Origin of the sequence: Streptomyces sp. NPDC050546, assembly GCF_044457425.1 — a bacterium.
Taxonomy (GTDB): domain Bacteria; phylum Actinomycetota; class Actinomycetes; order Streptomycetales; family Streptomycetaceae; genus Streptomyces.
Genome location: NZ_JBITGX010000010.1, coordinates 1 through 56980 on the forward strand (window position 1 = coordinate 1; position 56980 = coordinate 56980).

Annotated in this window: 47 protein-coding genes and 2 pseudogenes (1 of these 49 cut by a window edge); 24 read left to right on the top strand and 25 right to left on the bottom strand. The window is 72.2% G+C overall.

What is annotated here, in order from left to right; all coding sequences use genetic code 11:
* Window positions 1-100 (top strand): annotated as a pseudogene (locus ACIBK5_RS24605) (IS481 family transposase); the annotation flags it as partial.
* Here ACIBK5_RS24605 and ACIBK5_RS24610 read toward each other — a convergent pair.
* The 7 genes from ACIBK5_RS24610 to ACIBK5_RS24640 form a co-directional block, all read right to left on the bottom strand.
* On the bottom strand, window positions 97-900 hold the full coding sequence (locus ACIBK5_RS24610; RefSeq protein ID WP_399022474.1) for a class I SAM-dependent methyltransferase: 804 nt from the start codon (window positions 898-900) through the stop codon (window positions 97-99). The pseudogene ACIBK5_RS24605 and the gene ACIBK5_RS24610 sit on opposite strands and share 4 nt — an antisense overlap.
* Window positions 897-1775 carry a dTDP-4-dehydrorhamnose reductase gene (gene rfbD / locus ACIBK5_RS24615; RefSeq protein WP_399022476.1) on the bottom strand — a complete coding sequence of 293 codons (879 nt, stop codon included), beginning with the start codon at window positions 1773-1775 and terminating at the stop codon, window positions 897-899. Before rfbD ends, ACIBK5_RS24610 begins: the two co-directional genes overlap by 4 nt.
* Entirely contained in the window at window positions 1772-2752 is a 981-nt protein-coding gene (rfbB, locus tag ACIBK5_RS24620) for a dTDP-glucose 4,6-dehydratase (RefSeq protein WP_399022477.1), read from the bottom strand. Before rfbB ends, rfbD begins: the two co-directional genes overlap by 4 nt.
* On the bottom strand, window positions 2749-3816 hold the full coding sequence (locus tag ACIBK5_RS24625) for a glucose-1-phosphate thymidylyltransferase (RefSeq protein ID WP_399022479.1): 1068 nt from the start codon (window positions 3814-3816) through the stop codon (window positions 2749-2751). The genes rfbB and ACIBK5_RS24625 overlap by 4 nt, the downstream gene beginning before the upstream one ends.
* A gap of 104 nt (window positions 3817-3920) precedes the next feature.
* Window positions 3921-4103, bottom strand: coding sequence for a hypothetical protein (locus tag ACIBK5_RS24630; protein WP_399023075.1), 183 nt, complete (start codon window positions 4101-4103; stop codon window positions 3921-3923).
* Between the two features lie 124 nt (window positions 4104-4227).
* Window positions 4228-4647, bottom strand: a complete 420-nt coding sequence (locus ACIBK5_RS24635; protein ID WP_399022482.1) for a CBS domain-containing protein — start codon at window positions 4645-4647, stop codon at window positions 4228-4230.
* Between the two features lie 107 nt (window positions 4648-4754).
* Window positions 4755-7214 carry a SpoIIE family protein phosphatase gene (locus tag ACIBK5_RS24640; protein WP_399022484.1) on the bottom strand — a complete coding sequence of 820 codons (2460 nt, stop codon included), beginning with the start codon at window positions 7212-7214 and terminating at the stop codon, window positions 4755-4757.
* Between the two features lie 186 nt (window positions 7215-7400).
* Between ACIBK5_RS24640 and lanKC the strand changes: the two genes are divergently transcribed.
* The 4 genes from lanKC (at window position 7401) to ACIBK5_RS24660 (ending at window position 13970) form a co-directional block, all read left to right on the top strand.
* Entirely contained in the window at window positions 7401-10007 is a 2607-nt protein-coding gene (gene lanKC / locus ACIBK5_RS24645) for a class III lanthionine synthetase LanKC (protein ID WP_399022486.1), read from the top strand.
* A gap of 84 nt (window positions 10008-10091) precedes the next feature.
* Window positions 10092-10208, top strand: a complete 117-nt coding sequence (locus tag ACIBK5_RS24650) for a SapB/AmfS family lanthipeptide (protein WP_184587041.1) — start codon at window positions 10092-10094, stop codon at window positions 10206-10208.
* A gap of 85 nt (window positions 10209-10293) precedes the next feature.
* A complete protein-coding gene (locus ACIBK5_RS24655) occupies window positions 10294-12051 on the top strand; it encodes an ABC transporter ATP-binding protein (protein ID WP_399022488.1) in 1758 nt (585 codons plus the stop codon).
* Window positions 12048-13970, top strand: coding sequence for an ATP-binding cassette domain-containing protein (locus ACIBK5_RS24660; RefSeq protein WP_399022490.1), 1923 nt, complete (start codon window positions 12048-12050; stop codon window positions 13968-13970). Before ACIBK5_RS24655 ends, ACIBK5_RS24660 begins: the two co-directional genes overlap by 4 nt.
* On the opposite strand, the pseudogene ACIBK5_RS24665 reads toward ACIBK5_RS24660, so the two are convergent.
* Window positions 13893-14579 (bottom strand): annotated as a pseudogene (locus tag ACIBK5_RS24665) (LuxR C-terminal-related transcriptional regulator); the annotation flags it as partial. The gene ACIBK5_RS24660 and the pseudogene ACIBK5_RS24665 sit on opposite strands and share 78 nt — an antisense overlap.
* A 155-nt stretch (window positions 14580-14734) precedes the next feature.
* Here ACIBK5_RS24665 and ACIBK5_RS24670 point away from each other — a divergent pair.
* The gene (locus tag ACIBK5_RS24670; protein WP_399023060.1) at window positions 14735-16891 is read left to right on the top strand and encodes a SpoIIE family protein phosphatase; all 2157 of its coding nucleotides are present in this window, start codon (window positions 14735-14737) and stop codon (window positions 16889-16891) included.
* Window positions 16892-17052: 161 nt separating this feature from the next.
* Here ACIBK5_RS24670 and ACIBK5_RS24675 read toward each other — a convergent pair whose 3' ends face one another.
* Window positions 17053-18486, bottom strand: a complete 1434-nt coding sequence (locus tag ACIBK5_RS24675; RefSeq protein ID WP_399022492.1) for a S1 family peptidase — start codon at window positions 18484-18486, stop codon at window positions 17053-17055.
* A 745-nt stretch (window positions 18487-19231) separates the two neighbouring features.
* On the opposite strand from ACIBK5_RS24675, the gene ACIBK5_RS24680 reads away from it, so the two are divergent.
* The 4 genes from ACIBK5_RS24680 to ACIBK5_RS24695 all read left to right on the top strand — a co-directional run bounded on the left by ACIBK5_RS24680 (window position 19232) and on the right by ACIBK5_RS24695 (window position 25419).
* A complete protein-coding gene (locus ACIBK5_RS24680; protein ID WP_189721965.1) occupies window positions 19232-19447 on the top strand; it encodes a type A2 lantipeptide in 216 nt (71 codons plus the stop codon).
* 116 nt (window positions 19448-19563) lie between these two features.
* Window positions 19564-20370 carry an HlyD family efflux transporter periplasmic adaptor subunit gene (locus ACIBK5_RS24685; RefSeq protein ID WP_399022495.1) on the top strand — a complete coding sequence of 269 codons (807 nt, stop codon included), beginning with the start codon at window positions 19564-19566 and terminating at the stop codon, window positions 20368-20370.
* On the top strand, window positions 20367-22595 hold the full coding sequence (locus ACIBK5_RS24690; RefSeq protein ID WP_399022497.1) for an NHLP family bacteriocin export ABC transporter peptidase/permease/ATPase subunit: 2229 nt from the start codon (window positions 20367-20369) through the stop codon (window positions 22593-22595). Before ACIBK5_RS24685 ends, ACIBK5_RS24690 begins: the two co-directional genes overlap by 4 nt.
* Window position 22596: 1 nt before the next feature.
* Window positions 22597-25419, top strand: coding sequence for an NHLP bacteriocin export ABC transporter permease/ATPase subunit (locus ACIBK5_RS24695; RefSeq protein ID WP_399022499.1), 2823 nt, complete (start codon window positions 22597-22599; stop codon window positions 25417-25419).
* A 4-nt stretch (window positions 25420-25423) separates the two neighbouring features.
* On the opposite strand, the gene ACIBK5_RS24700 is transcribed toward ACIBK5_RS24695, so the two are convergent.
* Both ACIBK5_RS24700 and ACIBK5_RS24705 read right to left on the bottom strand, forming a co-directional pair.
* Window positions 25424-25951 (bottom strand): SRPBCC family protein, encoded by a 528-nt coding sequence (locus ACIBK5_RS24700; RefSeq protein ID WP_399022501.1) that lies wholly within the window; start codon window positions 25949-25951, stop codon window positions 25424-25426.
* A 6-nt stretch (window positions 25952-25957) separates the two neighbouring features.
* Window positions 25958-26299 (bottom strand): ArsR/SmtB family transcription factor, encoded by a 342-nt coding sequence (locus ACIBK5_RS24705; RefSeq protein ID WP_399022503.1) that lies wholly within the window; start codon window positions 26297-26299, stop codon window positions 25958-25960.
* Window positions 26300-26431: 132 nt separating this feature from the next.
* On the opposite strand from ACIBK5_RS24705, the gene ACIBK5_RS24710 reads away from it, so the two are divergent.
* From ACIBK5_RS24710 to ACIBK5_RS24730, 5 genes are read left to right on the top strand one after another with little or no spacing between them, the layout of a single operon-like run.
* Entirely contained in the window at window positions 26432-27442 is a 1011-nt protein-coding gene (locus ACIBK5_RS24710) for a Ppx/GppA family phosphatase (RefSeq protein ID WP_399022505.1), read from the top strand.
* 46 nt (window positions 27443-27488) lie between these two features.
* Complete coding sequence (locus tag ACIBK5_RS24715; RefSeq protein WP_399022507.1) at window positions 27489-27677, top strand: hypothetical protein; 189 nt, start codon at window positions 27489-27491, stop codon at window positions 27675-27677.
* Between the two features lie 54 nt (window positions 27678-27731).
* Window positions 27732-28745, top strand: coding sequence for an iron-containing redox enzyme family protein (locus ACIBK5_RS24720; RefSeq protein ID WP_399022509.1), 1014 nt, complete (start codon window positions 27732-27734; stop codon window positions 28743-28745).
* A 22-nt stretch (window positions 28746-28767) separates the two neighbouring features.
* A complete protein-coding gene (locus tag ACIBK5_RS24725; protein ID WP_399022511.1) occupies window positions 28768-29421 on the top strand; it encodes a HemK2/MTQ2 family protein methyltransferase in 654 nt (217 codons plus the stop codon).
* The gene (locus ACIBK5_RS24730) at window positions 29402-29608 is read left to right on the top strand and encodes a CDGSH iron-sulfur domain-containing protein (RefSeq protein ID WP_184587059.1); all 207 of its coding nucleotides are present in this window, start codon (window positions 29402-29404) and stop codon (window positions 29606-29608) included. The genes ACIBK5_RS24725 and ACIBK5_RS24730 overlap by 20 nt, the downstream gene beginning before the upstream one ends.
* A gap of 171 nt (window positions 29609-29779) precedes the next feature.
* Here ACIBK5_RS24730 and ACIBK5_RS24735 read toward each other — a convergent pair whose 3' ends face one another.
* Window positions 29780-30214, bottom strand: coding sequence for a protease inhibitor (locus ACIBK5_RS24735; protein ID WP_399022514.1), 435 nt, complete (start codon window positions 30212-30214; stop codon window positions 29780-29782).
* A gap of 324 nt (window positions 30215-30538) precedes the next feature.
* Here ACIBK5_RS24735 and ACIBK5_RS24740 point away from each other — a divergent pair, with 324 nt between their 5' ends.
* The 3 genes from ACIBK5_RS24740 to ACIBK5_RS24750 all read left to right on the top strand — a co-directional run bounded on the left by ACIBK5_RS24740 (window position 30539) and on the right by ACIBK5_RS24750 (window position 34174).
* A complete protein-coding gene (locus ACIBK5_RS24740; protein WP_399022515.1) occupies window positions 30539-31096 on the top strand; it encodes a hypothetical protein in 558 nt (185 codons plus the stop codon).
* Between the two features lie 206 nt (window positions 31097-31302).
* Complete coding sequence (locus ACIBK5_RS24745; RefSeq protein WP_399022517.1) at window positions 31303-32928, top strand: purine-cytosine permease family protein; 1626 nt, start codon at window positions 31303-31305, stop codon at window positions 32926-32928.
* Window positions 32929-33004: 76 nt separating this feature from the next.
* A complete protein-coding gene (locus tag ACIBK5_RS24750) occupies window positions 33005-34174 on the top strand; it encodes a lactate 2-monooxygenase (protein ID WP_399022519.1) in 1170 nt (389 codons plus the stop codon).
* A gap of 40 nt (window positions 34175-34214) precedes the next feature.
* On the opposite strand, the gene ACIBK5_RS24755 is transcribed toward ACIBK5_RS24750, so the two are convergent.
* The 3 genes from ACIBK5_RS24755 to ACIBK5_RS24765 all read right to left on the bottom strand — a co-directional run bounded on the left by ACIBK5_RS24755 (window position 34215) and on the right by ACIBK5_RS24765 (window position 36785).
* The gene (locus tag ACIBK5_RS24755; RefSeq protein ID WP_399022521.1) at window positions 34215-35843 is read right to left on the bottom strand and encodes an RICIN domain-containing protein; all 1629 of its coding nucleotides are present in this window, start codon (window positions 35841-35843) and stop codon (window positions 34215-34217) included.
* Between the two features lie 315 nt (window positions 35844-36158).
* Window positions 36159-36536, bottom strand: a complete 378-nt coding sequence (locus ACIBK5_RS24760) for a toxin Doc (protein ID WP_193481257.1) — start codon at window positions 36534-36536, stop codon at window positions 36159-36161.
* Window positions 36537-36539: 3 nt separating this feature from the next.
* Window positions 36540-36785: a hypothetical protein gene (locus ACIBK5_RS24765; protein ID WP_234845748.1), complete on the bottom strand. Its 246-nt coding sequence runs from the start codon at window positions 36783-36785 to the stop codon at window positions 36540-36542.
* Between the two features lie 185 nt (window positions 36786-36970).
* Between ACIBK5_RS24765 and ACIBK5_RS24770 the strand changes: the two genes are divergently transcribed.
* Window positions 36971-37903 (top strand): sigma-70 family RNA polymerase sigma factor, encoded by a 933-nt coding sequence (locus ACIBK5_RS24770; RefSeq protein WP_399022524.1) that lies wholly within the window; start codon window positions 36971-36973, stop codon window positions 37901-37903.
* Between the two features lie 19 nt (window positions 37904-37922).
* Here the strand turns inward: ACIBK5_RS24770 and ACIBK5_RS24775 are convergent, their stop codons facing one another.
* The 3 genes from ACIBK5_RS24775 to ACIBK5_RS24785 all read right to left on the bottom strand — a co-directional run bounded on the left by ACIBK5_RS24775 (window position 37923) and on the right by ACIBK5_RS24785 (window position 44263).
* Entirely contained in the window at window positions 37923-38714 is a 792-nt protein-coding gene (locus tag ACIBK5_RS24775) for an alpha/beta fold hydrolase (RefSeq protein ID WP_399022526.1), read from the bottom strand.
* A 68-nt stretch (window positions 38715-38782) separates the two neighbouring features.
* Window positions 38783-41026, bottom strand: coding sequence for a glycoside hydrolase family 9 protein (locus ACIBK5_RS24780; RefSeq protein ID WP_399022527.1), 2244 nt, complete (start codon window positions 41024-41026; stop codon window positions 38783-38785).
* 147 nt (window positions 41027-41173) lie between these two features.
* Window positions 41174-44263, bottom strand: a complete 3090-nt coding sequence (locus tag ACIBK5_RS24785; protein ID WP_399022529.1) for a glycoside hydrolase family 2 TIM barrel-domain containing protein — start codon at window positions 44261-44263, stop codon at window positions 41174-41176.
* 257 nt (window positions 44264-44520) lie between these two features.
* Here ACIBK5_RS24785 and ACIBK5_RS24790 point away from each other — a divergent pair, with 257 nt between their 5' ends.
* Together ACIBK5_RS24790 and ACIBK5_RS24795 are read left to right on the top strand one after the other, a co-directional pair.
* Window positions 44521-46908 (top strand): SpoIIE family protein phosphatase, encoded by a 2388-nt coding sequence (locus ACIBK5_RS24790; RefSeq protein WP_399022531.1) that lies wholly within the window; start codon window positions 44521-44523, stop codon window positions 46906-46908.
* Window positions 46909-47004: 96 nt separating this feature from the next.
* Window positions 47005-48231, top strand: coding sequence for an arsenic transporter (locus ACIBK5_RS24795; RefSeq protein ID WP_399022533.1), 1227 nt, complete (start codon window positions 47005-47007; stop codon window positions 48229-48231).
* 14 nt (window positions 48232-48245) lie between these two features.
* Here ACIBK5_RS24795 and ACIBK5_RS24800 read toward each other — a convergent pair whose 3' ends face one another.
* Together ACIBK5_RS24800 and ACIBK5_RS24805 are read right to left on the bottom strand one after the other, a co-directional pair.
* Window positions 48246-50351: a ricin-type beta-trefoil lectin domain protein gene (locus tag ACIBK5_RS24800; protein WP_399022535.1), complete on the bottom strand. Its 2106-nt coding sequence runs from the start codon at window positions 50349-50351 to the stop codon at window positions 48246-48248.
* 242 nt (window positions 50352-50593) lie between these two features.
* Window positions 50594-51568 (bottom strand): helix-turn-helix domain-containing protein, encoded by a 975-nt coding sequence (locus ACIBK5_RS24805; RefSeq protein ID WP_399022537.1) that lies wholly within the window; start codon window positions 51566-51568, stop codon window positions 50594-50596.
* Between the two features lie 63 nt (window positions 51569-51631).
* Here ACIBK5_RS24805 and ACIBK5_RS24810 point away from each other — a divergent pair, with 63 nt between their 5' ends.
* Entirely contained in the window at window positions 51632-52477 is an 846-nt protein-coding gene (locus ACIBK5_RS24810; RefSeq protein WP_399022539.1) for a phytanoyl-CoA dioxygenase family protein, read from the top strand.
* Window positions 52478-52560: 83 nt separating this feature from the next.
* Here ACIBK5_RS24810 and ACIBK5_RS24815 read toward each other — a convergent pair whose 3' ends face one another.
* Window positions 52561-53529, bottom strand: a complete 969-nt coding sequence (locus ACIBK5_RS24815) for an aldo/keto reductase (RefSeq protein ID WP_399022541.1) — start codon at window positions 53527-53529, stop codon at window positions 52561-52563.
* 214 nt (window positions 53530-53743) lie between these two features.
* Here ACIBK5_RS24815 and ACIBK5_RS24820 point away from each other — a divergent pair, with 214 nt between their 5' ends.
* On the top strand, window positions 53744-54619 hold the full coding sequence (locus tag ACIBK5_RS24820; RefSeq protein ID WP_399022544.1) for a hypothetical protein: 876 nt from the start codon (window positions 53744-53746) through the stop codon (window positions 54617-54619).
* A gap of 3 nt (window positions 54620-54622) precedes the next feature.
* Here the strand turns inward: ACIBK5_RS24820 and ACIBK5_RS24825 are convergent, their stop codons facing one another.
* Window positions 54623-55159, bottom strand: coding sequence for a flavoprotein (locus ACIBK5_RS24825; protein ID WP_399022546.1), 537 nt, complete (start codon window positions 55157-55159; stop codon window positions 54623-54625).
* 28 nt (window positions 55160-55187) lie between these two features.
* Entirely contained in the window at window positions 55188-55646 is a 459-nt protein-coding gene (locus ACIBK5_RS24830) for a nuclear transport factor 2 family protein (protein ID WP_399022548.1), read from the bottom strand.
* A gap of 92 nt (window positions 55647-55738) precedes the next feature.
* Between ACIBK5_RS24830 and ACIBK5_RS24835 the strand changes: the two genes are divergently transcribed.
* The gene (locus tag ACIBK5_RS24835; RefSeq protein WP_399022551.1) at window positions 55739-56290 is read left to right on the top strand and encodes a TetR/AcrR family transcriptional regulator; all 552 of its coding nucleotides are present in this window, start codon (window positions 55739-55741) and stop codon (window positions 56288-56290) included.
* A gap of 9 nt (window positions 56291-56299) precedes the next feature.
* On the opposite strand, the gene ACIBK5_RS24840 is transcribed toward ACIBK5_RS24835, so the two are convergent.
* Complete coding sequence (locus tag ACIBK5_RS24840) at window positions 56300-56500, bottom strand: ferredoxin (protein WP_372498772.1); 201 nt, start codon at window positions 56498-56500, stop codon at window positions 56300-56302.
* A gap of 19 nt (window positions 56501-56519) precedes the next feature.
* Window positions 56520-56980, bottom strand: the 3' end of a protein-coding gene (locus tag ACIBK5_RS24845; RefSeq protein WP_399022553.1) for a cytochrome P450. The gene runs 736 nt beyond the window's last position; the window shows 461 of its 1197 coding nt (coding positions 737-1197); its start codon lies off the right edge, out of view; its stop codon occupies window positions 56520-56522.

A 56980-nucleotide genomic window follows, 5' to 3' on the forward strand; every position in this document is an offset into this window, starting at 1 on the left:
AGACTTCCTCCACGCCTACAACCACCACCGCTGCCACACCGCACTCGCAGGTCAGCCACCCATCAGCCGTGTGAACAACCCCGCGGGTCAATACAGCTAGCGGCTGACGCCCACCTGCTCCAGGGACTTGCGCAGGGGCTCCCAGCCGATGCGGCGGGGCAGGCCACGGTTGCGGGCCTGGGTGAGGGGCCCCCAGAAGCCCGCTTCCAGGAGGGTCTCGGGGCGTACCGCGCCGGCCCGTTCGAGGATCGCCTCGGGGACCTTCTGCGGGTCGGGCACCTTGTACTCGGCCATGATCTCGTCGTACTTGTCGTGCAGGACCCGGTTGTTCGGGTCGGCACCGAAGACGACGAGCTGGCCGGTGGGGGCGGTGTCCACCTGGACCGTGACCAGGTCGGGGCGGTAGCGCGCCAGCACCTCGGTGATCTTGTAAACGTCACCGGTCCAGGCATTGGTGTGCCGGTCCCGGGCCGCCTCGTCCACGCTGCGCGGCAGCATGTCGTCGAAGACGATCACGCTGGACCAGTCGGAGTGCTGCTCGACGTTCATGAAGTCGCGCAGGGCGTACTCGAAGATGTGCATGCCGTCGATGAACGACAGATCCAGCGTGGTGCGGCGCCAGTAGCCGAAGGGGCTGCGGCCGCGGCGCAGGTTGCGCAGCGGGTGACGGCCGCCCTTGAGGTGCTGGAGGGGGTTGTCACGGGCGAAGAAGTCGTCACTGGTGGCCTTCACCAGGTGGACGTCGCACTTCAGCTCCGAGACCACCTTGAAGGCGGGGTCGATCGCGATGCTGGGGACACGGGACAGGCGCAGGCTGCGGCCGTCGTTGACGCCGATCTCCAGGTAGTTGCGATTGGCGCTGACCTTGTGCAGTCCCCGGAGGAACTCATGGCGTTTCACGGAGTGGGACCTTCCTTGCGGATGCGGGGCAGTGCTTCGTGCAGGGCGGAGCGCCACTCGCGCGGCGGGGGCAGGCCGATCTCCTGCCACCGGCCGTGTGCGAGGGCGCTGTACGCCGGGCGGGGCGCGGGCCGGGGGAAGGCCGCGCTGCTGGTGGGGCGCACCCGGTCAGGGTCGGCGCCGAGAAGGGAGAAGACCTCGCGGGCCAACTCGTACCAGGTGGCCTCGCCGGCGTCGGTGGCGTGGAAGACGCCGTGCGCGTCGGGGCCGAGCCGGGGTCCGAGGTCGGCGATCCGCTCGGCGACGTCCGCGCTCCAGGTGGGCTGCCCGCGCTGGTCGTCGACGACGTCGAGGGTGTCGCGGCGGGCTTCGAGACCGATCATGGTCCGCACGAAGTTGGTGCCGTGGACCCCGTAGAGCCAAGCCGTGCGCACGACCGCGCTCGCCCCGGGAAGCTCCTCGAGCACGGCCCGCTCCCCGGCCAGCTTGGTGCGGCCGTAGGCGGTGCGGGGGCCCGTCGGATGGTCCTCCGGGTAGGGGGCTGTGCGGGCCTCGCCGGAGAAGACGTAGTCCGTGGAGACGTGGATCAGCCGGGCGTCGTGCGCCGCGCAGGCGCGGGCCAGCAGGCGCGGTCCGTCGCCGTTGATCTCCAGGGCGCGGGCCTCGTCGGTCTCGGCGTCGTCGACCGCCGTGTACGCGGCGCAGTTCACGACGAGGTCGGGGCGGTGCTCCCGTACGGCCGCGCCGACGGCCTCGGGGCTTGTGATGTCCAGGGCGGAGCGGTCCAGGCCCACCACGTCCTCGCCGCGCCGGGTGAGTTCGTCGACGACGTCGTGGCCGAGCATGCCGCCCGCTCCGGTGATCAGCCACCTCATGCGCGCTCCTGGGCGACGCGCCGCTTCAGGGGCTCCCACCAGGCACGGTTGTCGCGGTACCAGGCGACGGTCTCGGCGAGGCCGGTGGTGAAGTCGTGGGCGGGGCGGTAGCCGAGTTCGTCGCGGGCCTTGCTCCAGTCGACGGAGTAGCGCAGGTCGTGGCCCTTGCGGTCCTCGACGTACTCCACCCGGTCCCAGTCCGCGCCGCAGGACGTCAGGAGCAGGCCGGTGAGTTCCTTGTTGGTGAGTTCGGTGCCGCCGCCGATGTTGTAGACCTCGCCTGGCCGGCCCTTGGTGCGGACGAGGTCGACGCCCTGGCAGTGGTCGTCGACGTGCAGCCAGTCACGGACGTTGCGGCCCTCGCCGTACAGGGGCACCTTGTGCCCGTCGAGGAGGTTGGTGACGAAGAGCGGGATGACCTTCTCGGGGAACTGGTGCGGTCCGTAGTTGTTGGAGCAGCGGGTGACGCGCACGTCCAGGCCGTGGGTGCGCTGGTAGGCGAGGGCGAGCAGGTCGGAGGAGGCCTTGGAGGCCGAGTACGGCGAGTTCGGCTGGAGCGGGTGGTCCTCCGGCCAGGAGCCGGACTCGATGGAGCCGTAGACCTCGTCGGTGGAGACGTGCACGAACGGGCCCACGTCGTAGCGCAGGGCGGCGTCCAGCAGGGTCTGGGTGCCGAGCACGTTGGTGCGGACGAAGTCGGCGGCGCCGGTGATGGAGCGGTCCACATGCGACTCGGCTGCGAAGTGCACGACCTGGTCGGCGCCGGCCATCAGCTTGTCGACGAGTTCGGCGTCGCAGATGTCGCCCTGGACGAACTCCAGCCGGGGGTGGGTCAGTTCGAGGTTGTCGAGGGTGCCGGCGTAGGTGAGCTTGTCCAGCACGGTGATGCGCGGCGCGTCGGGCGCGTCCGAGGCGAGCAGCGCACGGACGTAGCGGGAGCCGATGAACCCGGCGGCACCGGTGACGAGGAGGTTCATGAAGTGATCTGCACCTTGCTGTGGTCTCCGAGGACGAGTCGGTGGGCGCTGGGGACGCTGGGGGCCGGGGTCACCTGGACATGCCGGCCGATCAGCGAGGACTCGATCCGGCCCACGCCCTGGATCGAGGAGTCCCGCAGCACGATCGAGAATTCGAGTTCGCTGTCGGTGATCCGGCAGTTCTCCGCGATCGAGGTGAAGGGGCCGACGTAGGAGTCGCTGACGAGGGTTCCCGCCCCGATGACGACGGGCCCGACGATGCGGGAGTTGACGATCCGGGCGCCCTCTTCCACGACCACCCGCCCGATGGTCTGCGAGGCGTCGTCCACCGTGCCGTCGATACGGCGCTCCATGGCTTCGAGGACCGTACGGTTCACCTCGAGCATGTCGCCGACGTTGCCGGTGTCCTTCCAGTAGCCCTTGATGACCGTGGAGCGCACGTCGGCACGGGAGTCGATCAGATGCTGGATGGCGTGGGTGATCTCCAGTTCGCCGCGCCACGAGGGTTCTATGGCGCGCACAGCCTCGTGGATCACGGGTGTGAACAGATAGACGCCGACCAGGGCGAGATCGCTCTTGGGCCGGTCGGGTTTCTCCTCCAGGCCGATCACCTGGCCGGACGGGTCGAGTTCGGCGACACCGAAAGCGCGTGGGTCGGCCACGCGGGTGAGCAGGATCTGGGCGTCGGGCCGGCTGTCGCGGAACTCGTCGACGAGGTCGGTGATGCCGCCGACGATGAAGTTGTCGCCGAGGTACATCACGAAGTCGTCGTCGCCGAGGTAGTCCTGGGCGATCAGTACCGCGTGGGCCAGCCCGAGGGGCCGCTCCTGGGGGATGTAGGTGACCTTCAGGCCGAACTTCGACCCGTCGCCCACCGCTTCCTCGATCTCGGCGGCCGTGTCCCCGACGATCATTCCCACGTCGGTGATGCCGGCCTCGGCGATCGACTCCAACCCGTAGAAGAGCACAGCCTTGTTGGCCACTGGCACCAGTTGTTTGGCCGACGTGTGTGTGATCGGCCTCAGTCTTGTTCCTGCGCCGCCGGACAGCACGAGAGCCTTCATTCGGTTCACCTTAGTCGTGATCCGGCGGATGTGAACATCACTTCTTTTGGTTGTCGATGCGCGGAGTTACTCGGATGGTCACCGCGCGGTCTCCCGCGGAGCGGTCAGTCCTCGCCCCTGACGATGTTCCACTCCGGCCCGGAGTGTGCGATTCCGGGAGCGGCCCGGTTCTCGACGGCGGGGAGGCAGGTCCGCAGCGGGGCCTTGCCGCGCAGGCGGCGTGCCTTCGACCAGCCGGTCTCGGGCCGGCGGCGGGTGGGCTTGTCACTCAGGTCCATCGACGTCACGACTCATCATCTTCCTTCTGGATCCGCTGCTGTTCGAGTAACCAAAGAGAAACCGAACAAACGCGCGTCGTGACGCCCGGACCGAAGCCGCCGACGCGTCGGCGGGGCAGGGCTGTTCACACCGTCACGCGTTGGGGCGTGCGGCGCTGATGTCACCCAGCGCGGACTCCGGGTCGCGCTCCACGGCCATGTCGCCCAGGGAGACGATGCCCACGGGGCGTCCGTGCTCGACGACCGGGATACGGCGCACGGAGTGCTCGCGCATCAGCTGCACCGCGTGGACCAGGTCCTCGTCGGGGCCGATGGTGACCAGGTCGTCGCTGCACGCGCCGGCCACGGTGGTCCGCTCCGGATCGGTGCCCTCGCTCACCGAGCGGATCACCAGGTCACGGTCGGTGACCAACCCGCGCAGATGGTCGCCGTCCGTCACCAGGACGACGCCGAGGTCCTCGTCGCGCATGATGCGGGCCACCTGGGCGACAGAGGTCTGCGGTTCGACCGTGGCCGGGTCGCTGGTCATGATGTCGCGGACATGCTGAGCCATGACGTGTGCCTCTTTCCTCTTTCCTCGGCTCTTCGCGGTTCCCCCGTCCGACGCCGCTCCGGGTACCCGGAGTACCCGCCCGGTCACCAGGAACTGGTGAGGGGTGTTCAGCGCCCCAGCGCCAGCTCCGCCCACACCTGCTTGCCGCCGCTGACCGGCAGGGTGCCCCAGGTCGCCGAGAGCGCCTCGACCAGGAGGACACCACGGCCGCCGGTGGCCTCCCAGCCGATGCTGGTCGGTCTGACCGGTGAGCGGGGTGAGGCGTCGGCGATGGCGATGCGCAGGCGGTTGCTGACGAGGGTGAGGTCCATGCGGACCTGGCCGTCGGTGTGCACGAGGGCGTTGGTGACGAGTTCGGAGACGACGAGGAGGGCGGCGTCGAAGTCCTCGGTGACGCCCCAGGAGCGCAGGGTGCGCCGGGCGAAGCGGCGGGCGTGCCCGACCGCCTGCGGCACGCGCCAGACCGTCCAGCTCTCCCGCAGCGGGCGCAGGTCCATGCCGTCGTAGCGCAGGAGGAGCACGGCGACGTCGTCGCTGCGCTGGGCGCTGCCGAGGAGGGCGTCGGCGACGAGCCCCAGGTCGACGGGGGCGGAGGCGGCCAACTGGTCGGCGAGGCGGTCCATGCCCTCGTCGATGTCGGAGTCGGGCGTCTCGACGAGTCCGTCCGTGACCAGGGCGATCAGGGTGCCTGGCGGGAGCCGGAGCGGGCTCATGGGGAAGTCGGCCTGGGTGATCACCCCGAGGGGCGGGCCGCCCTCGGACTCCGCGATCTCGGTCGTGCCGTCCGGGTAGCGCAGCACCGGCGGCAGGTGCCCGGCGCGCACGCACCAGGCGGAGCCCTCCTCCAGGTCGATGTCGACGTAGGCGCAGGTGGCGAAGAGGTCGCTCTCCATGTCCATGAGCAGCCGGTTGGCGTGGGAGACCACGACATCCGGCGGGTGTCCTTCGACGGCGTAGGCGCGCAGGGCGGTGCGCATCTGGCCCATGAGGGTCGCGGCGCCGGCGCTGTGGCCCTGGACGTCGCCGATGACGAGGGCGACGTGGTGGTCGGGCAGCGGGATGACGTCGTACCAGTCGCCGCCGAGCTCGAGCCCAGCGGTGCTGGGCAGATAGCGGGTGACGGCCTCGGCGCCCGGGAGACGGGGCAGGCGGCGGGGCAGCAGCTGGCGCTGGAGCATGCCGACGAGTTCGTGTTCGGCGTCGAAGGCGCGGGCCCGCACCAGGGCCTGTCCGGCGAGGCCGGCGCAGGCGGTGAGCAGGGCGCGTTCGTCGGTACCGAAGTCGTGCGGGGTGTCCCAGCCGATCAGACAGGCTCCGGCCATGCGGTTACCGGCGGGCAGCGGCAGGACGGCGAGGCCGCCGGGTCCGACCTCGGACAAACCGCGTTCCAGGGCGCTCCCGGCGGGCCAGATCCGGGCGCGCCCCTCGCGCAGGGCGGCGGCGAGGGTGGGCATGGCGCGCACGGGCGCGTCGGGCCACTCGGTGCGCCACTCCCGGCGCCACAGCTCCGGCCAGGCCTCGGGTTCGGGCGGGTCGAGGACGGTGACGACGAGCCGCTCGCTCTCCAGTTCGGCGAGCGCGATGCGGTCTGCTCTGAGCGGCCGGCGCAGTGCGGCGACCACGGCCTTGCCGACGTCGCGGACCGTGACGGCGGTGGCCAGGGCGGTGGCGAGGCGCTGGACGCGGGCCACGTCGGTGACGGCGGACCGCAGCGTGGAGGCGTCGGCGACGGTGCCCACGAGCCGTGCCGAGCGGCCCTCGCCACCGGGCAGGAGGCGCCCGCGCAGCCGGAGCCACTTCGGCGGTCCGGTGGGCTGGAGCACCCGGAACTCCAGCTCACGGTCGCCGATGGACATGTGGTCGGCCTCCACCACGGACATCAGCGAGGGCAGGTCCTCCGGCACGGTCAGGCCGAGCAGGGTCTCGACCCGGCCGTCGAACTCCACGGGGTCCAGGCCGAACAGGTCCAGCAGGTCGTCGCCGGCCCGGACGCGGCCGGTGTCCATGGCGAGGCTGAACGCGCCGGGGGGCAGTTCACCACCCTCGGCGGGCGCGGCCGGGGCGGGGAAGGCGACCGCCTCGGAGATGAGCTGGAGACATTCGCGGTCGTCGGCGTCGAATCCGTCGGGGCGCTCGCACACGGCGAGGAGACAGCCGCCGCCGTCCCCGTGGACGGGCAGGGCCGTCAGGAAGAAGTCCCGGGACGGCACGCGCCGGGCCTGGACGGGCTCGGCGAGTTCCGCGGGGCCGAGCGAGACGAGGCGTCCGCCGCGGTGGGCCTCGGCGACCGGGGACCGCCCGGCGCGCGGATAGCTGTCGCGCAGTCCGTACAGCGTCCTCGGCGCCCCGGCCGACTCCACCAGGCGCAGCAGCTCGCCGTCCTGGCTGGGTGTGTACAGGGCGGCGAACGCGGCTCCGGCGAAGACGAGTGCCTGTTCGAGGACCCGGTGCACCCTGTCCGGCGATTCCTGATCGGCTGCGATCGTCTTGAGAGCACCTTCGGCACGCAGCGTTCGCGTTCTGCGTTCCTGGGGTTCTCGGGCGCCCTCACTGACCACGTTGGCCATTACAGCGCTTATGCGACACCCGCGCAGCCCCTGTGGGCGTTCCGTGGACCAGCACCGACGCGGACGCTCGAACGGAACCGAACATGTCTTTACCTATGCGTTCCGCACGCTGTTCTCGTGACAGCCGTGACTGTCCGGGCCCGGCGCGTGACTGGGAGGCTCGGTGCTGATCACGGAGGGGGACGCATGGACAAGCGGTACGAGGTGTACGCGCTGGCCGACCGGCACTTCTACGAGACACCGGACCGGCTGGCGCGTGGCGGGCAGGAGGCCTCGCAGGGGGCAGCCCCGCACCTCTACGAGACGGCCCGCCGGCCCGTGCCCGAGGGCTGGGAGACGGCGCGGATCGGGGACTGGCTGACGATGACGCCGCCCGGTGCGGACGGCGAGCCCCTCCAGGGTCCGGCGCAGGGCTGGAAGATCCACGCTTCGGCGACCCGTGCGAACGCGGAGAAGATCGCCGGGATCGTCTGGGACTACTGCGTCGAGCGGCGCGTCCCCTTCAAGTTCGTGCCCGGCCCGCACCTGCTGCACCTGCGCAACACCAAGTACGCGCCCCGCGACGGCAGCGGCAAGTTCGTCACCGTCTATCCGGCCGACGAGGAGCAGCTGCACCAGGTGCTGCGCGAGCTCGGCGCGCTGCTGGAAGGGCTCGAGGGGCCGTACATCCTCACCGATCTGCGCTGGGGCGAGGGCCCCCTGTACGTCCGCTACGGCGCCTTCGCGCGCTCGTTCGTCGTGGACGAGCGGGGCTCGCTGGTGCCCGCGGTGCGGGACGGCGCGGGGCAGCTGGTGCCGGACCGGCGGACGCCGTCCTTCCAGGTGCCCGAGTGGGTGACGCTGCCGGCGTTCCTCCAGCCGCATCTCGACGCGCGGAACAACACGACGACGGGCGAGCTGCCGTACCGCATCGAGAAGGCCCTGCACTTCTCCAACGGCGGTGGCGTGTACGTGGGCACCGACACCCGCGACGGCCGCAAGGTCGTCCTCAAGGAGGGCCGGCCGCACGCGGGGCTCGCCTCGGACGGGGCCGACGCGGTCGCCCGGCTGGAGCGGGAGAAGCGGGCGCTGGAGCAGGTCGCGGGCACGGGCGTGGTCCCGGAGGTGCGCGACTGGTTCGAGCTCGGCGGCCACCGGTTCCTGGTGATGGACTTCCTTCAGGGCCGTCCGCTCAACTCGTTCTTCGCCGAGCGGCATCCGCTGCTGGCCCAGGATCCCGACGCGGGGGCCGTCGCCGCCTACACGGCGTGGGCGCTGCGCATCCACCGCGAGGTGGAGGAGGCCGTGGCGGCGGTGCACGCGCGCGGCATCGTCTTCAACGACCTGCACGTCTTCAACATCATGGTCGCGCCGGACGAGGAGTCGGTCTTCCTCCTCGACTTCGAGGCGGCGGCACCGGCCGAGGAGAACGGCCGCCAGGTGGTCGCCCACCCGGGCTTCTTCGCGCCGCCGGACCGCCGGGGCGCCGATGTCGACCGCTATGCGCTGGCCTGTCTGCGACTGGCCCTGTTCCTGCCCGTGACCACGCTGTTCGTGGTCGACCGCGGCAAGGCGGCGCATCTGGCCGAGGTGATCTCGGAGCAGTTCCCGGACGTGCCGCGGGGGTTCCTCGACGAGGCGGTCGCGGAGATCACGCGGGAGGTGTCCGGCCGTACGGTGGCCGCTCCCTCCGCACCGGTGGACCCCGGCGACTGGCCGTACAGCCGCGACTCGATGGTCAAGGCGATCCTCGCCTCGGCCACCCCGGAGCGCGACGACCGGCTCTTCCCGGGCGATGTCGCCCAGTTCTCCGACGGCGGCGGGCTCGGGCTCGCCCACGGCGCCGCCGGGGTGCTCTACGCGCTGGACGCGACCGGCGCCGAGCGGTACGAGGAGGGCGAGCGCTGGCTGCTCACCCGGACGGCACCGGCACCGGTCGGTACTCCGCTCGGTCTGTACGACGGGCTCGCGGGCGTCGCCCTGGTCCTGGACCGGCTCGGGCACCGGCAGCGGGCACTGGACCTGGTCGAGGGCATCCTCGCCGAGCGGTGGCAGAACCTCTCCTCCGACCTGCACGGCGGGCTGGCCGGACTCGGTCTGGTCCTCGGGCGGCTGGCCGAGACGACCGGCGAGACGGAGCTGCGCGAGCGGGCCGACGAGGCCGCGCGGATCCTTGTGCAGCGGCTCACCGAGCCGCCCCCGGCCACGCCCGGGCGGCGCGCAGGCCTGCTGCGGGGCGCGAGCGGTCCCGCGCTGCTGATGCTGCGGCAGTACGAGTGGACCGGCAAGGCGGGATGGCTGGACGCCGCGGCCATCGCCCTGCGCCGGGACCTGGAGTCCTGCAAGACCCGCGAGGGCGGGGCGCTGGAGGTCGACGAGGGCTGGCGGACCCTGCCCTACCTCGGCGACGGCAGCGTGGGACTCGGCATGGTCCTCGACGACCTCGTGGCCCACGCCCCGGACCTCGCCGGGGAGTTCGACCCGGCCCGATCCGGTGTGCTCACCGCGGCCACCTCACGCTTCTACGCGCAGCCCGGGCTCTTCCAGGGCCGCGCCGGAATGATCCTGCACCTCAGCCGCACGACCACGCCGGGCGCGACCGCCGACCGGCTGGCCGGGCAGATCGCCGGGCTCGGCTGGTTCGCGATGGCGTACCAGGGCCAACTGGCTTTTCCCGGCCATCAGATGATGCGGCTGTCGATGGATCTCGCCACCGGAACGGCAGGGTGCCTGCTGGCGCTCGGCGCGGCCCTCGACCCCGCGGCCGACTCCCATCTGCCGTTCCTCCCGCCGCCGGACCGGCGGCCCCACTGACGCGGCTCCGCGATCCCGCGGCGTCGTGACCCAACCCCGTCCCCACGGATGACCACGGACGGACAACCGACGGAAGGACACACCATGGCACTTCTCGACCTGCAGACGATCGAGTCCGAAGAGCGGACCGACGGCGGCGGCAACAGCACGGTGAGCCTGCTCTCCTGCATCAGCGCGGCGAGCGTCCTGCTCTGTCTCTGACCGCGTCTGCGGTAGGGCTCCGGGCGGCCTTCTCCCTTCGGGGACGGGGCCGCCCGGGGTCCGTCCCGTCCCACGAAAGGCCCTCATGAGCACACGTGGTGACGACGACGCGGCGGCCGGGCACGCCCGCGCGCTGCTGCGTACGGCCACCCGGTTCAGCGGGGCCCGCTGCGCGGCCCTGTGCCTGGTGAGCATCGCCGCGACCGGCGCCGGGCTGCTGCTGCCGGCCGCGCTCGGCCGGGCCCTCGATCTTCTGCTGGCGCAGGCTCCGGCGACCCGCTGGGTGCTGTACTGCGCCGGCCTCGTGCTGCTGCTCGCCCTGCTCGACGCGGCACAGACCGTGCTCACCGGCACCGTCGACGCCCGTACCACCGCGTGGCTGCGCCGCACGCTGACCGGGCACGTCCTGGGCGTCGGCCCCCGGGCGGCCGACCGCTTCGGCTCCGGTGACCTCGTCGCACGTCTGGTCGGCAACGCGGCCGAGGCGGGGACCACGCCCGCGGCCCGGGCGGCGCTCCTGGCGGCGCTCGCCGGCCCGATCGGCGGCGTGGTCGCGCTCGGCCTGATCGACTGGTGGCTCGCGGCCGTCTTCCTCGCCGGAGCCCCCGTCCTCACTCTTCTGCTGCGCACCGTCTCCCGTGACACCTCGGCGAGCGCGGCCCGGTATCAGCAGGCCCAGGGCCGTATCGCGGCCGCGCTGGCGGAGGCCGTCGAGGGCGTCCGCACCGTCCGGGCGGCGGGTACGGAGGACAAGGAGACCGCCCGCGTGCTGCGGCCGCTGCCCGAGCTGTCCCGGGCCGGACACCGCATGTGGCGGGTGCAGGGGCGGGCCGCCGCGCAGGCGGTGGCCGTGGCGCCGCTGCTGCATCTGGGGGTCGTCGCCGTGGCCGGTGTGCTGCTCACCCGGGACCGGCTGTCGGTGGGGGACGTCCTCGCCGCCTCGCGGTACGCGGTGCTCGCGACGGGCGTCGGCGTCCTGGTCGGCCGCCTCGCGGGCCTGGCCCGGGCGCGGGCGGCGGCCCGGCGTCTCGGAGAGGTGCGGACCGAGCCCGCGACCGCGTTCGGCGCACGCGCGCTGCCTGACGGGCCCGGCCGGCTGGAGCTGCGCGGTGTGACGGCCCGGCGCGGCGGACGCGTCGTGCTCGACGGAGTGGACCTCGTCGTGCCGGGGGGCACGACGCTGGCCGTGGTCGGCCCGTCCGGTGCGGGCAAGTCGCTGCTGGCCGCGCTCGCCGGACGGCTGGCCGACCCGGACGCGGGCGAGGTGCTCCTCGACGGCGTGCCGCTGCGCGATGTACGGCACGCCGACCTGCGCGGCGCCGTCGGCTACGCCTTCGCCCGCCCGGCCCTCCTGGGCGGCACGGTCGGGCAGGCGATCGGCCTCGGCCTGCCGGACCCCTCCCCCGCCCGGGTCCGCGAGGCGGCCCGCACGGCCCTCGCCGACGACTTCGTCCGCCGCCTTCCCGACGGGTACGACACGGCCGTCGCCGACGCCCCGCGCTCCGGCGGCGAGTCCCAGCGCCTCGGCCTCGCCAGGGCGTTCGCCCACGGCGGCCGGCTGCTGATCCTGGACGACGCCCTCTCCAGCCTGGACACGGTGACGGAACGCCACATCACGGACGCCCTCCTCGGCGACGGCACGGGCGGCACCCGGCTGCTGGTCGCCCACCGCAGCGCGACGGCGGCGTGCGCCGACTCGGTGGCCTGGCTGGACGGGGGGCGGGTGCGGGCGGTGGGGCGGCACGAGGAGCTGTGGCGGCTGGCTGAGTACCGGGCGGCGTTCGGGGAGGGCGCGGAAACGGCGAGTACGGGTGCGGGTGCCGAGGGGGGTGTGCCGGCATGACGGGCCGGATCCGTGAGCGCGCCGCTTCCCGGGACGGCGGATCCCCCGTCGGAACCGGCCTGCCGACCCGGGGCCTGCGCTTCCTGCTGGCCCGCCGCCGGGTGCTGTTCCGGCTGGTCGCCTGGTCCGTGCTGGAGACCGGGCAGACCTTCCTCATCGGCTACGGTCCCGCCCGCGCCCTGGACGAGGGGTTCCTGCGCGGGCGGGCGGATGTCGGGCTGATCTGGCTGGCGGTGACCGGGGTCGGTGTGCTCGTCGGCGCGTACGGGACCGCGCGGGTGTACGCGGCGGTCGCCGCGCTGGTCGAGCCCCTCCGGGACCGGCTCGTGGAGCGGGTCGTCTCCCGCGGGGTGCGGACCGGTGACACGGGCTCCCTGTCGGGGCTCACGCAGCAGGTGGAGATCGCCCGGGACACCTTCGCCGGGCTGGTGATGGTCTCCCGCTCCTTCGTGTTCACCGCCGCCGGAGCCCTGGCCGGCCTCTTCGCCCTCGCCCCGCCGCTGCTGCTCGTCGTCGGGCCGCCCCTGGCCGCCGGAGTGGCACTGTTCGCGGTGACTCTGCGACCGCTGGCCCGGCGGCAGGAGACCTTCCTCGTCGCCGACGAGGCGCTGGCCGGGGAGCTGGGCGCGGTCTGCCCGGGCCTGCGGGACATCACGGCGACCGGCGCGGAGGCGCAGATCGCCGCCGGTACCGGCGAACGGGTCGAGGCGGAACTGCGCGCGGCGCGTGCCCTGGCGCACTGGGGCGTGCTGCGCGTGGCGTCCCTGGCGGTGGGTGGCCAGTTGCCGATCGTGCTGCTGCTCGCCGCCGCCCCGTGGCTCCTCGCCCACGGCGTCACCACCGGCGCCCTGGTCGGTGCCCTCTCCTACGTCACCCAGTCCCTGCTGCCCGCCCTGCGCAACCTGGTGCACGGGCTGGGCACCAGCGGCTCCCGCCTGACGGTGGTGCTGCGCAGGCTGGCCCGGGCGGAGACCGGCGTGCCCACGGCGAAGCCGGGCCCCGTACGCCCCGCGCCGGAACCCGGCGAGGGAACGCCGCCGGCCTTCTCCCTCACCTCGGCCACGTTCGCCTACGGCCCCGCCAGTACCCCCGTGGTCAAGGACCTCGACCTCACCGTCCCAGCCGGCTCGCACCTGGCCGTCGTCGGCCCCAGCGGCACCGGCAAGTCGACCCTCACGGCCCTGGTCGCCGGGCTTCTCACACCGGACCGGGGGACGGTCACGGTGAGCGGACACGCCGTGCCCGGGCCGGAGGCGGCCGCCGCCCGCGTGCTCATCCCGCAGGAGGCGTACGTCTTCGACGCCACGCTGGCCGAGAACCTCGCGTATCTGCGGCCGGACCCGGTGCCCGAGGAGGAACTGCTGGCCGCGGCGGAGGCGGTCGGCCTCGCCCCGCTGGCCGACCGGCTCGGCGGTCTCGGCGCGCGGGTCGACCCGGCGGCCCTGTCGGCCGGCGAACGGCAGCTGGTGGCACTGACCAGGGCCTATCTGTCGTACGCCCCGCTCGCCCTGCTGGACGAGGCGACCTGCCATCTGGACCCGGAGACGGAGGAGCGCGCGGAGCGGGCCTTCGCCGCGCGGCCGGGCGGGACCCTGGTGGTCGTCGCCCACCGGATCAGCTCGGCCCGCCGCGCCGGCCGGGTGCTGGTCATGGACGGCAGGAGCACGGCGTTCGGCGGCCACGAGGAACTGCTGCGGACCTCGGCGCTCTACCGGGAGCTCGTCGGCTCCTGGGCGCCCGGCCCGGCCCGGCGGCGGTCAGAGCCAGCCCTGTCCCTGCGAGATGCGTATCGCGTCGATGCGGTTGCGGGCCCCGGTCTTGCGGGTGATGGCCGCCATGTAGTTGCGCACGGTCCCGTGGGACAGGTGCAGGCTCCCGGCGATCTCCGCGATGGAGGCTCCCTCGGCCGCGAGGGTTAACACGCTCAGCTCTCTTCGGGTGAGCGGCATCTCGGCCGCCTTGAGGAAACCGAAGCCCAGCGAGTCGCTGACGAAACGTTCCCCCTCAGCAACGCGGCGGATTCCGCGCAGCAGGTTCTGCGGCGAGCTCTCCTTGTCGACGTAGCCGAGCGCCCCCTCCTCGACCGCCCGTTTCAGCAGTCCGGGTCTGTTGGCGGTGGCGAGCACGAGTAATCGCGGGCGCGACCGGTCCGGGCCCGGCCGGCACAGCTCGCCCAGCGGAGGGATGCCGTAGGAGTCCGCGCACTCCAGGTCCGCCGCGCAGACGTCCGGGCGCACGGACCGCACCAGGCCCGGGGCGCCGCGCCACGGCGTGTCGTGCACCGCCAGATCGGGCTCCCCCCGCAGCCATTCCGCCAGCACCGATCTCACCAGACACTCGTCATGCACCAACAGCACCCGGATCACTGCCACCCCCTCGGCTCGCCGTACGCCCCCCACGTCGTGCTGAGCGTGTGCCCATTGTTCGTGATGGTGACCCTGCGTGGGCGCGAAGATCCGGCCATCAAGGTGCGTGGGGGCGCACGCGCGGCGCCCGTACGCCCGGCCGCGCTTCGACTTCGGCGGCATGAGAAACGGCCGTCGGGGTACGCGAGCTCCTTCGATGGAGCCGGAAGACTGTAACCGACGGTAACTATGGATCGTCCCGGTGCCGCTCGTCGTGCGCGACGAGCCGCCAGGGTGGAGATTTGTTCCTGAGCCCGGTCGCGCGGCCGTGCGAGGAGGTGGTCGGCGTGTCCGACGGACAGTCGTCCGCACAGGCGCCGGCAGCCGCCAGGACGCCGGTCGGCCGGCCGCTGCTGTCCCTGGCGCTGGCCTCGATGATGGACGAGGTGCACGCCCACTCCGGCGCGGTGTACCTGATGGCGCCGGACCAGCCGGTGCTGGAGATGGCGGTGATGGCCGGGCTGCCCCGGGCGTTCGCGGCGCCCTGGGAGCGGGTGGGGCTGAGCGCGCCGATCCCGGTCGCCGACGCGGCGCGCGAGCGACGGCTGGTCTGGGTCGGCGGCGAGGAGGCGATGGCCCGCCACTATCCGCGGATCGCCGTGGTGCTGCCCTACCCGTTCGCACTGGCGGCGATTCCGGTGGCCACCGAGTCCACCGTCTACGGCGCGGTCTTCGTGACCTGGCCCGGCGCCCATCCGCCGGAGCTGTCCGACCATGAGCGCGAGCATCTGACCGCGTCCTGCGGCCGGCTCGCGGTGCGGCTGGAGCGGGCGGCCGAGCACAGCATCCCGCCGCACCCCGAGACCGACATGCTGGCCTCGCCCCTGGTGGGCGGGATCGCCGGCACGCTCGGCACGGTCGAGGCGGCCCGGATGGTGAGCCGGCTGCCGTACGGACTGGTCTCGCTGGATCTGCACGGGCGGGTCGGCTTCGTCAACGCGGCGGCGGCCGAGCTGCTGAACGTCCCGGTCAGCCGACTGCTCGGCACCCAGCTGTGGGCGTCGGTGCCATGGCTCAACGACCCGGTGTACGAGGACCGCTACCGGGCCGCGCTGATGAGCCAGCACACCACGTCGTTCGTGGCGCTGCGCCCGCCGGGCGAGTGGTTGTCGTTCCGGCTGTATCCGAGCACGACCGGCCTCAGCGTCCGGATCACCAGATCGCGAGCGGTCTCGGAGATGAACCGGGCCGCACCGTCGCCCGACGGGACGCCCTCCCGGCTCGTCACCATCTCCCAGGTGCTGAACCTGGCCGGCGCGCTGACCGAGGCGGTCGGGGTGCAGGACGTGGTGCAGCTGGTCGCGGACGAGATCGCCCCGACCGTGGGCAGCCAGGCCCTGGTCGTCCTGGGCTCGCAGGCGAACCGGCTGCGCGTGCTCGGACATCGCGGGTACCGGGACGCGCACGTGGTGGAGCGGTTCGACGGGATGCCGCTCACCGAGCCGATGCCCGGCACGAAGGTGCTGCGGACGGGCGTGCCCGCGTTCTTCGAGTCGCGGGAACAGCTGGAGCGCCTGTACCCGGCGCGGCTCGCCACTCCGGACGGGTTCGCGGCCTGGGCCTATCTGCCGCTGATCGCCCAGGGACGGCCGGTGGGGACGTGCGTGCTCTCCTTCACCGAGCCGCACCCCTTCCCGACGGAGGAGCGGGCGGTACTGACCAGCCTGGCCGGGCTGATCGCCCAGGCGCTGGAGCGGGCCCTGCTCTACGACGCCAAGCACCGGCTCGCGCACGGCCTCCAGGAGGCACTGCTGCCGCACTCGCTGCCGGCACTGCCCGGGATCGAGGCGGCCGGCCGCTATCTGCCGGCCACTCAGGGCATGGACATCGGCGGCGACTTCTACGACCTCGTGCGCACGCAGGGGAAGGCGGCGGCGGTGATCGGGGACGTGCAGGGGCACAACGTCACGGCGGCCGGGCTGATGGGGCAGGTCCGCACCGCGGTGCGCGCGTACACGGCCGTGGGCCAGGCGCCCGAGGAGGTCATGCGCAGCACCAACCGGCTGCTGCTCGACCTGGGGTCCGAACTGTTCGCCAGCTGCCTCTATCTGCGGCTGGACCCGGCGCACGGCCGGGCCGTGATGTCCCGGGCGGGTCATCCCCCGCCGCTGCTGAGACGGCCGGACGGGCGGGTGCGCGTCCTGGACCTGGCCGGGGGCCCGCTGCTGGGCATCGACGCCTCGGCGGTGTACCCGACGACGGAGGTCGCCCTCGCCCCCGGCTCGCTGCTCGTCCTCTACACCGACGGGCTGGTCGAGTCCCCCGGCACGGACTTCGAGGAGGCCCTCGCGGACCTGGGCCGGCGCCTGGCCGATACCGGGGACCAGCCGCTGGACGAGCTGGCCGACAGTCTCGTTCATCAGGAGCGGCACCACCGGGACGGGGAGGAACGGCTGGACGACATCGCGCTGTTGCTGCTCAGGGCCATCGGATAGGACAGGCCGGGCACGGCACGCGGACGGGCCGGCCCCCGTGCGGGAGAGCCGGCCCGTCGCACCGCCGGACGGTGCCCTGGACGCCGGTGGGCCGGCCCGGTCCCGCCAGGAAGGGGGCGGTACCGGGCCGGCATCGTCGGACCGGCTCCGACGGTCTCAGGTCAGCGGGACTCGGTCAGACCCGAGTTGTCCTGGACGCCCTGCCCGGCGTCCTGACCGGCACCGGCACCAGCACCGTCACCAGCTCCCGCTTCCTCGCCTCCGGCCTGCTCGCCGGCACCGGCGCCGGCCTCTTCACCAGCGCCGGCCTCCTCACCGGCACCCGCACCAGCGCCGGCCTCCTCGCCCGCACCGGCCTCTTCACCGGCACCGGCCTCCTCACCGGCACCCGCACCAGCGCCGGCCTCCTCGCCCGCACCGGCTTCCTCGCCCGCACCGGCCTCTTCACCAGCACCGGCGCCCGCGCCACCGGCGCCGCCCGCGCCGAGGGTCGCGCCGACCGCCTCCAGGGCGGTGGTCACCGGCTGGAAGAAGGTCTCGCCGCCGGCGGTGCAGTCACCGCTGCCGCCCGAGGTCAGGCCGATCGCAAGGCCGTCCTGGGTGAACAGCGAGCCGCCGCTGTCGCCGGGCTCGGCGCAGACATTGGTCTGGATGAGGCCGGTGACGGTGCCCTCCGGGTAGTTCACCGTGGCCTCGAGGCCGAGGACCTGGCCGTCGTTGAGGCCGGTGGTGCTGCCCATCCGGAAGACCTCCTGGCCGACGGTCGCCTCCGCGGCCTCGGTGATCTGGACGGTCTGGTCGCCGGTGTTGACGTCGCTGGGCGCCTCGGTCGCCGGGTCGTCGTACTTCACGAGCGCGAAGTCGCCGTCGCCCGGGAAGGTCGACTGGTCGACCGTGGCGATCGGCTGGCCGCCCTCCGCGTCCGACCACTCGTTGCCGCCGAGGGTGCAGTGACCGGCGGTCAGGAAGGCGGGCGAGCCGTCGCCCGCGGTGACGTTGAAGCCGAGGGAGCAGCGCGAGCCGCCCGCGAAGATGGCGTCGCCGCCGGAGACGAACGGCTTGAAGGTGCCCGCGGACTTCGAAAGGGTCGCCATGCCGGTACCGAGGCTCTTGACCGTCGATTCCAGTCTGTCCCACTTGGCACCCGTCACGGTGCTGTCGGCGGTGACACGCAGCTTGTTCGTCTGCGGGTCGATCGACCACGAGGTGCCCGCGATGGTCGCGTCGGACTTCAGGGTCTGCGCCCCGCTCTGCAGCTCCGACCAGCTGTTCTCGACCTCGCGGACCTGTGCGCCGGCCGCCTTCGCCTGCACGATCACGTTGTTGTTGTCACCCGGTACGACGTTGACGACGAGCTGCTGGTTGTCGCCGTCGTAGTAGGAGCCGCCGAACGCCTCACCGAGGAGCCCGGAGAGCTGCGAGGCGAGATCCGAGGCGTCGCCCGCCTTCAGTGTCTTCGGCGCGGCGGCCGCGTCGTCGGACGAACCGTCCTGGGACGCGTTGGCGTTGGGGAGCAGGATCGCGGCCGCGCCGAGCGCCACCACGCCACCCACCGCTATCGCGGCCTTGCGCTTCGGAATTCGCTTGTGACTCAAACTTCTCTCCTCCTGGGGGGACAGAGCCTTGCCGCCGTCCGGCAGCTTCTGGGGGGCGCCTGGATGGCTGTAGGTACGCAGGGGTCGCATGGGGCGTTCAATCGCGTTTGCAAGTGATCCCTTCGCATCGCGGAATCAGCCAACTCCCGCCGCCCGCACACCGACCCGCCCGGTCCACGACTTCCCTGGTCACGGCGAGGCGACCGGGTGGAGGAGCCCTGTCGGCCCGGGACAGCGCCTGGCTTGATGACGGTCTTTCGGCTGCGGCCCTCGTCCCGGCCCGCCGAACCGACACGATCCGTATCCGACCGGAAACGATCTGTTGCGAACACCGAGCCGAATCCCGACTTCAGCGAATCTGCACATCGAATGCTCAACCCAGTCACCAAGAGGAGGGTTATCCACAAGCGGGAGGCGCCTGCTACGCCTTTGGGGCGGGAGTGCCGGATTCGCCGCCTCCGGATGCAAGACGCCGGATGGGCCGATGCTGTGGCGCATGTGAAGAACTCGCCACCGAGACGTGCGCACTCCTGCACGTATGGGTACCGCCGGGTCGCAAGTTCCCTGGTGAGACGCCTGGTTGATTGGAAGCGCGGACGCGCAGCGTGCTTTGATCCATCGCATCGCGGGAGCCGCGAGGGCACTCCGGAAACGGGTGCCCGGCGCTCGCGGTCGCGGCCGTCATCTGTCCCCAGAGGGGGCCGCTCCCCCCTTGTGAGATATCCATATGAAGGGAAGTTCCACCATGAACTCCACCCCCCAGGTTGAGACCGTCGAGATCGCCGACGCCCAGCTGGACGCCATCTCCGGTGGCCTGTCCGTGAACGCCGTCAACACCGTCACCGACACGGTCGACAGCATCGCCCCGGTCTCCGGCGTCGTCGACACCGCCGTCGGCACCGTCGAGGGTGTCACCGGCCTGAACACGGCCCCGGTCACCGGCCTGGTCTCCGGCCTCTGATCGAGCCTTTGTGCCGTTGATTCCCGGAACCGCAGCCGGCGGTTCCGGGTTCTTCGGGTGCCGTGACCGTTTCCGTCACGGCCGTATGTACCTCTTCTACGGGTGAGGGAAGTTCCTTGCAGTTCCGCCAACAGGCCCTCGCCAAGCTCCAGTCACCGGAGGAACTCGACCTCCCGGTGCGTTTCGCCCGCCCGCAGGGCTGGCTCGTGCTGTCGGTGACCGTGGTCGCCATGGCGGCCGCCTCCGTGTGGGCGGTGACCGGCTCGGTGGCCTCCACCGTCAGCGCGCCCGCCATCCTCACGCACGGGCAGGGCAGTTACCTCCTCCAGAGCCCCGTGGCGGGCCAGGTCACCGCGGTGCTCGCGAAGCAGGGCGAGCAGGTGACCGCGAACTCCCCCGTGCTCAAGGTCCGTACGGCCAAGGGCGAGGTCGTCGTCCGTGCGCTCGACGCGGGCCGGGTCTCCGGGCTCGCCGCGACCGTCGGGCAGATCATCCAGACCGGCGCGAACGTGGCCGCCGTCGAGAAGGTCGCCCACAGCGAGGACGCGTTGTACGCGACCGTCTACGTCCCCGCCGAGAACGCCGCCTCGATCCCCGACGACGCCGCCGTGGACCTGACCGTGCAGTCGGTGCCGACCCAGGAGTACGGCGTACTGCGCGGCCATGTGAAGTCGGTGGACCGCGCGGCCCAGTCCTCGCAGCAGATCTCCGCGTTCCTCGGGGACAGCCAGCTCGGCGAGCAGTTCACCAAGAAGGGCAGGCCCGTGGCCGTGACGGTCCGGCTGGACAAGTCGTCCGCCACGAAGAGCGGATACAAGTGGTCGTCCGCGGACGGGCCGCCGTACAAGCTGACCTCGATGACGATGGCCTCGGGTTCGATCCGGCTCACCGACCAGCGTCCCGTCGACTGGCTGCTGCCATGAGCGCCACCGCACAGGAGCCGCGGAGCAGGCGCCGCGCGGCCCCGCCGAAGCGCAAGGTGCCCAAGGCCGCCGCGAAGACCGTCCGTACGCCCACGGTGCTCCAGATGGAGGCCGTAGAGTGCGGCGCCGCCTCCCTGGCGATGGTGCTCGGCCACTACGGCAAGCACGTCCCGCTGGAGGAGCTGCGCATCGCCTGCGGCGTCTCCCGCGACGGCTCGCGCGCCAGCAACCTCCTCAAGGCGGCCCGCAGTTACGGCCTGACGGCCAAGGGCATGCAGATGGACCTGGCCGCCCTCGCCGAGGTGAAGTCGCCGGCCGTCCTGTTCTGGGAGTTCAACCACTACGTCGTCTACGACGGCATGGGCCGCCGCTTCGGGCGCCGCGGCGTCTACATCAACGACCCCGGCAAGGGCCGCCGTTTTGTCCCGATGGAGGACTTCGACGGCAGCTTCACCGGTGTCGTGCTGGTCATGGAACCCGGCGAGGACTTCACCCGGGGCGGCCGCAAGCCCGGCGTCCTGGGCGCGATGCCCGCCCGGCTGCGCGGCACCGCGGGCACGATGCCCGCCGCGGTGCTCTCCAGCCTGCTGCTGGTGGCGGTCGGCGCGTCCGTGCCCGCGCTCAGCCGCACCTACATCGACGAGTTCCTGATCGGCAACCAGACCTCCCTGCTCGGCGTGCTGTTCGCGTCGATGGGGGCGTGCGTGCTGCTCACCGTCGTGCTGACCTGGCTCCAGCAGGCCAATCTGCTGCACGGCCGCATCATCTCCTCCACCCTCTCCAGCGCCCGCTTCCTGCGGCATCTGCTGCGTCTGCCGGTGACGTTCTTCTCCCAGCGCAGCCCGGCCGATCTCGTACAGCGGTTGCAGTCCAACGACGCGGTCGCCGAGACCCTGTCCCGCGACCTCGCGGCGGCGGGCGTGGACGCCGTCGTGGTCGTCCTGTACGCGGTGCTGCTGTACACCTACGACCCGCAGCTCACATTCGTCGGCATCGGCGTGGCACTGCTGAACATCGTGGCCATGCGGGTGGTCGTACGGCTGCGCGCGACCCGTACGGCGAAGCTGCGCGCCGACACGGCCCGGCTCACCAACACCGCCTACACCGGTCTTCAGCTCATCGAGACGATGAAGGCGACCGGCGGCGAAGACGGCTACTTCCGCAAGTGGGCCGGGCAGCACGCCACCACGCTGGAGGAGCAGCAGCGGCTCGGCGTGCCGAGCGCCTGGCTGGGCGTGGTGGCGCCGACGCTGGCCACCCTCAACAGCGGGCTCATCCTCTGGATCGGCGGTATGCGGGCGGTCGAAGGCCACATCTCGGTCGGCCTGCTGGTCGCCTTCCAGGCCCTGGTCGCCCGCTTCACCGCCCCGCTGACCCGGCTCAACGGCGTCGCCGGCCGCATCCAGGACTTCGCGGCCGACGTGGCGCGGCTGAAGGACGTGGAGAACTTCAAGGCCGACCCGCTCTACGGCCGGCCCGACTCCGGCGACGGGTCGACGCGCCGCCTCCAGGGCCATGTCGAGCTGCAGAACATCACCTTCGGCTACAGCCCGCTCGACAAGCCCCTGCTCACGGGCTTCGACCTGACGGTCGGCCCGGGCCGGCAGGTCGCGCTGGTCGGCGGTTCCGGCAGTGGCAAGTCCACGGTGTCGAGGCTGATCTCCGGCCTGTACGCGCCGTGGGAGGGCGTGATCCGCATCGACGGACAGCGCATCGACGACATCCCGCGCGGGGCGCTGGCCGCCTCCGTCTCCTTCGTCGACCAGGACGTGTTCCTCTTCGAGGGCACCGTGCGCGACAACGTGGCGCTGTGGGACCCGTCGATCCCGGACGACGCGGTGGAGGACGCGCTGCGGGACGCGGCCCTGCACGACGTGATCACGCGCCGCCCCGGCGGCATCCACAGCAAGGTCGAGCAGGACGGCCGCAACTTCTCCGGCGGGCAGCGCCAGCGGCTGGAGATCGCGCGGGCGCTGGTGCGCCGGCCGAGCATCCTGGTGCTGGACGAGGTGACGAGCGCGCTGGACGCGGAGACCGAACTGGTCGTGATGGACAACCTGCGCCGGCGCGGCTGTGCCTGTGTGGTGATCGCGCACCGGCTCAGCACCGTGCGCGACAGCGACGAGATCGTCGTCCTCGAGCACGGCACGGTCGTGGAGCGGGGACGGCACGAGGAGCTGGTGGCGCGCGGCGGCGCGTACGCCACGCTGGTCAGGGAGCGGTGAGGTGACGACCGTTCAGGGACATGAGGGTGACCTCGTCCTCAACGCGTTCGGGCAGATGGGCTCGCGCATCGACTGCGCCGGGTTCAACCGTCTCGACCTGGAGGGCCCGCAGGTGCTGTGGCTGGTCGCGGCCGGTGCCGTGGACCTGTTCGCGGTGGACGCCGGCCAGCAGGGCCACTGGCACCACCTCGGCCGGCTGGAGGCGGGCTCGCTGGTGCTCGGCCCGGTGCCGGGCCCGCAGCACACACTGGTGGCCCGGCCGCTGCGGGACTGCGTGGTGCACCGCATCGGCCTGCGCGAGCTGTACCAGCCCGCCGACACCGCTACGTGGTCGTACGACGAGTACGGCAATCCGCAGTACGTGCCTCCGACGACGAGCCCGCTGGAGTACGCGCTCGCCCTGGGCGTCGGCCGCAGTCTGTCCATCCTCTTCCAGGCGCCGATGGCCACCGAGCGGGCGGCCGCCCCCACGGACGACGACGTGTTCTGGATGCAGGTGCCGCCGGGCAGCGTGCAGTACGGCTCGCTGTACGGCGCGGAGGCCGCGGCCGACCTGCTGATGGACCCGGCGCTGTGGCAGAGCATGGTCGACCAGCAGTACCGGCTGCTGACCACGCTGGACCGCTGGATCGAGGAGCTGGAGAGCACCCACGAGACACGGACGGCCGAGGGCATCAAGGCCGGTGAGGCGGTCCGTGCCCAGGCCGACCAGACGCTGCTCGCCTCCATCGGCAAGCGGTCGTCGAAGCGCACCACGGCGGCCGATGCCGACGCCTCGTACGCGGCCTGCAAGCTGGTCGGCCAGGCGGCCGGGATCCCCCTGAACGAGCCCACGCAGAAGGGCACCGGCGGCGACCGTCTCGACCCGGTCGAGCAGGTCGCCCTGGCCTCCCGCGTCCGCACCCGGGCCGTGCGCCTCGACGGCCGCTGGTGGCGGGACAACGTCGGGCCGCTGGTCGGGCACCGGGCTCTGTCCGGTGCGCCGGTGGCGCTGCTGTGGCGGCGCGGCGGATATGTCGCCGTCCATCCGTCGACCGGCCGTGAGACGCCGATCGAGAAGGCCAACGCCGACGAGTTCGAGCCGCGTGCGGTGATGTTCTACCGCCCGCTGCCCGAGCGGAGTCTCAGCCCGCTCGGGCTGCTGCGGTTCTGTATGCAGGGCATGCGCGGCGACCTGACCGGCCTGCTGCTCAGCGGTCTGGTCACGGTGGCGATCGGCGCGATGGTGCCGATCGCGACCGGCAAGGTGCTCGGCGAGTTCGTGCCGAAGGCCCAGACGAGCCTGATCGTGCAGGTGTGCCTGGCGGTGATGCTCAGCAGCGTGGTGGCGGCGGCCTTCATGCTGTTGCAGAACCTCACCATCCTGCGGATCGAGGGCCGGATCGAGGCGACGCTCCAGCCGGCCGTGTGGGACCGGCTGCTCAGACTGCCGACGCGGTTCTTCACCGAGCGCTCCACCGGCGAACTGGCCAGCGCGGCCATGGGCATCAGCTCGATCCGCCGGCTGCTGGCGGGAGTCGGCCCGACGGTCGCCCAGTCGGTGACCATCGGGGCGATGAACCTCGGGCTGCTGCTGTGGTTCAGCGTGCCGATGGCGATGGCCGCGATCGGCATGCTCGTCGTCATCGCGGCCGTGTTCCTCGGGCTCGGACTGTGGCAGGTGCGCTGGCAGCGCCGTCTTGTGGTGCTCTCCAACAAGCTGAACAACCAGGCCTTCCAGACCCTGCGCGGTCTGCCCAAGCTGCGGGTGGCCGCCGCCGAGAACTACGCGTACGCCGCGTGGGCGTCGGAGTTCGCGCGCAGCCGTGAGCTCCAGCAGAGGGTCGGCCGCATCAAGAACCTCTCGACGGTGCTGGGCGCGGTGTATCTGCCGCTGTGCACGCTGCTGATGTTCATGCTGCTGGCCGGCCCGGCCCGGGGCTCGATGTCGGCGGCCTCGTTCCTCACCTTCAACACCTCGGTGACGATGGTGCTGACCGCCGTCACACAGCTGACCGGCTCGTTCGTCTCCGCGGTGGCAGCGCTGCCGTTGTTCGAGGAGATCAGGCCGGTGCTGGACGCGACGCCGGAGGTGCGCACGGCGAGCACGCGGCCGGGTCCGCTGTCCGGCGCGATCGAGGCACGGCGGGTGTCCTTCCGGTACTCGGACGACGGTCCGCTGATCCTGGACGAGGTGTCGTTCGAGGTGAAGCCGGGCGAGTTCGTCGCGGTCGTCGGCCCCAGCGGCTGCGGCAAGTCGACGCTGCTGCGCCTGCTGATCGGCTTCGACCGGCCGCTGTCGGGCAGCGTGCTGTACGACGGGCAGGACCTGGGGGCACTCGACCAGTCGGCGGTGCGCCGCCAGTGCGGTGTGGTGCTCCAGCACGCGCAGCCGTTCACCGGCTCGATCCTGGACGTGATCTGCGGCACCGAGCCGTACACGCCGGAGGAGGCGATGGCGGCGGCCGAGATGGCCGGGCTCGCCGAGGACATCAAACGGATGCCGATGGGGCTGCACACCATCGTCTCGGGCAGCGGTGCCGTCTCCGGCGGTCAGCGCCAGCGGCTGATGATCGCGCAGGCGCTGATCCGCCGGCCGCGCATCCTCTTCTTCGACGAGGCGACCAGCGCCCTCGACAACGAGACCCAGCGCACCGTCATCGAGAGCACCAAGGCGCTCAACGCGAGCCGGGTCGTCATCGCGCACCGGCTGTCCACCGTGATGGACGCCGACCGGGTCGTGGTGATGGAGGAGGGCAAGGTCATCCAGCAGGGCCCGCCCGCGCAGCTGCTCGCCGACACCAGCGGCCGGCTGCATGAGCTGGTGCGACGGCAGATGGCGTGAGAGGTCACTCCGCCCCGGGCACCGGGGCGCCCGAGGGCACGCCGGCCTCGACGTAGGCGGCGTACAGCTCCCGCCAGGGCGCCTCGGCCCCGGCGTGCGGACCGGCGGTCTGCTCGCCGCGCGCCCTGGCGTCCAGCGCGGTCAGGCACACCTCCCAGCCGGCGCCGTTGCGGGCGGCGGTGTTGTCGGCCTGGAGGACGTTGGTGAGCGTGAGGCGGGTGCGCTTGTCCCCGGTCTCCTCCAGGTCGAAGTGCAGTTCGTCCCCGTCCCACTCGAACGACAGGTGCCGGGGCGGGTCGACGGCGATGACCCGGCCCGTGGAGTCCGCCATGTGCGGGTCGCCGCTGAACCTGACCGTGCCGCCGGGGCGCAGCTCGATCTCGGCGCGGGAGGGGAACCAGCGCTCCAGTTCGTCCGGGTCGGTCACGAACTGCCAGACGCGGTCGAGGGGATGGTCGTAGGTGCGGCTGAAGCGGACGGCGGGGCGGCCGTCGTCCAGGGTCAGATAGGTGCCGGTGAGTTCGGCTGCCATGGGGGATCAGTCCTTCGGTGTGGGTGGTTCCGTGGTGTCCGGCGTCTCGTCGAGGCGGCGGCCCAGCGCGTCGAGGCTCTCGTTCCAGAGCTCGCGGTAGGGGGCGAGCCAGGCGTCGAGTGCGGCGATCGGGCCGGGGTCCAGGGCGTAGACGCGTCGCTGCGCGTCCTGTCGCACCCGGACCAGGCCTGCCTCGCGCAGCACCTTCAGGTGCTTCGACGTGCTCGGCTGGCTCAGTCCGCACGCCTCGACGATCTCACCGACGGCCCGGGGCCGCTCCAGGAGCAGAGCGACGATGGCCCGCCGGTGGGGATCGGCGAGGGCGGTCCAGAGGGCGGCGTCGGACATGCCTTCAATATGCGCCTGCGGTTATATGCCTGTCAAGGAATATAGCTCGGATGCTTGTGGCCGATGGCGTGACTTCGCCGTACTCCACGCCCGATTCCGTTGCTCCGGCGCGAATTTGGGTACCTCCGACCAATGCGAATCAGCGTGATGGATGTGGGATCGAAGACGGTCAGACTCGTCGTCTCGGACGCGGAGGACGGCGTACCGCTGCCGGTGCACACCGCGAAGTGGCGACTGAGGCTGTCCGAACAGGTCACACCGGGGGGACCCATCCCTGAGCAGGCCGTCGGGCAACTCGTGGACGCGGTGGCCGAGGCGAGCAGGACCGCCACACGGTGGGGGGCCGCCGGCCCGCTCGCCTTCGCGACCGCCGTGGTGCGTAACGCGCCGAACCGTCACGAGGTGCTGCACACCGTCCGGGCCCGTACCGGCGTGGACCTGTGCACCCTGCCGGGCGAGGTCGAGGCCGAACTGACGTTTCTCGGGGCCCGGCGCTGGATGGGCTGGCGGTCGGGACCGCTCGCCCTGCTCGACATCGGCGGCGGCTCACTGGAAGTCGCCTTCGGGCGCGGCCGGTTGCCCGACTTCGTGGCGTCGCTGCCGCTGGGCGCGGGACGGCTCACCCACGAGTTCTTCGAGGCCGAGGACCCGCCGTCGCCGGAGCGGGTGCGGGCGCTGCGCCGCAGGGTCCGCCATCAACTGCGGGACGTCGCGGCGCGGATCCGCTGGGAGGGCCCGCGTACCGCGGTCGCCACCTCCCGCACGTTCCAGCAGCTGGGCCGGCTGTGCGGGGCCGCACCCGGACGCCACGGCCCGTTCGTGGACCGGGAACTGCACCGCGGGGGACTGCGGGAGGCGATCGCGACACTGACCGCCCTGCCCGCCGCCGAACGCGCCCGCCTGCCCGGCATCTCCGCGCCGCGGGCCGCCCAGAGCCTCGCCGGCGCGGTGGTCGCGCACACCGCGATGAAGCTGGCCGGCATCAGGTCCGTCACGGTCTGCCCCTGGGCGATCCGCGAGGGCGTGCTGCTGCGCCACATCGAGGACGGCCCGTCCTGGTGGGCGGAGGTGACCCGCCGCAACGAGGAGTCCACCCCTCCTGACCCGGTGCCCCTGCGCATCGCGGCCGCCGCGGCCAACTGATCACGGCGGACGGAACCGACGTACCGAACGCGGAAGGGAGACCCCCGTGTCCCACGACCAGAACCAGGACGCCTCCGGCAAGCAGCCCGAGACGGCGCTCGACGAGGTCCTGCGCGAGATCGAGGACGCCGAGAACCGCACCGAGGACTCCCCCGGGCAGCGACGTCACCGGGGTGAGGCCGGGGACGCCATCACGCCGAACGAGGGCGCGCAGGAGGAGTCCGAGGGAGAGTGACCCGGGCGGGTGACCAGGGCGGGTGACCAGCCCCCGCCCGGGTACCCGGCGCCCATGGAGCACGACCGCGACGAACCGCCGCTGCCCACCCCGCGCGGCCCGCTGAGCCGGGGTGTCGAGGCGTATCTTCGGGCCGCGGGCCCGCTGCCCCGCCCGGAGGAAGCGGCCCGGGCCGAGGTGTACGGCGACGATCTCCAGCTCGCCCTGTACCTGTGCTACGAGCTGCACTACCGCGGATTCGCGGGCGTGGCCCCGGAGCTGGAGTGGGACCCCGGCCTGCTGCGCGTCCGAGCGGCCCTGGAGCACCGCTTCCTGTCCGCGCTGCGCACCGACGCCAAGGTCCACGACAGCGTGGACGAGGCGCTGCGGGGTCTGCTGGTGGAACCCGTCCACGGCACGGGCGTCACGCACTTCCTGCGTGCCGAGGGCGAGCTGTGGCAGGTGCGCGAGTACGCGGCCCAGCGCTCTCTGTACCACCTCAAGGAAGCCGACCCGCACGCCTGGGTGCTGCCGCGGCTGTGGGGCCGGGCGAAGGCGGCGATGGCGGCGGTGGAGTTCGACGAGTGGGGCGGCGGCCGCGCCGACCGCGTTCACGCGCGGCTGTTCGCCGACCTGATGGCGGACCTGGGCCTGGACACCGCCTACGGCCGCTACCTCGACGCGGCGACGGCGGAGGCCCTGGTGACGGTGAACCTCATGTCTCTCTTCGGCCTGCACCGGGCCCTCAGGGGCGCCCTGGTCGGCCACTTCGCGGCAGTCGAGATCACCTCGTCACCGGGGTCGCGGCGGCTCGCCGAGGCGATGCGCCGCACGGGCGCCGGGCCGGCTGCCGAGCACTTCTACGACGAGCACGTCGAGGCCGACGCGGTCCACGAGCAGGTGGTGCGCCACGACGTCATCGGCGGCCTGCTGGAGCGGGAGCCGCAGCTCGCCCCGGATGTCGCCTTCGGGATCGACGCCACGGAGTTCGTCGAGGACCGCTTCGGCACCCGGCTGCTCACCGACTGGCGCGCGTCACTTTCGTCACTGTATGCACCACTTGCTCAGGAGATAACCCATATCTCTTGACGGCCGGGGTACCCGAAGCGGCGTGAATCCACTGGCACCCCCGGGCGTCTACGCCCCGCAGGAGGACACCGAGCTGCTGGTCGGCGCCCTGTCGGACGAGCCGCTGCCCCCGGGCGCGGAGGTCCTCGACGTGGGCACCGGGACCGGCGCCCTGGCCTTGGCGGCCGCTCGCCGCGGTCTCCGTGTGACCGCCGTGGACGTCTCCCGGAGCGCCGTGTGGGCCGCGCGACTGAACGCCCGGCTGGCGGGACTCCCCCTCCGCATCCGGCACGGCAACCTCTTCGATCCCGTGCGCGGGGAGTCGTTCGATCTGATCCTGGCCAATCCGCCGTACGTGCCGGCGCCGGAGGGCGGCAGGGAGCCGCGCGGCTCGGCCCGCGCCTGGGACGCCGGCCAGGACGGGCGGCTGGTCGTCGACCGGATCTGCCGGGAGGCACCCGCGCTCCTGCGTCCGGGCGGGGTGCTCCTGCTCGTGCAGTCGGCGCTGAGCGACCCGGACCTGACGGTCGGGCAGTTGCGGGCGTCCGGCCTGAAGGCCGCGGTGATCAGCCGGCACCGGATCGCGTTCGGGCCGGTGCTGCGCGGCCGGGAACGCTGGCTGCGGCAGCGGGGACTGCTGCCCGCCACCGAGAACAAGGAAGAGCTGGTGGTCGTCCGTGCCGAACTCCCCGTCTGACCGGTCCGCGCCGCCGCGGCGCGTCACCGTCCAGCGCAAGGGCCCGCTCCTGGTGGAGGGCCCGGTGGAAGTGGAGCTGGAGGACGGCTCGGTCGTCCGCTCCGACCGCTTCCGTGTGGCCCTGTGCACCTGCCGGCGCAGCCGCCGTTACCCGTGGTGCGACACGAGCCACCGCGACCGGGCGTGACCCGGCTGGCCCGACCGGCCCGACCGGCCCGACCGGAAGCAGAGCCCGGGGGCCGACGGGCGGCCCCACTCCGCCCGCCGGCCCCCTGTACGAGATCGCAGATCCCCGCGACGGCAACCCGGCTCCCCAGCAACGGGCCGCCTACTTCACGGGAACGGCGCGATCCCGGTCTCAGAACGCGAAGAGGCCCGAACCGTGGGCGTTCTTCACGCAGTCATTGGAGAAGGTGCGCTCGTACGAGACGCGCTTGCCCTGCCAGACACCGTCGACGGTGATGACCACGGGGTCGTACTGCTTGGTGCACATCACTCCGTCCCTGGCGGTCAGGGCGTCGATGTTCCCGCCGACGCCCAGTAGTTCCGTACAGGCCGAGCCGGCGGCCGGGTGCGTGCCGCCCGGCCTCGGGGCACAGGTCAGGGTGACCGCGCGTTCCGGGGTCACGGCGATCGCGCTCTCACCGTGGCCCACCGTGAGTACGAGGGCCGACGGGGCGTAGAGCGCGGTGGGGGCCTGACCCGGACCGGCGAGCGCGGACCCGGTGAGGGGTCCGCAGACGGCGGTGGCCGTCATGCCGAGGATCATGGCCCAGCGCGCGGTGTTCCGCATTGTGTGCATCCTTCCGCTCGATTACAGGGTGTGCCGACCCGTGCTCGTTCGGTGCCGGATCGGCGAGCGCGAGTCTGCCGAGTCCCCCGCCGAAACACACATCGACCCCACCGGTTTCAGTAACATTGCGTGTTGAATCAGTGGCGTGAAGTTACGGAATCTGCCCGAGTGAAGCCCGTAACCGCACGGCTTTCGGGGGCACGATGCGGCCAGATGGCCGATTTCCGGCTGTTCGTTAATAGGCCTGAAACATTCCGATTCCGCTCTCAGCCGACCACTTCGCAGCCCCTTGTGTTCATGCTCGAGTCGAGTAATCGTCATTACATGATTACGAATGAGCAGCGAGAGAAACTGCGCGGCTGGTTCGCCGGCCGCCTCCCCGACGACCTCTTCGAGGAACTGACCGAGCTCACGGTCGACCGCGAGGAGATCACCGTGATCGGCCGCATCCCCGCACCCCGGCTGGCTCAGGACGCTCCGGACGCCGAACGGGAGGCGGCCCTGGAAAGCCGGGTGCAGGAGTTCCGGGAGCGCACCCGCGAGGACCGGATGGCCGTGGCCCGGGAGGCCGAGCACCGGTTCGGCCGGAAGGTGTCCTGGGGTGTGGAGTGCGGTGGGCGGCGCGCACTCTTCACACACGTGGCCGCGCCGGTGATGACGCGGCTGCGCCAGCCGGAGCGCCAGGTCCTCGACACCCTGATCGCCGGCGGCGTCGCCCGCAGCCGCAGCGACGCGCTGGCCTGGTGCGTGCGCCTGGTCCAGCGTCATACGGACGACTGGCTCGCGGAGTTGCGCGATTCCCTGGAACACGTGCAGCGGGTGCGGGCCCAGGGGCCGGACGCCGACACGGACCGCACGCCGCCCGCGGACGACGAGGAGTGACCGAGGAGTGGAGGAATCGTCCAGCCGCAACGCCGAGAATGGATGATCCGTCCTCTGGCGTCACCGACCCTTGATCGTTTACGGTCGGCAGACCCCATGAGGACGGCATCCGCGCGCCGCCGCACACCCCGGCGCCGGCGGGCGGCCGTCCGCTCAAGTCGTCGCGTCACACCGCGCTCCGCCGAACCGTCCCCGCTGGAGCCCTCTTGTCCTCGCCGGCCGAACGCCCCGCAGACGCCGAACGTCCCGAAGACTCCGGCCGCCTCTCCCCCGCCGCGGCTCCCCCGTCCCTGACGGAGGTCGAGACCCACGGCGTCGACCGGATCCCCGACGCCGAGCGCTCCGCGACCCCGCTGGATCTGTTCCGGCTCTCCTTCGGCGGCGCCAACACCTTCTCCACCTGCGTCCTCGGCGCCTTCCCGATCCTGTTCGGCCTCTCCTTCTGGCAGGGCCTCGCGGCCACCCTCCTCGGGGTCGTCGCCGGTGCGCTGATCCTGTGTCCGATGGCGGTGTTCGGCCCGGTCAACGGCACCAACAACGCCGTCTCCTCGTCCGCGCACCTCGGGGTGCACGGCCGGGTGGTCGGCTCGTTCCTGTCCCTGCTGACGGCCGTCGCGTTCTTCTCCATCTCGGTGTGGAGCTCCGGCGACGCCCTGGTCGGCGGCGCCCACCGGCTCTTCGGACTGGCCCGGGACGACCTGTCCTACGCCGTCGCCTACGCGCTGTTCGCGGTGCTGGTCCTCGCCGTGTGCGTGTACGGCTTCCGGTTCATGCTGTTCGTCAACAAGATCGCGGTGACCTCGGCGAGCGCCCTGTTCCTGCTCGGCGCCGTGGCGTTCGGGGGTGACTTCGACCCGTCGTACGCGGGCGTCTTCACCGACTCGGCGGACGCGGCGACGGCGGACCTGTTCTGGCCGTCGTTCATCGGAGCGGCGCTGATCGTGCTGTCGAACCCGGTGTCGTTCGGAGCGTTCCTCGGCGACTGGTCGCGCTACATCCCGGCGAGCACCCCGCGCCGGAGGGTGGTCGGGGCCGCTTTCCTGTCGCAGCTCGCGACGCTGCTGCCGTTCCTGTTCGGCCTGACGACCGCGAGCGTCATCGCGGACAGGGCGCCGGAGTACGTCGATCCGGCGGCCCCCGACTTCGTGGGCGGGCTGCTCGCGATCTCCCCGGGCTGGTTCTTCCTGCCGGTGTGCCTGCTGGCGCTGATCGGCGGCATGGCGACGGGCACGACGGCTCTCTACGGCACCGGGCTCGACTTCTCGTCCGTGTTCCCGAGGCTGTCCCGGGTCCGGGCGACGCTGCTGGTCGGCGCGTTGTCGATCGCGTTCATCTTCGCCGGCCGGTTCGGGCTCGACCTCGTGCGCTCGATCTCGACCTTCGCCACGGTGATCATCACCTGCACCACACCGTGGATGGTCGTGATGATGCTGGGCTACTGGACGCGCCGCGGCTGGTACGACCCGGAGGCGCTCCAGGTCTTCAACCGCCGTCAGCGCGGCGGCCGTTACTGGTTCGCGCACGGCTGGAACTGGCGGGGCATGACCGCCTGGTGGGTGTCGGCGGTGCTCGGCGTGCTGTTCACCAACATCCCCGGGCAGTTCGTCGGCCCGCTCGGTGACCTGGCGGGCGGTGTCGACATCAGCCTGCCGCTGTCGCTGGCCGTGGCGGCGGTGCTCTTCCTGGCCCTGCTGTGGCTGTTCCCCGAACCCCGGGCGGTGTACGGCCCCGAGGGCGCCCGGCTGGCCCGGACCGTCGAGGTGCCAGTGCCGCCGATCACCGGGTGTGCCGACCAGGTCGAGCGACTGCACGAGCCGGCGGCCCGACCCTGATCACTCCCGTCCTGCCTACCGGTCGGTATGGTCGGCGTACTGCGCGTTCTCAGCGACGAGAGGCGGGACGGACGACATGGCGAAGCACTGGGCGGACTTCCAGTACGAGATCTATCTCAACGGGATGACGGGCGCCGTGCCGCGCCTGCCCACCGATCTGACCCGGCTGGAGGAACTGACCGAACAGCGGCTCGGGCCCGGCCCGGTCGGCTATGTGGCGGGCAGCGCCGGGAACGGCAGCACCGCCCGCGCCAACCGGGCGGCCCTGGAGCGTCGCCGGATCGTGCCGCGCATGATGCGGGACGTGCACGCACGGGATCTGTCGGTCGAGGTGCTGGGCCGCGCCCTGCCCGCCCCGCTGGCGCTGGCCCCGGTCGGCGTGCTGTCGATCATGCACCCGGACGCCGAACCCGCCGCCGCCCGGGCCGCCGCCGCGCAGGGCGTGCCGTACATCCTGTCGTCCGCCTCGAGCACGCCCATGGAGCAGGTCGCCGAGGCGATGGGCGACGCCGAGCGGTGGTTCCAGCTGTACTGGCCCAAGGACCCGGAAGTGGCCCGCAGTTTCCTGAGCCGGGCGAAGGCGTCCGGGTTCAGCGTGCTCGTGGTCACCCTGGACACACCGCTGCTGTCGTGGCGGCCCCGGGATCTCGACCAGGCCTACCTGCCCTTCCTCCACGGCGTCGGAACGGCCAACTACTTCTCGGACCCTGCCTTCCAGGCCGGTCTGGCCAAGCCGGTGCACGAGGACCCGAACGCGGCCGTGATGCGTTTCGTCGGCATGTTCTCCGACCCGGCCAAGTCCTGGCCGGACCTGGCGTTCCTGCGGGAGAACTGGGACGGCCCGATCGTCCTCAAGGGGGTCCTGCACCCGGACGACGCGCGGCTGGCCGCGGATGCGGGCATGGACGGCGTCGTCGTCTCCAACCACGGCGGCCGCCAGGTGGCGGGGTCCGTGGCCGCCGCCGACGCGCTGCCCCGTGTCGTGGACGCCGTCGGCGACCGGCTCACCGTCCTCTTCGACAGCGGTGTCCGCACCGGCGACGACATCTTCAAGGCCCTCGCGCTGGGCGCGCGGGCGGTGCTCGTCGGACGCCCGTACGTCTACGGTCTCGGCCTCGACGGGCAGCCCGGCGTCGAACACGTCATCCGCTGCCTGCTGGCCGAACTCGACCTCACCCTGGCCCTGTCGGGCCATGCCACGCCTTCGACGGTCGGTCCGGCCGACCTGACGGAGGAGCCGGTCTGAGGCGTGGGCGGGGGCGAGGCCGAGTTCACCGCTCGGCCGTTCAGCGGTTCGGCGCTGTCACCTGCCGTGCGGTCGGGACGTCTGCCTCCGCGATCGACAGGGAACCCGCCGCCGTGGGCACGGGCTCCGGCTGCCAGCGCTGTTCGTCGGACCGGTCGCGGACCTTGACGACGATGTCGGCGCCCGGGTCGTCGTTGGTGGAGGTGAGGGCGAGCTGCTCGTCCCAGCGGGGCAGCAACTCCCCTTGCACGGTGAGGTCGTAGCGCACGTCCTCACCGCGCTCGGCGTCCTCCTCGGCGCAGGTGCCGAGCACGACGACGCCGGCGTCCTTGTGCGAGTCCAGACAGAGCCCGGGATCGGCGACGCTGCGCAGCAGCCCGTCGTTCTCGTACGTCCACTGCTGGGTCCAGGCCGTCGAGCACGAGGCCAGCTTCGCCCCCGAGCCCTCCTTCGGCAGGTCCCGGATGTCGAGGCACAGGTCGGCGCCCGCGTTGCGCAGCCGCGTCACGCCCGGGGCCGTGGGCAGCACGGCCGTGTCCGGTGGTGTCACGGACCCGCCGCCGTTGCCGCCGGCGGCGCTGTTGGAACCGGCCGGGTCGGCCTGGCCGCCGTCGTACGACGACGCGCTGATGATGAGCACCGTCGCCAGCACCCCGGCCGACACCGCGCCGACGCCCGAGAGCAGCGCCCGGGAGGAGCGCAGCGCGTCCGGGATCCGGACGCCCGGGGCCCGGCGGACGGGCATGGGGATCCTGGACAGCAGACGGTGGCGTGGGCTACCGGACCGCCCGCCGCCGCGCCGGCCGCCGCGACCGCCGCGCGTACCGTGCCCGGCCCGGCCCGGACGCGAGTCGAGGTAGCGGCGGGCGCCCCAGCCGAGCACCGCCTCGGCGATCAACGGGCCGAGACCGCTCTCGAAATGGCTCAACTGCTCGGCGGCGTTGCGGCAGTAGCGGCACTCCGCCAGATGCTGCTGGACGTCCGGCAGCAGTGCGCCGCCCCGACGGATCGGGACGTCGAGGAGGCGGTTGTAGAACCGGCAATCATGAGTCGGCGCGAGTTCACGATGGGCATGTACACAACCCTCGCGGAATTTGTCCCGCGCCTGTTCGAGGGCGGCCGACGCGATGTCGGTGTCCATGCTCAGCAGGCCGGCGGGGACGCTTAAAGGATCTGCCTCGACCTCGACGTGCCAGAGCAAACAGCGCGCGGCGGCGGGAAGTGCCTGGAATGCCCGCTCCGCGAGTGCCCGGTTTTCGGGCGTCATGGACGTCGCCGCGCGCAGCCCGCGCCCTCCGGCCGGTTTCTGCAGCGCCGGCAGTACGGCGGATATTCGATCGTCGCCGGACCACTCCCGGATCGTGTCGCGCACGGTCACCAGAAGGACCGGGCGCAGCGCGACGGCCGAGTCGCCGAAGGCCACGCGGTTGAGGGTCCGGTGGAAGGCGGTCCCGGTGACCATGGCGGCGACCTGCGCCGACGAGGCGAGACAGATGACCGCGTAGTCGTGCACCGGCTGCCAGTGCCGCGCCGTCAGCATCGCGACGGAATGGGCGGCGACCTCGCCCTCCGGGGTGCCTCTCAGCGGGGCGGCGAGTGATTCATCGGATTCCCCGGGATCCCCGCCGGGCGGGGGATACGGGGGACGAGGGGGGTGGGGGGTGGGCACTGAGATGGTTCCTTCCCACGCGCAGGTGACACACAGAAGTCCTGCCGCCGAAAAAGGAGCCCGGTTGGTGCGAACCTTTTCTGGCGCGGCGCGGGAGGTGCGAATTCACCGGCGGCGAATCGGACCCGGTCCACAAATCACGTGCGACACCCGGCCATTCCCCCCGCACGTGTGTTTCACTCTTCCACAACCCGCACACGACCAACAAGGCGCCCGTGCAACATCCGGCCCATTGACAGAAAGTCAGAAACGGGGAACGCGCGTTCACCGCTCGCACCCGTTTTCGACATTTCCGTGCGCCCTGTGTGAATCGGGTCAGATCTGCCAGGACCGCAGCCGGTCCGCCGCGCCGTAGACATCGGTCGTGTTGGACATCAGATCGCGGGCCAGGTCGACGAGGGCCCCGTAGGGCGGGTCGATGCCGACACCGCTGACGAACATGTACGCAACGGCCGTCGCGCAGGCGAAGCGGGCGTTGGCCGTGGGCAGCGGCCGGAGCACGGCGAGGGTGTGCAGCAGCGCGGCGGCCCGCCAGGCCGGGTCGGAGTTCACGCCGAGGCGCGGAGGATCGACCCGGTGCCGGGCGACGGCGGCGACCAGCGCGGAGAAGTCGTTGACGGTGGGCTGGTCCGGCAGGACCTCCTCATGGCGCTGCAGCAGCCAGGGCACGTCGATATGAATGACGGGTGCCATCGGTCAGGCGGCCCGCCCTTCGCCCTTGGCGGAGGGCTCGTCGTCCGGGAAGGCCGCGGCGAACTCGTCGGCGTGGGTCGCGAAGAACCTGCGGAAGGCCTCCGCGCCCTCCTGGAGCGCCCGGTGGCGGGCTATGTCGGCCGCGGCCGCCTCCCGCACGAGCGCCTTCATCGACGTACCGCGTTCCTTGGCGATCTGCCGCAGGTCCTCAAGCTCGCGGTCGCTGAACTCCACGTTGAGAGCTGGCATGTCTTCAAGGTACCGCTCGGGTACTGACTCGTAAATATCCCCAGGTCAGAGGGGAATCAGACGGTACCGGGCAGCTGGCCCCGCCGGTCTGCCGACGAGACCCGCGTCACACGGCACCCCGGCGATGTCACATTCCGGGACCCCACCCGGGTCCCAGTGGTGACGCGTCTCAGGGAGGACCACGCATGACCGAGATCACCGCGCCCGGCACCGACGCCCCGGCCGACGAGGCGACGGAGGTGTTCGTCGACCATCGCGAGCTGCTGTTCGGCGTCGTCTACAACATGCTCGGCAGCGTCGCCGACACCGAGGACGTCCTCCAGGAGACCTGGCTGTCCTGGACGGCCCGCGGCGGTGGCGCTCCCCTGGCAGGCGTCGGCAACCCCCGCGCCTATCTCGTACGGGTGGCGGTCAACCACGCGCTGCGCCGCCGCGCCACGATCAGCCGCAGGCGGGAGACCTATGTCGGCCAGTGGCTGCCCGAGCCTCTGGTCGCCGACGGCGAGGCCGACACCGCCGACGGGCCCGCCCTGCGCTCCGAATCGGTGTCGCTGGCGATGCTGGTCGTCCTGGAGTCGCTGACCCCGCTGGAGAGGGCCGTGTTCGTCCTGGGTGAGGTCTTCGGCTACCCGCACGCGGAGATCGCGGAGGTCATCGACCGCTCCCCCGCCGCCGTACGGCAGTTGGCGCACCGGGCCCGGGAGCACGTGCACGCGCGGCGGCCGCGGTACGAGGCGCATCCGCGGGTGCGGCGGGAGGCGACCGAGCGGTTCGTGCGGGCGGCGCTCGACGGGGACATCGCCGCGCTGATGGAGGTCCTCGCGCCGGACGTCACGGCGTGGACGGACGCCGGCGGCAAGCGCAAGCCGGCGAGCCTGCGCCCGGTGCACGGCCGGGACAAGGTGGCCCGTCTGCTCACGTCCGGGCGCGGCGGTCCGCGCGACCCCGTCTGGCACTACCGCCGCGTCAACGGCGACGACTCCGCCGTGCTGTTCGACGGGGACGCGCCGTTCGCCGTCCTGGTGCTCGACCTCACCCCGGAGGGCGACCGGGTGCGCGGCATCTATGTCGTGGCCAATCCGGACAAGCTCGCCCATGTACCCAAGGGGGAGGTGTGAGCGACCGGGGCCGGTGAGCTCAGGACCGGGAGCGGCAGAACTCCCGGACGGTCCGGTTGAAGGCCTCCGGGGCCTCGATGTTGCTGAGGTGCCCGACGCCCGGAAGCACGACCAGCGTGGCCTGCGGGATCGCCGCCAGGAACGCGTGGGCGACCTGCTCCACCGGGGAGCGTGCGTCGAGCTCCCCCCAGAGCAGGAGCGTCTCCACCGTGATCGTGGGCAACAGGTCCCGCTGGTCGGCCTCGGCCATGACGGTGAGCTCGGTCCGCATGGTCTGGGGGCGGGTGTCGGCCGACATCACGGACATCAGACGTACGGCTTCGGCGGGCGGCCGGCCCGCGAACAGGCCCGGCATGGTCGGCGCGAAGTCCTCGGCCGGGACCGCCAGCAGTCGCTCGGCCCCCTCGACCCGCGCCCGCACCTCCGCCGCGGGCAGCGAGCCCTTCCAGCCGGCGTAGGTGTCGACGAGGAGCAGGGTTCTGACGAGGTCGGAGTGGTGCCGGTAGAGCTCCAGCACGATCGTCCCGCCCCAGGACAGGCCGAGGACATGGGCCGGGCCGAGGCCCACGTCCTTGATGACGGCAGCCAGGCAGCGGGCGTAGTCGGCGAGGGTGAAGGAGGGCGGTACGTCGGAGGAGCGGCCGGTCCCCGGTTCGTCCCAGGCGACCACGGTGAACGCGTCGGCCAGGTCGGCGACCTGGCCACGCCAGAGGCGGGCGTCCGCGGTGGCGCCGTGCACGAGCACCAGGGGCGGGCCCGAGCCCACCCGGTCGTAGGCGACCTCGATGCCGTCTACCCGCACCGCGTGCATGTGACCAGGCTACGCGCGGGTGCCGGAGGCGTCCTGTCGGCGGACTCCCCCGGCACCGGGCACGTTCCCTACCCCTGGTCCGCCACGAAGGCGGCCATCCGGGTCAGGGCGGCGTTCCAGTTGATCGTGTGTTCGTTGGTCGACCAGGACTGGATGTCGTCGATGTAGCAGAACTGTCCGACGCAGCCCTGCAGTCTGCTCTGTGCGTAGGGGTCCTGGATGCTCGAGTTCGGCCCGCCGGCCAGGGTGCCGTTCGGCGGGTGGGGCAGGCCGGGGTCGAGCTGGCGGGCGTACCAGCGGCTGTGCTGGTTCTGGGAGCTGACCTCGCCGTAGCCGGTGACGTAGGAGATGTTCAGCGCGTTGCGGCCGAGGATGTAGTCCATGCTCTGCAGGGCGCCGTCCCGGTACTTCGAGGCGCCGGTGATGTCGTACGCGGTGGCGAGGACGACGGCGTTGTTGAGGACCTGGTGGCTGGAGCCCCAGTCGTACTTGTTGCCGTCGGGCGCGTAGGGCATGCCGTAGGGGTGGTTCTTCAGGGTGGCCAGGTAGCGGTCGGCGCCCTTGACGACGGACTCCCGCGCCTTGTCCCGGCCCGGCAGCTTGTTCGGTACGGTCGCGAGATCGAGCCGGCCCGCCGCGCCGGTGCGGGCCCAGTCGAAGCCGAGGGGCTTGAAGAGGTCGGCCGTGTGGACCGGGGACTTCAGGACGTACTCCTCGAACTGCTTCTCCCCCGTGCTGAGATACAGCTCGGCCGCCGCCCAGTAGAAGTCGTCGGTCACGTCGTTGTCGGGGTAGGCGCCACCGCCGACGCCGTCGCTCTCGGAGGCGTAGCGGTCGGGGTGGGCGAGCGCCGCCGACCAGGCCGTGCGAGCGGCCGCCAGGGTCTTGTCGGCGAACGCCCTGTCGTAGGACCGGTACAGGCGGGCCGCCTGCGCGGCTGTGGCGGCCAGATTCAGGGTGGCCGCGGTGGACGGCGGGTGCAGTTCGCGCTTCTGCGGGTCGTCGCTGGGCAGCAGCGGCAGCCCGGTCCACTGCTCGTCGTGGATCTTGTGGTGGGCCATGCCGGCCAGCGGCTTCCCGGCGGGCACCTGCATCTTCAGCAGGAACTCCAGCTCCCAGCGGGCCTCGTCGAGGATGTCCGGGACCTTGTTGCCGCTCTCGGGGATGGCGAGCGTGCCGTCGCCGAGCTTGCCGGCGTCGCCGGTGCGGGCGTGCAGCGCGCGTTCGTGGGTGCTCAGCAGCTCCCAGGTGGAGATGCCGCCGTTGACGACGTACTTGCCGTGGTCGCCGGCGTCGTACCAGCCGCCGCTGACGTCGAGCGTGTAGTCGCACACCCCGGGCCGGCACGGCACGGCGGTGTCGCCCTGGTTGGGTGCCACGCCCAGGTGACCGGCCCGGCGGCCGTACCCGGGCCGCAGGTCCTCGCGGATCTCGACGCCGCTGCGCTGGGTGTAGTAGTACTTCGCCGAGTCCAGCCGGAGCCGCTCCCAGACGCTCGCGTCGACGTCGAAGGGGCGGCTGGTCTCGCCGTCGACGACCAGGGTGAGGCCGGTGCCCTTCGTGCGGTACGCGCCGAAGTCGATCGAGTGGACGTTCTGTCCGGAGGAGCTGTCGGCCCCGCGCGGCACGGTCGTGCCCCGGGCGACCACGGCGCCGCGGGCGGTCCTCAGCTCCCACGGCAGCTTCGCCGTGGCATCGGTGACCAGGGTGGCGTTCTTCGGCCCGGCGGGCAGGTAGGCGACCTGGTTGACGCGGACCCGGGGGCCGGTGTCGGGCTCGTACGGTTCCGGCGCGACGCCGCCCAGCAGCGAGACGTCGTCCATGCAGAAGCGCCAGTCGTCCGCGCTGCCGCCGAGCTGGAAGCCGACCTGGCCCTGAGCGGTGTCGACGGGCGAGGTGAAGGTGTAGGAGTAGCGGTCGCCGGAGACGCTGAGCTGCGGTGTCACCTCGTAGTAGGTGTCGTACGGGGACACCGACAGGCCCACGATCGCCCGCACCACGTGCCCGGCGGGCGTGCCGGTCGCGCTGAAGGAGAAGCGGTACGACTCCCCCTTCACGAGGGTGATGTCGTTCTGTCCGACGGCGGCGTCCCAGCGGTTGGCGGTGCCGCCGGGGACGTCGGCGCAGAGCCGGCCGTCGGACAGTCCTCCGGTGACGTTGCTGGTCGTCCACCAGGGGGCGGTGGTGGTGTCGAAGGTGCCGTTCTCGACCTGTTCGACCTCTTCGGCCCCGGCCGGTGCGGAGGGCAGCGCGGTGAGCGCGGTCGCCAGGAGGGCCGTCAGGGACAGCAGGGCGGTTCTGCGTCGTTTCACGTCCGGGCTCCTCTGGTGAGGTGCGGGTGGCGCTCGTCGTGGGAGCGCTCCCAGATACGGATGCCCGCCATGGTTGTGGCTGATGTGACACTCCGTCAACGGTCCGGACGGGACTGGCTGTCCGCCGCCCGTCCGGACCAGTGTGGTCTAGACGGTGTCCAGTCGGCTGATACGCATCGCGCCCCGTGCCTCGTCGGGGTGGCGGCTGGTCAGGGTGAGCCGAATCCTGGAGCCGCGGACGGGCTCGAAGGTGATCACGGTGGGGGCGTCGGAGGCGGTGGCCCAGTCGATCGCGGTGTCCCGTACGGCCCGCCACGCCCGGCCGTCCCACACCGCCGCCTCGATCGCCGCGGGCAGGCTGTGCGTGGCGTCCACCGTGAAGGAGACGTCCACCCGGTCGAAGCCGCGGGTGCGCCCGTGGTCGACCGAGACCCAGTCCTCGCGGCGGGCCCCGTCGAAGGCGGGCAGCAGGGCCGTGGCCTGCTTGAAGAAACCGTTGGACCAGCCGGTGGCCGGATCGCCGTCCAGCATGGCGGCGGGCAGGGTGTCCGGGCGGCCCGAGTAACTGGCGTCGGCGTGCGGGTAGTTCAGGGGAGCCGGATGTTCCGGCCCGAAGGCGGGCGGGGTCGTCTCGGCCCGGTCCCGGGCCGGGGTGGCGCGTACGGTCGCCGTGCCGGTGCGCAGACCGGCGGCGCGGGCGGTCACCCGCACCGTGCCCGTCCGCGTTCCGGAGCGGACGATGGCGAGGGCCTTGCCGTGGTAGGCGGTCCGGGTGCTCGCCTGGTAGCGCTCGGCGCTCTCCTGGCGGCCGTTGTCGAGACCGGCGAGGGAGCCGCCCGCCACGGCGAAGGAGAGCAGGTGTTCCGCGCCGGGCACCACCACGCCGCGCCGGTCGACCACCTCGGCGGTCACGAAGACCAGCGAACGGCCGTCCGCGGCGAGGGACTCGCGGTCCGGTGTCAGGCGTATCGCGTGCGGAGTTCCGGCCGTGCGCAGTACGTCGGTGGCGACCGTCCTGCCGTCCTTGCGCGCGACGGCCTTCAGCTCGCCCGGCTCATAGGGCACCTTCCAGGTCAGGTGGAGCTTTCCGGCGCTGCCGTTGGGGCTGGTGTAGCTGCCGGGGTAGGGGCCGTCGGTGAAGGTCTTGTCGTCGCCGGTCGCCTCGGTGGTCTCCAGGTACGCGCGGCCGTCGACGGTCCTCTTCGTGTCGAACCGCTGTAAGCCCAGGGACTTTCCGTTGAGGAACAGCTCGACGGTGTCGACGTTGGCGTACGCCCAGACCTCGACGGTGTCACCCTCGGTGTGGTTCCAGGTCATCGGCAGCAGGTGGACCATCGGCCGCTCGGTCCACTGGCTTTGGAAGAGGTAGTACATGTCCTTCGGGAAGCCGGCGGTGTCGACCGCGCCGAAGAAGGACGCCTTGACCGGGAAGACGTCGTACGGCGTGGGCTCGCCGATGTAGTCGATGCCCGACCACAGGAACTGCCCGGCGAACCACTTGCGGTCCCGGTCCTTCTTGTGGCCGTACTCGCCGCTCATGGTCCAGGAGGCGAGGTTGTTGTCGTACGAGGAGGTCGCGCGCCGGCCGGGCGTGTGGTCCTCGCCGGTGTTGAGGTGCTCGGGCTCCTGGTAGGCGCCGCGGGTGGAGGTCTCCGAGGACGACTCCGACTCGAACAGGAAGAGCTTGGGGTAGCGGGCGTGCAGGGCGTCCACCGACTTGGCGGTGTTGTAGTTGAGGCCGAGGCCGTCGATCTTGGCGAGGATCAGATCGCCGGGCGAGCCCGGGGCGGGCACGCTGCGGTGCCGGTGGGAGCCGATCACGATCGGGCGGGCGGTGTCGTAGGCCTTGATGGCGGCGATGAGCCGGTCGGCCATGGCGAGTCCGGCGGTGGAGGTGAACTCGCTGACCTCGTTGCCGATGGACCACATCAGGACGGCGGGCGAGTTGCGGGCGGCCAGGACCATCTCCGCGATGTCCTTGTCGGCCCACTCGTCGAAGAAGCGGCCGTAGTCGTACCGCGTCTTGGGGCTCTTCCAGCAGTCGAAGGCCTCCACCAGCATGACGATGCCGAGTTCCTCGCAGACCTCGATCATCTCCGGGGAGGGCGGGTTGTGGGAGGTGCGGAAGGCGTTGACGCCCATCGATTTCATGATGAGCAGCTGGCGGCGGACGGCGTCCTTGCTGACGGCGGCGCCGAGGGCGCCCAGGTCGTGGTGGAGGTCGACGCCCTTGAGCTTGTGGTGGGTGCCGTTGAGGAAGAAGCCCTCGTCCGGGTCGAAGCGGAAGGTGCGGAAGCCGAAGGGGGTGCGGTAAGTGTCGGTGGTCCGGCCGCCGACGCGCAGTTCGGTGTGCAGGGTGTACCGGTGCGGGGCTTCGATGCCCCAGAACTCGGGTCGTTCGACCGTGAGTTCGTGGGTCTCGGTGTGCTCGTCGGTGACGGCGGCCGTGGAGGAGGTACGGGCGACCGTGCGGCCCTTGCGGTCGACGACGCGGGAGACGACCTCGACGTCCGCGCCCGCGCCCGAGTCGTTGCGGACCGATGTGTCGATCCGTACGAGGGCCCGCTCGGCGGAGACCTCGGGCGTGCTGACGTGGGTGCCCCAGCGGGCCACGTGGACCGGCTCGGTGATCACCAGGCGGGCCTCGCGGTAGATGCCGCTGCCCGAGTACCAGCGGCTGCTGGGGAGCCGGTTCTGGACCTTGACCGCGATCACGTTCCCGGTGGTGCCGTCGGTGTGCACCAGGTCGGTGAGATCGAAGGCGAAGCCGGTGTAGCCGTAGGGGTGGCGCCCGGCCTCCTCGCCGTTGCAGTAGACGTGGGAGTCCATGTAGACGCCGTCGAACTCCACCGAGATCCGCTTGCCGGCGAGGGCGGGCGGCAGGGTGAAGGTGAGGCGGTACCAGCCGAGGCCGCCGGGCAGGAAGCCGGTGCCGCTGGTGGTGCCGTGCTCGGTGGTGGGGGCCTGCTCGATGCTCCAGTCGTGCGGGACGGCGACCTCGCGCCACCCGGAGTCGTCGTAGCCGGGCAGGGCGGCGTCGGCGTAGGCGCCGGTCGGGTCGGTGATGCCACCCGGGTTGACCAGCGCGAACCGCCAGCCGTCGCGCAGGGCGACGGTGCTGCGGCCGGACGCGCCGCGCACCTCCTCGGCGGCCCACGCCTCCGGGGCACCCAGCAGCGCTCCGGCCGCGGGCGCGGCCGCGGAGGCGAGCAGGACCGATCTGCGCGTGACCGACATGGCGGCTCTCCCTCATTAAGACCCAGAAGCACTCACAACTGATCGCGAACAAACAGATTCTGTCGAGGTGTCACACAGGGCCGTCAAGAGTGCGGCGACATCCTTCTGTCCCGGGCGTCACATCGGCCGGAATCAGGCCACGACCCGGCACGGCCGGGCGCTGCCGGGGTTACCCGTTCACGTCGGGCGCCTACGGACTAGGCTGGAACTCAAGCGACCTCTCTGATCACTGTGAGTGTCCGTATGGAGTGGCGACGATGATCCCGGACGAGCCGTTGGACGATGGCATGGCCGCCCGTGCCGTCATCGCCGCCGACGGCACGCTCACCGGGTGGAGCGAAGGCGCCCGCCGTCTCCTGGGCCACACGTCCGCCGAGGTCGTGGGCCGCCCGGCCGCCGAGCTGCTGGCCGACGACGCGGACGCGCCGCCCGCGCCCCACGACGCCCGCTGGAGCGGCATGCTCGCGCTGCGGCACCGCGACGGCCGTACGGTCTCCGTGTGGGTGCTCGCCCACCGCAGACCGCCGGAGGGCGAGACGGCCGAGTGGTTCGCGGTGTCCCCGCCGGAGGCCGCCGGTGCCGACCTGGCGGACGACCCGCTGGTGCGCGCGGCCCTCACCCAGTCACCCTGCGCCACGATGATCTTCGACGAGGAGCTGAGGCTGCGTGGCCTCAACGACGCCATGGCGGAGCTCCTCGGGATGCCCGCCGACCGTCTGCGGGGTCTGAGACCCACCGACATCGGCAGCCGGCCGCAGAACTCCGAGCTCGAGGAGAATCTGCGCCGGGTGCTGAGCACCGGCCGGCGGCAGGACATGCAGACGTACATGAAGGCAAGCGGCGAGACCCGGGGGGCGCACGCCTGGCTGGCCCGGATCGCACCGCTCACCGACATGTCCGGCCAGGTGCGGGGCGTGTGTGTGACCGCCCACGACTTCAGCGACCAGTACCGGTCACGGGAGCGGCTGCAACTGGTCAACGAGGCGAGTGTGCGCATCGGCACCACCCTCGACGTCACCCGGACGGCCCAGGAGCTGGCGGACGTGTGCGTCCCGGCGCTCGCCGACTTCGTCAGCGTCGACCTGCTCGACACCCGGGAGCACGGCGGCGAGTCCGCTGGGCCGCCCGTCCCACCGGTGAGTCTGCGCCGGGCCGCCCACCAGTCGGTCAACGCGGGCAGCCCCGAGGCCGTCGCCAAGGCGGGACAGGTGGAGGTCTACCCGGCGTCCTCCCCGCAGGCCGCCTCGCTGATCGCCGGCCACGCCGTGGTCGCCTCGGGATCGGAGGACGACCTCGAACGGTGGCTCGCCTGGGACCCGGTTCGCTTCCGGCGGGTCCGCGAGTACGGCGTCCACTCCACGATGTCCGTCCCGCTCCAGGCCAGGGGCACCATCCTCGGGGTCGCGGTGTTCACCCGCTTTCGGCGTCCCGAGGACTTCACGGACGACGATGTGATGCTGGCCGAGGAGGTCACAGCCCGGGCCGCCGTCTGTATCGACAACGCGCGCCGCTACTCCCGCGAGCGGGAGACGACCCTCACGTTGCAGCGCAGCCTGCTGCCCCGCCACCTGCCGAGCACCGCCGCCGTGGAGGCGGCCTCCCGCTATCTGCCGGCCACTCGCTCCGGTGTGGGCGGCGACTGGTTCGACGTGATCCCGCTGTCCGGGATGCGGGTCGCCATGGTCGTCGGGGACGTCGTCGGCCACGGCATCCAGGCCTCCGCCACCATGGGCCGGCTCCGCACCGCCGTCCGCACCCTCGCCGACATCGACCTGGCCCCCGACGAACTGCTCACCCACCTCGACGACCTGGTCGTCCGGCTGTCCCAGGAGTCCGGCGGCGAAGAGGTGCCCGGCACCGGCGAGGTGGGCGCGACCTGCCTCTACGCGGTGTACGACCCGGTGTCGCGGCGCTGCACCCTGGCGCGGGCCGGGCACCCGCAGCCCTTCCTGGTCCCGCCGGACGGCCCGGCCCGGCAGCTCGACCTGCCCTCCGGTCCCCCGCTCGGTGTCGGGGGGCTGCCGTTCGAGAGCGCCGAGGTGGAGCTGCGGGAGGGCAGTGTCCTGGCGTTCCACACCGACGGGCTGCTCGCGAGCCGCGAACGGGACGTCGACACGAGCCAGCGGATGCTCCGCGAGGCCCTGTCGGCGCCCGCCGGCTCGCTGGACGAGGTCTGCGACCGCGTGCTGGATGCGCTGCTCCCCGCGGGCGGCTCCGCCGACGACGTGGCCCTGCTGCTGGCCCGCACCCGGGGCCTGCCGTCCTCCCAGGTCGCGACGTGGGACATCCCGGCCGACCCGGCGCTGGTGGCCCCCATCCGCAAGCAGGTCGTCGAACAGCTCGATCGCTGGGGGCTGATCGAGGCCACGTTCACCGCGGAGCTGGTGGTGAGCGAGCTGGTCACCAACGCCATCCGCTACGGCGCCAAGCCCATCCGGCTGCGGCTGATCCACGACGCGGACACCCTGATCTGCGAGGTGTCCGACACCAACCACACGGCCCCGCATCTGCGCCGGGCCAAGACCTGGGACGAGGGGGGCCGCGGTCTGCTCCTGGTCGCCCAGCTCACCCAGCGCTGGGGCAGCAGGCACACTCCCGACGGCAAGACGATCTGGGCGGAGCTGACGACGCTCGACGCGATGTGAGTGCTCTTACCGGAGCCTGGTTTCATGGGCGGGCACCGCCTGTGACCCGCCCCGGAGGACCTCGCCCTGAACACCCCGCTCGCCGAAGTCCTGTCCGTGGCACTGCTGGCCGCGGTGCTCGTCTGGGCCGTCGTCCGCCCCAAGGGGCTGCCCGAGGCCGTACTGGCGGTTCCGGCCGCCGGGCTCGCGGTCGCCGTCGGAGTGATCTCGCCCACGCACGCGTGGGAGGAGATCCAGCGGCTGGGCCCCGTGGTCGGCTTCCTCGCGGCCGTGCTGGTGCTCGCCCACTTCTGCGACGTCGAGGGACTCTTCACGGCGTGCGGGGCGTGGATGGCCCGCTGGGCGGCGGGACGTCCGGGGCGGCTGCTGACCGCGGTGTTCGCACTGGCCTCCGTCATCACGGCCGTGCTCAGCCTGGACGCCACGGTCGTCCTGCTGACACCCGTCGTGCTCGCGACCGCCACCAGGATGGGAGTCCAGGCCCGGCCGCACCTCTACGCCTGCGCGCACCTGTCGAACACCGCCTCGCTGCTGCTGCCGGTCTCCAACCTGACCAACCTCCTCGCCTTCACGGCGAGCGGGCTGAGCTTCACCCGGTTCACGGCGCTGATGGCACTGCCCTGGCTGGTCGCGATCGGCGCAGAGTACTTGCTCTTCCGGCGCTTCTTCGCCCGGGAACTGGCCGCTCCTCTCCCCGTCGCCGACCCCGCGCGGCCTCCCGAGCTGCCGCTGTTCGCCCTGGTCACGGTGGGCTGCACCCTGGCCGGGTTCGTCGTGGCCTCGGCCCTCGGGATCGCACCGGCGTGGGCCGCGCTGGCGGGTGCGCTGGTGCTGGCCGGGCGGGCACTGCTGCGGCGGCGGGCCACCCCGCTGACGGTGGTGCGCTCCGCGTCCCCGGCGTTCCTGGCGTTCGTGCTCGCGCTCGGCGTCGTCGTGCGCGCGGTCGTCGACAACGGGCTCGCCGACGCGCTCCACCGTGTCCTGCCCGACGGCTCGGGCCTGCTCGCGCTGCTGGGCGTGGCCGCGCTGGCCGCCGTCCTGGCCAACCTCATCAACAACCTGCCCGCGGTGCTGGTGCTGCTTCCGCTGACCGCCGGGGCCGGTCCCGGTGCCGTGCTGGCGGTGCTGCTCGGCGTGAACATCGGCCCCAACCTGACCTACGCCGGTTCGCTGGCGACCCTGCTGTGGCGACGGATCGTGCACCAGCACGGGCAGCGCGTCGAGCTCGGGGAGTTCACCCGGCTCGGCCTGCTCGCGGTACCCGCCGCGCTGGTGCCGGCCGTGGTGGCGCTGTGGCTGTCGCTGGGGGTCGTCGGGGGCTGAGTTCCGCCCGGTGGTCAGCGGCCGCGACCGCCGTAGCCATGGCCGTAGCCGTAGCCGTAGCCGTAGCCGGGGTAGCCCTGGTCACCGTTCCAGGAGCAGTAGTAGCCGTAGTAGTGGCAGGTGGTGGCGGGCGACGGGCTCGGGGGCGCGGGTCGGGACGTCGACGGAGTGGCGGTCGGGGTGGGGGTCGGCTCGGGTGTCCTCGACGGGGTCGGCGTGGGCGTGGGGGTCGGGGTGGGCACGGACCGCGGCACCGGAGCGGCGGCTTCCCAGTTGACGGCCTCCATCTGGAGATCCGTCTTGGAGGTGTCGATCACCCAGCGCTGGACCTCGTCGTCCGCCCGGGTCTTGAGGACCAGGGCACCCGAGCCGTCGGTCGCGGCCGGGGCCAGGGCGAGCTCCTGGTCCCGGCGGGGCACCAGGGCGCCCTGGAGGATGAAGTCGTAGCTGATGTCCTTGACGTCGGGCCGGGACGGGCCCGTGCAGGGTGCCAGCCGCACCGAGTAGCCGAGCCTCGAGTCCAGGCACAGGTCGGGAGCGGCACCGTTGCGCAGCAGCCCCTCGGTCTCGTACGTCCACTGCTGGGTGGGCGCCGAGGAGCAGGTGGTGAGCTCGGCTTCCGCGTTCTCGACGGCCTTGTTGCCGTCGACGCCGACGCACAGGCCCGAGGCGACGTTGTGCAGCCGGCCGCGCAACGCGCCCTTGCGGGCCTCTCCCGCCCCGATCCAGGACGGGTCGCCGGTCGGCTTGCCCGCGCCCGGGCCGGATGCCTCGGAGGACCGGTCCCCGCCGGCCGGCGGGGCGGTGTCGCCGGAGTTGCCGATGGACCACAGGACCAGCGGGAGGACGACCAGGCCGCTGACGGTCAGGATGCCCACGGTGAGGTTGCGGCGGCGGGCGGCACGGCGGGCCGCCTTGTGGGCGGATCTGCGGGAGGCGGTGCGGGGACCCACGGCGTCCGGGCCGGGGGCCGTTGCACCGGCCGGTGCCGGCGCGTCGGACGGGGAGGGGTGGAATGCCTCATGGGCGTGGACCAGGGCCTGTGCCCGGTCCTGCGTCTGGTCCCGCGCCGGGACCGGGACCCGCGGCGGGGTCCCCGCTTCCGCTTCGGCCGCGAGGGCGGGTGGCGTGGCCACCGGGTCGACGGGGTCGGTGAACGACTCCCCGACCGCACCGGCGAGGAGGACGGGGTCCGGAAACGCCGCACGCGCGGCACCGGCCGGCTCCGTGCCGGGCACGTCCCCGGGAACGCCGCTCTCCGGGGAGGCCTCCGCGGCGTCGCTCGAGGCGCTCTCCGCGTAGTCCTGCCCGCCCCAGCCCAGCACCGCCTCCGCGAGGGCGACGCCGAGCCCGTGGTTGAACCGGTCGAGCTGGTCCGCGGCGGCGCTGCAGTGCCCGCATCCCTCGATATGCGCGCGTAGATCGGGGTCGATGTCGAGGGCGCCACGTCTGTACGTCACGTCCAGCAGGCGCAGATAGCGCCGGCACTCCTCGTCGGGGGCGAGTTCGCGGTGCAGCTGGAGGCACTCCTCGCGCATCCGGTCACGGGCCCGGCCCAGTTCGACGCGCGCGCCCTCCTCGTCCAGGCCGAGCAACCCGGCGGGAGCCGCGAGCGGTTCGGCCTCGACCTCTATGTGCCACAGCAGGCAGCGGGCCGACTGGGGCAGCCGCTGGAAGGCCCCGGACAGCAGGCGCCGGTGCTGCTGCGGCAGCAGCCGCGCGACCGGCCGCTCCCCGTCACCGGCCTCGGCCAGCAGGTCCGGGTGGAGCATGTCGCGTCGGTGGTCGGTGGCCCACTCGGCCGCGATCCGCCGCACGGTGACGAGCAGCTGGGGCCGCCACGCCGATGTCGGACCGTTCTGGCGCAGGCTTTCGCCGAAGAGTCGGGTGAAGGCGGCGGTGGTGAGCATTCCGGCGAAATGCGGACCGGCGGTGCACAGCCGGGCGTAGGCGAAAGCCGCCTCCCAGTGCCGGTCCAGCAGCTCACCGACGGGATGAAGGGCGGGCGTCGCGCCCGTCCACTTCCTGAGCTCGGCGCTCAGTTGCTCGTCCGTCGGGCCGAACCTGCGGGCCGGGGCCGGGGCCGGGGCCGGGGAATTCGACGGACCTGCGTCGTTCACGGCTGCATTCCTCTCAAGGACATGCGGAATAAAGTCCATACCAAGGGGTATGCCGGCACGGCGGCCTCGCGCATACGAAAGAAAGGCGCGCTGTCCGCACGCCGACAGGGCACACCTTTGCACAGCTCAGCGACAGGGAACAAGGGATCTCGCGGTTTCGTGCATTACGTAGGCGGCCAGGGCTTTTTGACAAAATGTCAATCAGCGGCCCGAAAGGGATTCCCGGGTCGTCGGCTCGGTTTTTATGGCAGGTATTCGCCCGGTTCCCGTCGCCCTCCGGAAACCGCCGGACCTGAGGGGTCGCCGTACCGTGTCCGGTACGCGCCGGGCGGCATCCCGTAGCGCTCGCGGAAGACGCGGTTGAAGTGGAACGGGCTGGCGAAGCCCGAGGCCGCGGCCACCCGTTCCACGGGCAGGTCGGTGCCCTCCAGCAGCCGCGCGGCGTGCCGCAGCCGTGCCTCGCGCAGGGCGCGCATGGGCGACTGGCCGAGCTGCCGGCTGAACAGGTGGGCGAAGCGGGACGGCGACAGGGCGACGCCCTCGGCGAGTGAACGGACGGTGTGCGGGGCGCCCGGGTCGGCGGCGATCAGCTCCTCGGACCGGCGGATCCGTGCGTCGACGCCGGGGCGGGGTGCCGCCGGACGGGCACCGGCGGCGGTGAGGAGGACGACCTCCTCGAGCGCGCTCAGGGCGAGTTCGCGGGCCGCGCTGCCGTGTGCGACGGCGACCTGCCCGTCCGGGGGTGCCGGGGCGGGCGGCACCGCGGTCCCGGTCCAGCGGGCGTCGGCGTGCATCCGCCGGAACGCCGACTCGACGCGCCCGTGCACACCGGACGGGGCGGACCTGACCACGTACACCCCGTCGCCGGCGTCGTACGGCCGCAGCCACCCGGCCCACGACGGGCGGGCCTGGCAGTGCGCCCACCAGAACCGCCAGTGCCCGGCGCCGGACTCCACCGTGTAGCCGTGCGGGACACCCGGGGCGAGCACGACGAGGTCACCTGCGCCGACCGAGGTCTCCACGGCGCCCTGCCGCAACCGGCCCCGGCCTCCCGTGGTCCAGGTGAACAGCCAGCTCGCGGATCCCCGAGGGCGGGTGACGGCGTAGCCGGGCGGCTGGTCGAAGTGGCCGAGCACGACCAGGCCGGGCGGCGGGGCGGGGTCCCCGTCGTTCCCGTTCTCAGCAGTGCCGGGCAATCCGTCAGCACGCACGGGCATCCTCCTCGGCCGTTCGGCGGCCTAGCGTTACATACGGAAGTCACCTGACCGAGGAGTGCGCTCATGACAGTCATGGACAACGGCGCCGCCGGAGCTGACCTCCTGGACCCCGCCGGGCTCCGGCGGTACCGGGAGGGGTTCGAGGAGGACGGCTTCACGGTGGTGCGCGGGCTCTTCGGGGCCGGGGAGATCGAGCGGCTGTGCGGCGAATTCGCGGCGCTGCATGCCGGCGGCCCGGTTCCCGGGCACTTCGAACCGCGTGCGGCGGACGCGCCGGGGGCCGATCCGCTGCACGTGTGGCCCAGGGTGATGCAGCCGCACGAGATCAACGACCTCGCACGTGAGGTACTGCTGGACGCCCGGCTGCGGACGGTCCTGGAGGTGCTCCTCGGGGAGGAGGTCCTGGCCGCGCAGAGCATGTTCTACTTCAAGCCGCCGGGCGCCCGGGGACAGGCGCTGCACCAGGACAACTTCTATCTGCGGGTCGAGCCGGGCACCTGTGTGGCCGCGTGGGTGGCGTGCGATGTGATCGACCGGGAGAACGGCGGGCTGGAGGTCGTGCCGGGCACGCACCGGATGGACGTGTTCTGTCCCGAACTGGCCGACTCGGATGTGTCGTTCGCGCGGGAGTACGTTCCGCCGCCTCCGGGGATGGCCGCCGTGCCGGTGGACATGGCGCCGGGGGACGTTCTGTTCTTCAACGGCAGTCTGGTGCACGGGTCGCAGCCGAACCATGCGGCCGACCGGTTCCGGCGGTCGTTCATCGGACACTATGTGGGGCGGTCGGCCGAGCGGATCGGAAGGTTCTACCGGACCTTGTCGATGAGTGGGGCTCGGGTGGAACTGCCCGAGAGTGAGGGGGCGGGGCCCTGCGGGACGGAGTTCGCGTCGCCGCAGGGGCCCCACTGACCGCTCCGCGGGAAGTGCAGTGGTTCGTGTGCAGCGCCGTTGTGGCTGGTCGCGCAGTTCCCCGCGCCCCCAGGATGGGCGTTTCAGTGGCCGGCGATCGGATGTGCTGTGTAGGGGCGCTCCAGTTCCTCGAGTTCCTTGTCGCTGAGGTGGAGGTCGACGGCGGCCACCGCGTCCTCCAGATGCCCGGGCTTCGACGCTCCGACGATCGGCGCCGTCACCGTGGACTGGTGGAGCAGCCAGGCCAGGGCCACCTGGGCGCGGGGGACGTCGCGGTCGGCGGCGATGCGGGTGACGGTCTCGACGATGGTGCGGTCGCCGTCCTGGTACAGGTTGCTGCCGAAGGTGTCGGTGGCGCTGCGCTCGGTCGTGGTGTCCCAGTCGCGGGTGAGGCGGCCGCGGGCGAGCGGGCTCCAGGGCAGTACGCCCACGCCCTGGTCCGCGCAGAGGGGCAGCATCTCGCGCTCCTCCTCGCGGTAGACGAGGTTGTAGTGGTTCTGCATGGAGACGAAGCGCGTCCAGCCGTTCAGGCGGGCCGTGTACTGGGCCTTGGAGAACTGCCAGGCGTACATCGAGCTGGCCCCGATGTAGCGGACCTTGCCGGCCTTGACGACGTCGTGCAGGGCCTCCATCGTCTCCTCGACGGGCGTGTGCGGGTCGAAGCGGTGGATCTGGTAGAGGTCGACGTAGTCGGTGCCGAGGCGGGTCAGGCTCTGGTCGAGCTCGGTGAGGATCGCCTTGCGGGACAGTCCGCCGCCGTTCGGTCCGGGGCGCATCCGGCCGTTCACCTTCGTCGCGAGCACGATCTCGTCGCGGCGGGCGAAGTCGCGCAGGGCACGGCCGGTGATCTCCTCGCTGGTGCCGTCGGAGTAGACGTTGGCCGTGTCGAAGAAGTTGATCCCCGCCTCGACAGCCTGCCGGATCAGCGGGCGCGAGGCCTCTTCGCCGAGGGTCCACTCGTGACGGCCGCGGTCGGGCAGGCCGTAGGTCATGCACCCCAGACAGATCCGGGAGACGTCCAGGCCCGTCGAACCGAGCTTCACGTACTGCATCGTTGCTGCTCCTGCCTTCGGGAGGGGGTTCCAGGGGGAGCGTACGTGCTCGTGTGCCCTCGAAGGCAGGGTGCGCCGGACCGGCTGACGGGTCGTCATCGTTGCTGCCCCCAGGTGACCGCACGGCGTGGGAGCGGCGAGGGGGCCGGACCGCTGCCGCATCCTCGGCGCAGGTGACCGGCGCCCGGCCGGTCGGCGGCGTAAGGGAGCAGGCGTGGCGGCACGACGGAGGACACTCAGGATCCTGACCGGGGCGGCCGCGGCGTCCCTCGCCCTGGTCTCGACCGCCTGGAGCCGGCCGGCACCGCCCGGGCACGAGGTCCGGGCCCAGGTTCCGGCGGCCGAGGGGCCGGCGACGCTGTGCGCACCCGCGGGCACCCTGCGCGGTACGCAGGGCGAGCGGGCCACCGTCAGCCTGTGCGCGGGCAGCGGTACTCCGGTGATGGCGGTCTCGGCCCCCGCGAACTGCGGCCGTCCCGGCACGTCCGCCCGGTACGCCTGTCTGACCTCCGGCACGTGGACGGCGAAACGCGAGGGCAGGACGGTCGCCTCCGGGACGCTCCCCGGTTCGCAGCCGTACCCCGGCCCGGGGACCTACGACGTCACGGCCACCGTGCACGTCCGCTCCACGCCGGGCGGTGTGGATCTGCGCGGCACGGTCCGGACCACGCTCACCCTGAGCGCCCCGAAGCAGCGGCCCACGCACCGCGTCGAGGTCGACCGGACCACCCTGCGTCGCGGGGCCACCACCACGCTGACCTACCGGGTGTACCGCGACAGCGAACAGGGCGACGGCAGTGCCCGCTTCGGGCTGATCGGCGAGGAGAGCAAGGGGGTGCGGATCAGCACGGCGGACGCCCGTTGCGTCAACCCGCTGATCGGACGGGCCCCGTCCGAGGCCAGGCTGACGTACTCCGTGGACTGTGCGCTGACCGACCTCCAGCCGGGCCGTCCGGCCACCGTTCGGGTCCAGGTCACCCAGGGGTCCGCCTGCTCGACGGTGGTCTCGAAGCTGGGCTACTGGATGCCGCGCGGGCAGGCGCTCTACACCGGCGGCATGGTGGAGGGGCCCACGGTCGGCTGCGGCTGACGGTCAGCCCCGTTCGACCAGGTCCAGCGCCCGCTCCCAGCCGAACTCCGGCCGCCCGCCGTCCTCGTCCGGCTCTCCGGTGTACGGCTCCCCGAACCGCACGCCCATCCCCCGCAGCCGTTCGAGGCTGTCCCGGTAGGCGGGGTGGGCGGCCAGGGCGTCGGCGACGCAGGGCAGGACGGCGATCGGCACGCCGAGCCCCGCGACCTCGCACAGGGTGCCCAGCGCGAGGGTGTCGGCGATGCCGGCGGCCCACTTGTTGACGGTGTTGAAGGTGGCGGGGGCGAGGACCAGGCCGTCGGGTGCCGGGAACGGGCGGGGCTCGCCAGGGGTGCGCCAGGCGGAGCGGATGGGACGACCCGTCTGGGCTTCGACAGCGGCGGTGTCGAAGAAGCCGTTCACGGCGACGGGCGTCGCGATGACGCCGACCCCCCAGTCCCGCTCCTGCGCGGCGGTGATCAGTTTGCTGACGTCCGCGGCGACTCCGGCGGCGCAGACGACGACGTAGAGGAAGGGCTTGCGGGCGGCCTGTTCGGTCATCCCGGAAACCCTAACGACTCCCCCGGGCTCACCGGACCGGGAAGGTGCGACCACGTTCCTGCTCCGGCCGGGGGCCGAGAATGCGGCGTTCCTTCTCCTCGATCGGCACGTCGTTGATGCTCGCCTCACGGCGGGTCATCAGGCCGTGCTCGTCGAACTCCCACAGCTCGTTGCCGTAGGAGCGCCACCACTGTCCCTCGCCGTCCCGGCACTCGTACTGGAAGCGGACGGCGATGCGGTTGCCGTCGAAGGCCCAGAGGTCCTTGCGCAGCGCGTACTCCTGCTCGCGCTCCCACTTGGCGGTCAGGAACTCGACGATCCGGGCGCGGCCGGTGACGAAGGTGTCGCGGTTGCGCCAGACGGAGTCCTCCGAGTAGGCGAGGGCGACCCTGTGCGGGTCGCGGGTGTTCCAGGCGTCCTCGGCGGCCTGGACCTTCTGTGCGGCGCTCTCGCGGGTGAAGGGCGGCAGGGGCGGGCGGTCGGTCATCGATACTCCCCGGTCACAGCGGAGAACGGTCGTTCTCTCGATGGCTGCTACCGTAGGAGAACGATCGTTCTCTCGTCAAGGAGTGGTGGCACATGGACAGCGCGGTGGCCCGGGAGCGGGCGCTGGACGCGGCCGAGGAGCTGTTCTACGGGCGGGGCGTGCGATCCGTCGGGATGGACGACGTCCGCGGCACGTCCGGGGTCTCGCTCAAGCGGCTCTACCAGTTGTTCCCGGCGAAGGAACAACTGGTGGAGGCGTATCTGGAGCGTCGCGACACGCGCTGGCGCGGGCAGCTGGCCGAGTACGTCGAGCGGCACGGGGAGCCCCGCGAGCGGATCCTGGCCGTGTTCGACTGGCTCGGCGGATGGTTCGGAGAGCCGGGCTTCCGCGGCTGCGCGTGGCTCAACGCCTACGGCGAGCTCGGCGCCACGTCACCGCGCGTGGCCGGCCAAGTGCGCGCGCACAAGCGGGCGTTCCGCGACTACCTTGCCTCGCTCGTGGACGCGGCGGGGCTGCCCGGCGCGCTGGCCGGGCAGCTGTTCCTGCTGGCCGAGGGTGCCATGGTCACGGCGGGGGTCACCAGAAGCGCCGAGCCGGCGGCCGAGGCGCGCGAGGCGGCCCGGCTGCTCCTGGGGACCGTGTGAGCCCGGGCTTCAGCTCACCCTCTCCGAGACGGTGATGGCGCTCACCGGGCAGGCCCGGGCGGCCTCTCGCACCAGCGGGCTGCCGCCGCCGTCCTCCTGGCCGGGCAGCAGGGCGCTGTAGCCGTCGTCGTCCTGGGTGAACACCTCCGGGGCGGTCAGGGCGCACTGGCCGGCGCCGATGCAGACGTCCGTGTCGATCTCGATGTCGATGTGCATGTACGGAAGCCTCTTACCAGGTCACGGGGAGTTCCAGCATCCCCTGGATCGTGTCGCCCGGCTTGAAGGGGATCTCGTCGGGCGGGGCGGCCAGGCGCAGGCCGGGCAGCCGGGCGAAGAGGGTGTGCAGGGCGACCTCCAGCTCGGCGCGGGCGAGGTTCTGCCCGAGGCACTGGTGGATGCCGAAGCCGAACGCGACATGGTGCCGGGAGGGGCGGTTCCAGTCGAGGGTGTCCGGGTCGGGGTAGACCGTCTCGTCGCGGTTGATGACGGAGGTCGCGAAGACCACGCCCTCGCCCTTCCTGATCGTCGTCCCGGCCACCTCGATGTCCTCGACGGCCAGCCGCAACATGCCGTCCGCGATCGACAGCATCCGCATCAGCTCCTCGACCGCGGTCGGCAGCAAGGCCGGGTCCGCGCGCAGTTCGGCGAGCCGCTCGGGGTGCTGGAGCAGGGTGAAGGTGCCGAGCGAGA

Bases quoted from the DNA above. Each gene is read 5' to 3' on its own strand.
- rfbD (WP_399022476.1), bottom strand. From the start codon at position 1,775: ATGAGGTGGCTGATCACCGGAGCGGGCGGCATGCTCGGCCACGACGTC.
- rfbB (WP_399022477.1), bottom strand. From the start codon at position 2,752: ATGAACCTCCTCGTCACCGGTGCCGCCGGGTTCATCGGCTCCCGCTAC.
- ACIBK5_RS24625 (WP_399022479.1), bottom strand. From the start codon at position 3,816: ATGAAGGCTCTCGTGCTGTCCGGCGGCGCAGGAACAAGACTGAGGCCG.
- ACIBK5_RS24635 (WP_399022482.1), bottom strand. From the start codon at position 4,647: ATGGCTCAGCATGTCCGCGACATCATGACCAGCGACCCGGCCACGGTC.
- ACIBK5_RS24640 (WP_399022484.1), bottom strand. From the start codon at position 7,214: ATGGCCAACGTGGTCAGTGAGGGCGCCCGAGAACCCCAGGAACGCAGA.
- lanKC (WP_399022486.1), top strand. From the start codon at position 7,401: ATGGACAAGCGGTACGAGGTGTACGCGCTGGCCGACCGGCACTTCTAC.
- ACIBK5_RS24650 (WP_184587041.1), top strand. From the start codon at position 10,092: ATGGCACTTCTCGACCTGCAGACGATCGAGTCCGAAGAGCGGACCGAC.
- ACIBK5_RS24655 (WP_399022488.1), top strand. From the start codon at position 10,294: ATGAGCACACGTGGTGACGACGACGCGGCGGCCGGGCACGCCCGCGCG.
- ACIBK5_RS24660 (WP_399022490.1), top strand. From the start codon at position 12,048: ATGACGGGCCGGATCCGTGAGCGCGCCGCTTCCCGGGACGGCGGATCC.
- ACIBK5_RS24680 (WP_189721965.1), top strand. From the start codon at position 19,232: ATGAACTCCACCCCCCAGGTTGAGACCGTCGAGATCGCCGACGCCCAG.
- ACIBK5_RS24690 (WP_399022497.1), top strand. From the start codon at position 20,367: ATGAGCGCCACCGCACAGGAGCCGCGGAGCAGGCGCCGCGCGGCCCCG.
- ACIBK5_RS24700 (WP_399022501.1), bottom strand. From the start codon at position 25,951: ATGGCAGCCGAACTCACCGGCACCTATCTGACCCTGGACGACGGCCGC.
- ACIBK5_RS24705 (WP_399022503.1), bottom strand. From the start codon at position 26,299: ATGTCCGACGCCGCCCTCTGGACCGCCCTCGCCGATCCCCACCGGCGG.
- ACIBK5_RS24710 (WP_399022505.1), top strand. From the start codon at position 26,432: ATGCGAATCAGCGTGATGGATGTGGGATCGAAGACGGTCAGACTCGTC.
- ACIBK5_RS24720 (WP_399022509.1), top strand. From the start codon at position 27,732: ATGGAGCACGACCGCGACGAACCGCCGCTGCCCACCCCGCGCGGCCCG.
- ACIBK5_RS24735 (WP_399022514.1), bottom strand. From the start codon at position 30,214: ATGCGGAACACCGCGCGCTGGGCCATGATCCTCGGCATGACGGCCACC.
- ACIBK5_RS24740 (WP_399022515.1), top strand. From the start codon at position 30,539: ATGATTACGAATGAGCAGCGAGAGAAACTGCGCGGCTGGTTCGCCGGC.
- ACIBK5_RS24750 (WP_399022519.1), top strand. From the start codon at position 33,005: ATGGCGAAGCACTGGGCGGACTTCCAGTACGAGATCTATCTCAACGGG.
- ACIBK5_RS24760 (WP_193481257.1), bottom strand. From the start codon at position 36,536: ATGGCACCCGTCATTCATATCGACGTGCCCTGGCTGCTGCAGCGCCAT.
- ACIBK5_RS24765 (WP_234845748.1), bottom strand. From the start codon at position 36,785: ATGCCAGCTCTCAACGTGGAGTTCAGCGACCGCGAGCTTGAGGACCTG.
- ACIBK5_RS24770 (WP_399022524.1), top strand. From the start codon at position 36,971: ATGACCGAGATCACCGCGCCCGGCACCGACGCCCCGGCCGACGAGGCG.
- ACIBK5_RS24775 (WP_399022526.1), bottom strand. From the start codon at position 38,714: ATGCACGCGGTGCGGGTAGACGGCATCGAGGTCGCCTACGACCGGGTG.
- ACIBK5_RS24785 (WP_399022529.1), bottom strand. From the start codon at position 44,263: ATGTCGGTCACGCGCAGATCGGTCCTGCTCGCCTCCGCGGCCGCGCCC.
- ACIBK5_RS24790 (WP_399022531.1), top strand. From the start codon at position 44,521: ATGATCCCGGACGAGCCGTTGGACGATGGCATGGCCGCCCGTGCCGTC.
- ACIBK5_RS24805 (WP_399022537.1), bottom strand. From the start codon at position 51,568: ATGCCCGTGCGTGCTGACGGATTGCCCGGCACTGCTGAGAACGGGAAC.
- ACIBK5_RS24810 (WP_399022539.1), top strand. From the start codon at position 51,632: ATGACAGTCATGGACAACGGCGCCGCCGGAGCTGACCTCCTGGACCCC.
- ACIBK5_RS24815 (WP_399022541.1), bottom strand. From the start codon at position 53,529: ATGCAGTACGTGAAGCTCGGTTCGACGGGCCTGGACGTCTCCCGGATC.
- ACIBK5_RS24825 (WP_399022546.1), bottom strand. From the start codon at position 55,159: ATGACCGAACAGGCCGCCCGCAAGCCCTTCCTCTACGTCGTCGTCTGC.
- ACIBK5_RS24830 (WP_399022548.1), bottom strand. From the start codon at position 55,646: ATGACCGACCGCCCGCCCCTGCCGCCCTTCACCCGCGAGAGCGCCGCA.
- ACIBK5_RS24835 (WP_399022551.1), top strand. From the start codon at position 55,739: ATGGACAGCGCGGTGGCCCGGGAGCGGGCGCTGGACGCGGCCGAGGAG.